This window comes from Microbulbifer maximicatervae (SeqCode), from assembly GCF_052467225.1.
In genome coordinates, this window is sequence record NZ_CP174303.1 from 4,776,374 (window position 1) to 4,834,044 (window position 57,671).

A 57,671-nucleotide genomic window follows, 5' to 3' on the forward strand; every position below is an offset into this window, starting at 1 on the left:
TAACAGCAACAGAGGCTGGCGGGCTTTCAACAACATTTTTACGGTGATGCTTCCCATTAGAAGGTCGTGCAGGCGGTTGTGACTGAAAGCTCCCATCACGGTTAGGTCAATCTGGTGCTCGGTTTGGTAGGCCACCAAAGCTTCAACGGTATTGCCGGTGAGATTACTGGCAGTGCAAGTGAGTCCTGCAGAATCCAGTTTGGCCGAGGCTTCAGCCAACAAATTCTCCGCAGTTTCAGCCGCCCCTACATAGACAAGGTGACAGGAGAGTTCGCGAAATAATGGGCTCTCTGCAACCATCGCCAATGCCTTGCACGAGGCCTCACTGCCATCGTAGGCAAGCATCACCCTGCTGGGCTCTGTGAAGTCCCGATTGACCACCAAAATCGGCTTGTGCAGTGAGCGCACCACTGTCTCCAGGTGAGCGCCAAGTCCACGCTCAGAATCCCCGTGCTCTTCACCGCGAATTCCCAACACCAGCGCACGAATGGAGTCTTCCATTTCCACCACTGATTCTGTCAGGCTGTCGTGACGCTGGCAGGCTTTGATATTTTGCACACCGGCATCTTCGGCGCGGCTGCGGGCGGCTTGTAGCATCAGCTTGCCCTGCTGCACCATTAACTGCGCCCGCTGCTGCTCCAGCGCAGTTAACTCTTCCAGCAACTCCTCCTGACTTCCCAGGCCGATACTGCCGGTAAAATCGGTTACCGCAGGGACACTGCTTCTTTCGATGTTGTGCAACAGCTTTAACGGTGCTTGCAGGCTCCTGGCCAGCCAGGCCGAGTAATCACACACCGCTCCAGTGTAATGAGAGCCATCGATACAGGAGAGTATCAATGGCGCCTTGCCGCCATTACCTGTGTTCTCATTGTTATTTTCGCTGTTGCTTACGGCCATCAATGTCCTCCAAGAACCCGCTCAATTTCCTCGGGCTTATCGTGTACGCCAAAACGGTCGACGATCGTTTCACTGGCTTCATTCAATCCTACCAGCTCAACTTGTGCTCCCTCGCGGCGGAACTTAAGCACCACCTTGTCTAGCGCATTAACCCCGGAAACATCCCAGAAGTGCGCGCGGTTGAGGTCGATCACCACCGTATCCACCACCTCTTTGAAATCAAATGAAGCGGTAAACTTATCGGCTGAATTGAAAAATACCTGCCCAATGACCTTGTAAGTGCGGCGACTCTGCTTTTCATCCAGGGAGCTGCTCACATACATAAAGTGACTGACTTTGTTGGCAAAGAACAGCGATGCCAACAGCACACCGACAAATACACCATAGGCCAGGTTGTGAGTCCACACTACCACAACCACAGTGGCCAGCATGACCAAATTTGTAGAGAGTGGGTAGTGCTTCAGGTTGCGGATGGAGCCCCAGTCAAAGGTGCCGATAGAGACCATAATCATGACTGCCACCAGCGCCGCCATGGGGATCACAGCAACCCAGTCACTGATAAACACTACCAGTGTCAGCAGACCGATACCGGCCACCAGAGTGGAAAGACGGCCGCGACCACCGGATTTCACATTAATAACAGACTGGCCGATCATGGCACAGCCAGCCATACCACCCAGGGTACCCGCAGCAATATTGGCAATACCCTGACCTTTACACTCGCGGTTCTTGTCACTGGTGGTATCCGTCAGGTCGTCGACAATCGTCGCCGTCATCAGGGATTCCAACAAGCCCACAACGGCCAGACCTGCGGAGTAGGGAAAGATAATCTGCAGGGTTTCAAAGTTAAGCGGAACTTCTGGCCAGAGGAAAACAGGCAGAGTATCCGGCAGCTCACCCATATCGCCGACAGTGCGAATATCCAATCCCATAGTCACTGCCACTGCGGTGAGGAGCAGAATACACACCAGCGGTGATGGCACAGCCTTGCCAATCACGGGGATATAAGGGAACAGGTAAATAATCCCCAGACCCGCCGCAGTCATTGCATAGACTTCCCAGGTGCCGCCGATCAATTCCGGCATTTGCGCCAGGAAAATCAATATTGCCAGGGCATTGACGAACCCTGTCACCACAGCCCGGGAGACAAAACTCATTAAGCTCCCCAGCTTCAGGTAACCCGCAATAATCTGCAGTACCCCCGTCAATAAGGTTGCCGCAAGCAGATATTGCAACCCGTGTTCTTTCACCAGGGTCACCATCAGCAGAGCCATGGCCCCGGTGGCAGCGGAGATCATTCCCGGGCGACCGCCGACAAATGCAATCACAACAGCGATACAGAAAGAGGCGTAGAGCCCGACTCTGGGGTCAACGCCCGCGATAATCGAGAAAGCGATGGCTTCGGGTATCAAAGCCAGGGCCACTACCAGGCCGGCGAGAACATCCCGACGTATGTTGCCGAACCAGTCGGCTTTGGTCGATGAGAGCAGCGAAGGAAACATAGGAGACAGCTAATTAAATTGAGATTGATCAAAAAAAGGCCGCGCACTCTACCATAAACGGCAGCAACCCCGCATGGCGCAGCCTCCCTCTCCCCCACTTTTCCTCTGACAAATATCAGAACTGTCCACTGCCGTCCGACCGTGGACAAGGCGGACACCGGACACTTTTTGCGGACACCATCAAGAAAACTAAAAACTACAAAGTTTCAAAAAATTCCTTTTATTTCAACAAGTTAAATAAAAATTAACTGTTGGCATGCTTATTGCGATACCCCTCCTAACAAGCAGATTCTTAGCTCTGAATCCAAATTTCTAAAAGCCTGCATCCAAATAGCAATGACAGGCAAAACAGTAAGAGAAACGGAAAGCCGCAATGATTAGAGATACTTCCGGACAAGATACCAAGATAGAAGCCGTGCCGGTTTGGAAGAACAAAAAGGTCGTCAAAGCCTCGGTATTTGCCGGTTTGACAGTGGCATTCCTGACATGGGGTATCAACTCCTGGCACAGCAATAGCTCTGTCGACAGCACCCTCTCCCTGTCTCAAGTCAATATCGCCCAGGTCCAGCGAGGAGACCTAGTGCGAGATCTGGTGGTTCAGGGCCAAGTGGTCGCCGCAAACAGCCCCACGCTTTTCAGCCCTGCCCAGGGCATTGTGAAGTTTGCAGTGAAAGCTGGGGATACCGTTGACGAAGGGCAATTGCTGGCCACCGTCGACAGCCCGGAACTATCCAATCAGCTGGCCCAGGAAAACGCCCAACTCAACCAGCTGACGGTGAACCTGCAGCGCCAGAAAATCCAGGCCAAACGTCAGCATATGGAAAACCAGCAAAAGGCCGACCTCGCCAAAGTCAACCTCACCGCTGCCAAGCGAGAATTGAGGCGTGCAGAGTTGTCGATGGAAAAGCAAATTATCTCGCGGCTGGATTTTGAAAAAACTAAGGACGATATGGCCCGCGCCCAGCTGGAGTACGAACAAGCCGTACAAAATGCGGGACTGGAAAAAGAATCACTGACCTTTGAAACCCAGAACCTGGAACTCCAGGTCTCACAACAACGCCTTCAGGTAGAAGAAACTGAGCGCCGTGTCCGCGAGCTGAACATTATCTCACCGGTTAACGGCACCGTTGGTAGCTTAGCTGTGGCGCAGCGTAGCGCCGTGGGTGCCAATGCGCCACTTATTACAGTTGTCGATCTCACCAGTTTTGAACTCGAGGCCAAGGTGCCGGAAAACTATGCCGACGACCTGGGCATCAGCATGGCCGTGGTAATCAAACTCGGTGGAAAAGAATTACCAGGGGAAATTACTGCAATCTCCCCCGAGGTTATAAACGGCCAGGTGGTCGCACGGGTTCGTTTCACTGAGGGCCAGCCGAAAAAGCTGCGACAAAATCTCCGCCTTACCGCCCGCATACTGCTGGAAAACCGCAATAACGTACTGTTGGTCAAACGCGGTGGCTTCCTCGATCAAAGCGGTGGCAACCATGCCTTTCGTTTGAACAGCGAACAACAGGCGGAGCGAGTTTCCATCCAGATAGGCGCCTTTGGCTTAAAACAGGTAGAGATTATCTCGGGCCTACAAGAGGGAGACAGAATCATTATCTCCTCTTCCGAGGAACTCGAAAATGCCCAGCTAATTGCGCTGACAGATTAACCCCGAATTCAAATTGGAGCTCGATATAGCTCCTTAGTAAATCAATCAATAATTTAAAGTTTAAGAAAAAGGGAATATCGCAATGTTGAAAATGAACAATATCCGTAAAAGTTTCCGTACCGATACTATCGAAACTCATGCGCTGCGCGATTTCAGTCTCGAGGTTAAAGAGGGTGAGTTTGTTTCTGTAACCGGCCCCAGTGGCTCCGGTAAAACCACCTTTCTTAATATTGCCGGCCTACTGGAAACGCCCACCAGTGGAGAGTACCTGCTCGACGGTGAGAATGTCAGTAATCTCAATGACCGCCAGCGCTCACATCTGCGCAACGAAAAAATAGGCTTTATTTTCCAGGGGTTTAACCTGATTCCCGACCTAACCTTATTCGACAATATCGACGTTCCCCTGCGCTATCGTGGTTTCAATGCAAAAGAACGTCGCAAGCGTATTGAAAAAGTGCTCGAGCAGGTAGGCCTTTCTGCACGCGCTAAACACCTGCCGGCACAGCTCTCCGGTGGACAGCAGCAACGTATCGCTATCGCCCGCGCTTTAGCTGGCGAACCCCGTTTTCTGCTTGCGGATGAGCCCACCGGTAACCTCGACTCCTTAATGGCCCGCCAGGTAATGGAGCTACTGGAGTTTATTAACGAGTGGGGAACCACCATCGTAATGGTTACCCACGATCCAGAACTTGCACGCCGTGCCCACCGCAACATCCAGATCGTAGATGGACAGGTTTGCGATTTACGTGCGGTCCCCGAGCATCCTGCTGCCGTTACTGCTTAAGGAGACTGCACCATGTTTGGATATTATATTTCCCTGGCCCTACGAAGTTTGCGCGGAACCCCGATTTTAAGCAGCTTAATGGTTGCCGCTATTGCAGTCGGTGTCGGCGCCTCTATGACGGTGCTGACCCTGAACTACACCATGTCCCAGAATGCTTTAAAGCACAAAGACGACGTTCTCTTTGCTGTACAGCTAGACAGTTGGGATGTTAATAAAGCTTACAAAAGTAAGAATGAAATACCCTGGCAGCTGACCTATCGGGACGCCGAAGCGTTATTGCGCTCAGATATTCCCACCCGTCAAGTTGCCATGCATCGCTACGGTTTTACCGTTGAGATTGAAAACTCTGCTATTAGACCTTTTGAATCACATACCCGGGTAACTACCCGGGACTTTTTCGCTTTGTTCGATGTGCCCTTTATTTATGGCGGCACCTGGGAGGAGTCTGCTGATAGCTCTCCTACTCAAGTAGTTGTGCTTTCCAAGCCGACAAATGACAAGCTTTTCTCTGGTCAAAATAGCGTTGGAAAGACAATAAAACTCAACGACGAACCCTATACGGTAGTGGGTGTTATCGACACTTGGGAGCCCTCACCAAAGGTATATGATGTCAACAACAGCCCGTTTGATACAGTAGAAGAGTTATTCATACCCTTTGGCTTACACCGCAAGTTGGAAATTCACAGCTGGGGCAACACCAATGGCTGGGACAATGCCGATCCGCAGGGATATGAAGAGTTTCTACAGAGTGAATATCTCTGGGTTCAATACTGGGTTGAACTTACAACTAGCGAGCAAAAAGCGCAGTATGAAAATTTTCTTCGCGCTTATATACAGCAAGAGAAAGCTCAAGGGCGTTTCGAGCGACCACTAAAATTTGCCTTGAGTAAACCATCTGAATGGTTGGTTCTCAATGAGGTACTCAGTGATGACAACCGTATTCTTGGGTGGGTTTCTCTGGCGTTTCTCCTGGTATGTATTATCAATGCCGTTGCATTATTGTTGGCAAAATTTCTACGCAAAGCACCAGAAGCTGGTGTACGTCGCGCCTTGGGAGCAAGTAGAAGTGCGATTTTCACCCAGCACTTAATTGAAAGCGCAACCATAGGAATCATCGGCGGAGTAGCAGGTATTTTTCTCGCCATACTCGGCCTTAGCGGCATTCGCTACCTGGCCATGGGCCAAATCGACACACTCCCAACTATGGATTGGGTCATGATGGTTGCGGCTATTGGCCTGGCTATTGTCGCAAGCCTATTGGCAGGTTTCTATCCAGCATTGAAGATCAGTCAAACCAACCCTTCTATCTACCTGAAAACCCAGTAAGGCCTGACCATGCTTGAAATAAAACCGATGCTGTCCGCCCTCTGGCGCAACAAAGTTTCTGCACTGCTAATTGCCCTTCAGCTTGGCTTAACCCTGGCAATTATCAGCAACACAACAATAATAATCCAAGATAGAGTAGAAAAGATAAACCGGCCCACAGGAATCGATGTCGACAACATTATTACTATTGGGTTCATGGCAATACCAAAAGACTACGACACAATTGGGGCGGTACGAGCCGATTTGGGGATTCTCCGTCAACTTCCAAATGTTGTCGATGCTTCGATCACTCAACAAATCCCTCTATCGCAATCAGGATCGTCTTCGGTATATCACAATAAAGCCAATCAGGAAATCGGCGGAGAAGGAGCCAACTACTATCAAGTTGATCCACACTTTATTAACACCCTCAATTTAAAGTTAGTCGCAGGTCGTAACTTTACCGAGGCCGATATGCAGGCCAGCAACTCTCACGAGGCTACAAAAAAACCTGTTGTCATTATCACCCAGCAACTTGCTGACAAGTTCTACCCCAATCAGGATCCTATAGGGCGGCCAATTTTCTCCGGTGGTAGCTCTGAACCGATGGAAATAGTCGGAGTTGTAGAGCGGCATCTGGGAGCCTGGGTTGGATGGTCCAAAGCTGGCAATGTGATGTTTTACCCAGAAATAAAAAATAGGCGTTATGCAAAATATATAGTGCGTACTGAACCGGGCAAACGCGATGAAGTAATGAAGGTGTTAGCTGACAAGCTTTCTGAACGAGACCCTCAGCGAGTAATCTCTGTCGAACCACTCTCCAAGTATGTCAAGCGCAGCTATGCTATCGACAATATGATGGTTAAAGTACTTTCTATTGTTGCAGCCATGTTGAGCTTTATTGTAGCTCTTGGCATTGTAGGTCTAACCATTTTCTGGATTAATCAAAGGGCCAAGCAGATTGGTGTTAGACGTGCATTAGGCGCTACCCGTACCAATATCAGCCGGTATTTCCTTATAGAGAATGGAATGATAGCGAGCCTGGGTATCGCGGTGGGAAGTGCAGCGGCACTGATTGCCAATCAATATATGGTTCGCGATTACTCACAGCCTACTTTAACAATTGTACCTCTAGTTATTTGTGCGCTACTGGTTCTCTTAGTCAGCCTTGTAGCTGCACTTGCTCCAGCACTACGAGCAGCCAATATATCGCCGGCGACAGCCACCCGAAGTATTTAAACAACAACCTTTAGGGGGTGAGCTAATTGCTCACTCCCAAGATAAGGTAAAAGTTTTCCTCATTCATTTTCATGGTTTATCTGCCACATTCGGTCGACATACCCCCCAGTAAAAAAACAATAAGGACATTGATCTTGTTTAAAAAAATATCTTCTTTATTTTTTGTGGGGCTAACCTTCATCAGCCCAAACTTACAAGCTGAAAAACATCCGGTTATTGCTGGCCCACTAGTAACTGAAGAACTTGTACAACAAATTACTAGAGCCGACCAACGCTTATTTGATGCATTATTCAATAATTGTAATCTAAGAGAAGCACAAAACCTGGTGACCGATGACTTTGAAATGTACCATGACAAGTGGGGTCAAACAGCAAAGTCTGGAGAAGAGTTTGTCAAGGCCATTACCAATATGTGTAAACAGCGTGAAAATGGAAGTGGTATTCGTGCACGTCGTGAATTGGTAATCGAGAGCACTAAAATCTACCCAGTCAACCATTATGGCGCTATTCAATCTGGCACCCATCGATTTTACGGCATCAATGACGACAAATCTGAAGTCTTACGGGAAACTTCTCAGTTCACTCATCTCTGGAAACAGGTAGATGGAGAGTGGCTGCTAGCGAGGGTGCTCAGCTTCGACCACAAACCTGCCGAGCAACATATCGGCCACTAGCTCTTCCAGATCTATTTGTGGCAGAGAAAACCTGCCACAAGCATTCCCCCTCGCCATCAACACATTGCATAATAGGCGTCTTAATAGCGTGTCTTAGAAACTATGGACAAAGTACTTATTATTGATGACAACAGCAGTATCGTTTCCGCCCTGGAGATCCTGTTGTCCCTGCATGACTTGCAGCCACTTTGTGCGATTACTCCTCAAGCCGGACTACAACTGCTACGAGAGAACAGCGATGTCAGCCTGGTTATCCAGGATATGAATTTCACCGCTGATACAACCTCTGGACAAGAGGGAAAAGAACTCTTCTTTGCGATTCGGGAAATAAGTCCGGACTTACCAATTATCCTTCTGACCGCTTGGACCCAACTGGAAATGGCTGTCGAGCTAGTTAGAGCTGGTGCAGCTGATTATCTGGGTAAGCCCTGGGATGACAATAAACTAATATCCACAATTAACAATTTATTGGAGCTGGGAGAACTACAAAAGCGCCAGCAGGCATCCCAGCAACAAGCTTTGAATGCTCGCAGCCAATTACGGGAGGACTTTTTACTACAAGGCATAATTTACCGCAGCGATAAAATGCAAAAGCTTTTGGAGATGGCCACTCAAGTGGCGAAATCTGAAGTTCCCATCCTGATCACAGGGCCAAATGGGGCAGGCAAAGAGAAGATTGCAGAGATTGTCCAGGCGAATTCTTCATCGAGAGAAGGGCCTTTTATTAAAGTTAACGTAGGTGCACTGCCAGAAGATCTGATGGAAGCAGAGCTGTTCGGAGCCGAACCTGGAGCCTATACCGGCGCCAGCAATCGGGCACGGGAGGGTAGATTTGAGGCCGCCGATGGCGGCACCCTGTTCCTCGATGAAATTGGCGAGCTATCACCCAGTGGTCAGGTGAAACTACTGCGTGTACTACAAACCGGGGAATTCCAGCGTTTAGGCAGCAGCCAAACCCGCAAAACTAAAGTTCGGGTAATCAGTGCTACCAATAGAGATCTCCACAAGGCTATCGAGGAAGGCAAGTTTCGCCAGGATTTATTTTATCGACTCAATGTTATAGAACTGCGCCTCCCACCACTGCATGAGCGCCCTGAGGACATCCCTCCCCTTGCGATAAGCTTCCTCGCGGAAAGTGGCAATTCAAAAAAGCTATCTCCTCAAGCGTTAAACGCCCTTACTCGCTATCATTGGCCCGGCAATGTGCGGGAACTGCAAAATGTTATGCAGCGAGCAGCCGTCCTAAGCCAGGAGGATACTATCGATGAAGCCGTCCTGGCACTTCCTGAGCAAATGCCAACCGATAAAGTGGAAGTGAGTTTTGAGCCCAGCCGCGAGTTGCTACAAGAGACACTATCCAACTGCAATGGCATTATTGCCCAGGCTGCACGAGAACTCGGTATGAGCCGCCAAGCACTATACCGTCGTCTGGAAAAACACGGTATACCCTATTGATGTCGAAATATTTTTCACTAGAAGGCCGCCTTATTGCAACAACGGCCATTCCCTTAATCGCCGGTATTACCATATCCTGGCTCGGTACTCGGGCTGGTTTTAGCCCATCACTCGCCTGGTCAGCGGGACTTATCATTTCATTGCCGTTATTAATTGTACTGGTTCGCCTTATAATTGCCCCCCTAACTAGCACCCTGAAATCATTACAAAACGGCCTGCTAAATTTCCGTGACGGCGATTTCTCAATCTCCCTAGTACACCCCAAGGATAGTGAACTCCGACAAATAACAATTCTCTATAACGAGATAGGGGAACACTTACGCAAGGAACGTGCCCATATTTATCAACGGGAACTCCTTTTGGATACGGTTATCCAAACATCACCCCAAGCTCTTCTACTGGTGGATCAAAACGATCGTATTATTTATTCAAACAGTAGTGCCAAGCAACTTCTTAACAATGGAAGGCCAATACAAGGACTACTTTTACAGAAGCTTTTATCCAAGAGTCCCAAAGAAATTGCCAGCGCCATTAACAGTTGGAAGAATGGACTGTTTAATTATGCCGATATCAACGGTCCCCACTCCATGCATATCGGAAACAGTACTTTTGTTTTAAACACACAAAAACACCGACTAATAGTTTTACGCGAAATGACCCGTGAGCTAACTCGTGCAGAAGTAGAAGTTTGGAAAAAAGTTATCCGTTTGATCAGCCATGAGCTGAATAACTCTCTAGCCCCAATTTCATCACTCGCGCATTCTGGAAAAATGCTGGTAACAAAACCTGGAAAAGAACAGGCTTTGGAGAAGGTTTTCGATATTATTGCAGACCGCTGTAAACACCTGACAGAGTTCACTCAGGGATACGCCTCTTTTGCCAAACTACCAGCTCCAAGCTATGAGACTATTAGCTGGCAGGAGCTAGTCAACCGCATAATGCCAATTCAAGCTTTTTCCCTTAAGGGAAGCCTGCCAGATGAACCCGGTTACTTTGACCCCATCCAAATAGAGCAAGCCCTACTAAATCTAATTAAGAATTCACGAGAAGCTGGTAGCGATAGCAAAGATATTGAACTTGAAGTTAGTACCGACAGTTTTGGACAGAAGCTAGTACTTTCCGACCGAGGCTGCGGGATGAGTGAGAAAGTACTTGAGCAGGCACTACTCCCCTTCTTCTCAACAAAAGAGCAAGGCGTGGGCTTGGGATTAGCTCTATGTAGAGAAATCATTGATGCGCATGATGGACATATTCAGCTTTTGAATCGCCCTAATGGAGGCTTACAGATTTGCCTTTGGATGCCCTGGAAAACCAAAACACATAAGTGAGCAACACCCTACATTATTAACCCCCTATTATTGATAAGCTAATGAGTTTTTACTTTTAAAAAACACTATAAAATCACGTAAAAGTAATACTAAGGTGTAAAATTACTCCGCCTCCCCACAAAAATATTGCGGCCAACTCCTACAAAAACGTCATTCCTTTGTAGCTGACAATAAAAAAACCAAGCTACCAAAGTTCGAAACCTGACTACCATAAAAAATTCTAATTGAGTCAGGCTTCAAATCTAGCTTTAATTTATCTCGAAACGCACAAGAAGGGACTATGTTAAAAATAAATAGTTTGCTCTCCGCCAGCACACTTGCACTGAGCCTGATGGCAGCCAATGCCCAGGCGATTAATTCACATCAAAAAGGTGGTGATCAAGTTGACTTGGTCATTGCCAATGAAGCCAAATTAATTGATATGCTCAAGCGCTCTGGGCGCATCAGCCAAGATGCCTCTATTGCAGAAGCTGAACGCACTTTAAGGGCTTACTTAAAAGAGCGGGCCACCCATAGCATTAATGGGGCTCAAGATCTTTCCAGCGATACCGTAACGATGATGCGCGATGCCCGTGGAAAACATCACCCCCGGCTTAAAAGGGGCAAAGGCTCCCTTCACCGCAACCATGGCAGCCGCCACCCTAGAAATATTCAACTAGAGAGCTACGACGGTGAAGCCCAAACTGCACGGGTTCTCGCTATTTTGATGGAGTTCCCCGATTTTCCCCATAACAGCATCGAGCCCGGGGAGAGTGATATGTACTATGCGGATTACGCCGCTGAACATTACGCTGACTTACTTTTCTCCCAAAACGGCTTTGAAGGCCCCAGTGGGGAAAACATGCTATCCATGCAACAGTTTTACTGGCAGCAATCCGGTAACAGCTACTCAGTGGAAGGCTCTGTAGCAGGTTGGTATATGGCCAGCCAACCAGCAGCTTTTTACGGCAATAACACTGATGGTGATGCTCGCTCCCTAATTCGTGAGGCCCTGGAAGCTGCAGCTGCCGACCCCACAGTAAACCTGTCAGATTTTGATATTGAAGACCGTTACGACTTGGATGGTGATGGCGATTTTTGGGAAGCAGATGGTTTGGTAGACCACATCATGATCTTCCACTCCTCGGTTGGTGAAGAAGCAGGTGGCGGGCAACTGGGTGAAGACGCCATTTGGTCTCACCGTTGGAACCTTGGCAGCGTCTATTCACTTGAAGGAACTACTGCGGAGGTAGATTACTGGGGCGGCACTATGGCTGCTTATGATTACACCATTCAGCCGGCGGACGCCGCTGCAGGGGTTGTCAGCCATGAATATGGCCATGATTTGGGCTTGCCCGATGAATACGATACCGATGGTAGCGGTCGCGGTGAACCCGTCTCCTCCTGGTCCATTATGTCCAGTGGTAGCTGGGCCGGTATTATTCCGGGTTCAGAGCCCACCGGCTTCTCTGCCTATGCCAAGGAATACCTGCAACACAACCATGGTGGGAACTGGCTTCATGGTGAAACTATTGCACTAGATGAAATTCCTCGCCGCGGTATCGAGTTGCTACTCGATGAAGCGGTTAATAAGGGGACCAATAACGATGCAGTCCGAATTGACCTACCAGCAAAACAAGAAATAGTTACCGAACCCAGCAGTGGAGAATACGCTTACTTCAGCGGTAGCGGCAACAACCTGCAAAACTCTATGACAATATCTGTTGATCTGAGCAATGCAGAAACAGCAAGCCTCTCTTTCAAAGCTTGGTACGACATTGAGCTGGATTGGGATTACGCCGCGATCATGGTAGATTCCGGTGATGGCTTTGTCTCCATTCCTGGTTCAGTAACTACAGATACCAACCCCAACGGCACCAACCCAGGTAATGGTATTACTGGTAGCTCCGAGGGCTGGATTGACGTTGCATTCGATCTAAGCGCTTACGCCGGGCAAGAAATTAGCCTTTCACTTACCTATATTACTGATGGCGCCGTAGCGAATTCAGGTCTTTTTGCCGATGACATCAGCATCGAAATTGATGACACAACATTCCTTTTCGATGATGCTGAAACTGATGGCAACTTTAGCCTTGCAGGCTTTAGCCGAAACCCAGGCTATCTTGAGCACGATCACTACTACTTACTCGAATGGCGTACTCATCGCGGCGTTGATGCCGGATTGGCACATGTGAATGTAGCCGGCGAGATGCTCACTTTCACAGAAGGCCTCTTGGTTTGGTACGTAGATTCCAGCTACGATAATAACTGGGTTGGCGTACACCCAGGAAATGGCTTCCTCGGAGTTGTTGATGCCGACCAAAATGTATTGAGATGGAGTGATGATTCCGTTGCCAGTACCCGCTATCAGGTTCACGATGCCACATTTAACATCGAAAGAGCCGACGACATGGTTCTGGATTTACTCGAGGACTACGGCATACTCTTAAGTGACACTCACAACCGCCGCTACCCACTGTTTAATGACACCCGGAGCTATAGCAGCGAAGAAATACCAGATGCCGGCCGCGCTATCACACCTTACGGCTTAAAGGTTCGGGTCGTATCTCGCAGCGGAGATAAATCTGTAGCTAAAATACGCGTAACCAAGTAAAGAAGTAAAAACAGACGGCGCCTACATGGCGCCGTCTCCAATTTAACAAATAGAATAAGATTACAGCTTAAAACAAAGCCTTTAATTTGAGCAAAACTCCCTTCTCCAGCTAACCTGAATGCCAGAAACTTATTTTCATCATTCAGGCGTTCATTTATGGAAAAGCCTCTAGACAACTCCCGTCGCCACTTTCTTAAGCTTTCAGGAACATCGCTACTTTTAATTCCTGCCACATTTATTTCAACACCCTCAGCTCAGGCCCAAATCAAAGCGCAAAAAGACAAGGTAAATTACCAGGATACTCCCAAGGATGGGAAAAAGTGCGTGGACTGTCAGCTGTTTGAGCCCCCCAATGCCTGCCTGGTTGTGGAGGGCGATATCAGTCCCGAAGGGTGGTGTAGCTTATTTGTTTTGAAGCAGGGCAACCCAGTTTCAAATTAAGCTGGGACCCGTTGTTCACCGCGCAATTTAATCACGTCCGCGCGGGGCGGAAGACCAAACATGCGGCTGTATTCACGACTGAAATGAGAGGGGCTCTCATAGCCAACCCGATAGCTGGCGGAGGCCGCTTCCAGCCCCTCGGTCAACATTAGGCGCCGCGCCTCATGTAAGCGCAGCTTTTTCTGGAACTGCAACGGAGACATGCGGGTGATCTGCTTAAAGCTGTGATATAGGGATGACTCACTCATATTGGCCTGGTCGGCCAAGTCACTGATACGCAGCGGCTCTGAGAAGCGGTCTTTCAGCACTTCAATCACCCGGGATACCCGGTTCGCCTGGCTATCTACCATGGCAAACTTACGCATCCGCGCGCCGATCTCCCCCATCAGGGCGCGATAGATAATCTCACGCCGGGCCAGTGGCGCCAGTATCGGGACATCATTAGGGCTATCCAGCAAGGAGACCAGCCGGTTTAGCGCATCGAGCATACCGTAATCCATTTTAGTCAGGCACAGGCCGCAGCTGACTTCGGGACAGTCGTAGCCAGCCTCCACACCCGGCGCCTTATCACCCAGCTCCATAACCAGGTCTGCCACCTCTTGCGGATCGATCGTTATCTTTACGCCGAGAAACGGAGTATCCAGGGAAGCGTCTTCAACACGTCCCAGGATCGGTAAGTGCACTGAGGTTGCCACATAGCTCAGCGGCATATAGGAAATTTCCCGGTCTCCCAGCTCCAAGGTCTTGCGGCCTTGAATAATAAAATTCAGGGACGGTGTATACACCGATGCCGCACAGGCTCCCGGCTCGTTGCAGCGAATCAGGGAGAGGCCACCCAGTACTGTTTCATTTAATCCCTGTTCCGGTGCCTGACGCATCAGGGAGGCAATCAGTTTCTGCCGTATCGACTCCATATCCATGGCGACAGAGTTGAATTCCGCTCTTTTTTCAATGCTCATATGCTCCCCTTGTGCCCGCTAACAATTCCACGACTCAACACGAAGTGGCACAGAGTATACGGAGTTTTAGGCAATTTCCGTGCAGTTTTGCAGGATTGGGCAATTACTGTGCAGTAATAGGTAACCATAATCGATTAATAGCCCTACAGTCGCTGTAATATCTTAATCACTTTTTGTGATAACTAGTTATATATCCAGTTCTTTACACGCCCACCAGAATGTGATCTTTCTAACCCAAAAGCACGCCTTAAGTAGAAATAGGCAATCAATTAACAGTTCCCGAATACCGCAACCAACTTGGCCACCGCTAGAGTTACGCCCTTACTGGGAGAAGCACCCAATAGCCCTTCCCCCTCCGTAGCAAAGGGAGTACACGCGTAATGGTAAGAAAATTAACGACGGTTTTATTCGGCGTATCTGCACTGGTACTCGCCGGCTGCAACAGTGACGCACCCAGCGGTCAACAACCGCCTCCCCCAGCCGTGGAGGTCGCCCAGGTATCTGCAGGAAATACGACATTGTGGCGCAGCTTTACCGGCCGTGTGGCAGCCCCAGAAACCGTTGAACTGCGCCCACGGGTTAGCGGCTATATCGACAAGGTTTCATTTGCCGAGGGAACTCTGGTCAAACAGGGCGATGTCCTATTCACCATTGACCCCCGCCCTTACCAAGCTCGCGAACGCGCCGCCCGCGCAGACCTGGCTCGGGTTCGCAGCGACCTCTCCTATAGCGAGAAGCAAGCCGGCCGGGCAAAACAGCTACTCAACAGCAAAGCCATCTCCCGCGAGGAATACGATCGGCGTATCGCTTCGCGAGATTCGGCCCGAGCGGCCCTCAGCGCCGCCGAGGCAGCGCTGGAAAATGCCCAGTTGGACCTTCAATACACTGAAGTTAAAGCACCAATAAGTGGCCGAGTAAGCCGCGCCCTGGTTACTCAAGGCAATCTCGCCAATGCCGACAGCACCCTGCTGACAACGCTGGTCTCTGTCGACCCAATGTACGTGTATTTCGAAAGTGACGAACAGACTTTTGCTAAGGGCCGCGACTTACTTAATAGCGGGCAAAAACCTGCTGTGCGCGTAGGTCTCGCCGGTGAGCAGGGCTATCCACACAGTGGAGAGTTGGACTTTATTGATAACCGCTTGAACAGCCATACCGGCACTATTCAGTTCCGCGCTGTGGTTAACAACAGGGACGGCTTTTTCAGACCAGGGCAATTTGCCCGGGTGGAAATGCCAATTGAAGAGGTTTCACAGGCAGTTTTAATCAATAGCAAAGCGGTTCTTACCGATCAGGACCGCCGGTATGTTTACATCGTCAACGACAGTAATGTCACCGAAAAGCGCCCCGTGGTCGCTGGCCAACGCCAAGGTGACCTCGTTGTTATCCGCAGCGGCCTGGAGCCCGGCGAGAAAATTGTGGTGAATGGCCTGCAAAAGATTTTCTTCCCGGGCATGCCCGTCGCACCGGAAATGGTGGCCATGCAGGAGCAGGTAAAGGCGACCCAAGTCGCCGGCCACTAAACAAAGAGCAAAGGGCTTGCCGAAGTGAGCCCATACATTCAGCTAATCCTATCAATGGAATCCGAGCGGCTGACTAAGTCGCTCTCGGAGTAGCAGTATATGAATTTTTCCCGTTTCTTTGTCGACAGACCGATATTTGCATCCGTGTTGTCGATCATTATTTTCGTCGTCGGCCTGATCAGTATTCCCTCACTGCCGGTCAGCGAATATCCCGAAGTTGTGCCCCCCAGCGTGCAAGTAAGTGCTCGCTATCCTGGCGCTAACCCTAAGACGATCTCAGAAACTGTAGCCACGCCGCTGGAAGAAGCGATTAACGGCGTGGAAAATATGATCTACATGAAGTCAGTGGCTGGTAGTGACGGCACCCTGACTTTGAACGTGACCTTTGAGTTGGGCACCGACCCGGACCAAGCCCAGGTACAGGTGCAAAACCGGGTGTCCCAGGCCCTGCCGCGCCTACCCGAAGATGTCCGCCTGCAAGGTGTTACTACCCAGAAGCAGTCGCCAAACCTGATGATGGCGGTGCACCTGATTTCACCGGACGACAGCCTCGACGCTACCTATATTCGCAACTACGCCGTACTGCATATTCGCGATGAGCTATCGCGCATTCCCGGCGTGGGTCTCGCCGCCGTATTCGGTTCCGGTGACTACGCCATGCGCCTGTGGGTGGACCCGCAGAAAGCCGCCGCCGTAGGCATTACTGCTGCCGATATTGTCAGTGCCGTGCGCGAGCAGAACGTACAGGTTTCCGCTGGCCAGATCGGCGCCTCCCCCATGCCGAACGGCTCCGACTTCCTGATTTCCATTAACGCCAAAGGCCGCCTGGAAAGTGAAGAGGAGTTTGGCGATGTTGTACTCAAGACCGGCAATAATGGTGAGATCACACGCCTGAGAGATGTGGCCCGTGTAGAGCTGGCCTCTTCCCAGGACTCCCTGCGCGCCCTGCTCAACGGCCGCCAGGCTGTCGCCATCCCTATTTTCCAATCCCCCGGCTCCAACTCATTGGAAGTTTCTGCGGCGGTACGGGAGAAAATGGCTGAACTGGATGACCAGTTCCCGGAAGGACTCAAATGGGAAGTCGCTTACGACCCCACGGTTTTTGTTAGCACCTCCATCAGCTCAGTGATCAAGACCCTACTGGAAGCCGTGCTGCTCGTGGTTCTGGTGGTTATCCTGTTCCTGCAAACCTGGCGCGCCTCACTGATCCCGCTGTTGGCCGTGCCGGTATCTATTGTCGGCACCTTTGCGGTGCTGTTGATGTTGGGTTTCTCAATCAACACCCTAACCCTGTTCGCCATGGTGCTGGCCATCGGTATTGTGGTGGATGACGCCATTGTGGTGGTGGAAAACGTCGAGCGGAATATCGAGGAGGGACTGACGCCTTTAGCCGCTGCCCACCAGGCCATGCGCGAGGTGAGCGGTCCGATTGTCGCGATCAGCCTGGTGCTCTGCGCGGTGTTTGTGCCCATGGCATTCCTGGACGGCATCACCGGCCAGTTCTACCGCCAGTTTGCCACCACTATTGCCATCGCCACCATTATCTCCGCGATCAACTCTCTGACTCTATCTCCGGCTCTGGCAGCAACTCTGTTGAAGCCTCACGGCGCCAAACCGGATATGCCCGCGCGGATTATTGAGCGTTTGTTCGGCTGGATATTCCGCCCGTTCAACCGCTTCTTCCAGCGCAATTCCGAGCGTTACCAGCGGATCGTTGGTGGTAGCCTCAAGCGTCGCGGTATCGTATTTGGTGTTTACCTGATATTGCTCGGCGGTACTTTCGCCCTGTTCCAACAGGTCCCCGGCGGCTTTATTCCGGTTCAGGATAAGACTTACCTGGTGGGTAGTATCCGCCTGCCGGAAGGTGCCTCCCTGGATCGCACCGAGGAAGTTGCTCGCCGCGTGAGTGAATTGGCCCTGGAAACAGAAGGTGTTGCCAACGCCGCGGCCTTTGTCGGCTTCAATGCCCTGCAAGGTACCAACACTCCCAACGTGGGCACGGTATTTATCCTGTTCGACGATTTCGATGAACGTGAGCGCAGTGCCCAGGAAATCGCTGCGGAGCTAAATGGCAAGATCTCACAGATCAAGGAAGGCTTTGCCATGACCTTTATGCCGCCGCCCATCTTCGGTCTGGGTGCCGGCTCCGGCTACTCCCTCTATGTTCAGGACCGTCGCGGTGCCGGCTACGGTGAGTTGCAAAACGCCACCAATATGTTGGCTGGCGCCCTGAGCCAAGCCAGCGGCCTCAGCTACCCCTTCAGCTCCTACCAGGCCAATGTGCCGCAGATGGACGCGGAAGTGGATCGACTACAGGCCAAGGCTCAAGGTGTGCGCATGGACGACTTGTTCGGCACCCTGCAGCTCTACTTCGGCTCTATGTATATCAACGACTTCAACCTTTTCGGCCGCACCTACCAGGTCGTTGCCCAGGCTGATGCACCCTTCCGCGATGAAGTGCAGGATCTCGATAATCTCTACACTCGCAATATGAATGGGGAGATGGTGCCCATCAGCACCATGGTGACCCTGCGCCAGAGTTACGGACCCGATCCGGTGATCCGCTACAACGGCTATCCCGCAGCCGATCTGATGGGGCAGTCCGATCCCAGCATGTTGTCTTCTTCCGAGGCACTGGCAGCGGTTGAGCAGGTTGCCAGCCAAGCCCTGCCACCGGGCATGCAAATCCAGTGGACCGACCTCAGCTTCCAGCAGGTCAACCAGGGCAATGCCGCTATGGTGGTTTTCCCTCTCGCAGTACTACTGGTATTCCTGGTACTGGCCGCCCTCTATGAAAGCTGGGTAATGCCACTGGCGGTAATCCTGATCGTGCCCATGTGTCTGCTGGCTGCACTATTTGGTGTCTGGGCTACTGGCGGCGACAACAATGTATTTGTTCAAGTCGGGCTGGTTGTACTGATGGGGCTCGCTTGTAAGAACGCTATTTTAATCGTGGAATTTGCTCGCGAACTGGAAATGGAAGGCAAAGGCACTGTCGAGGCTGCACTGGAAGCCTGCCGCCTGCGTCTGCGCCCGATCATTATGACCTCAGTCGCCTTTATTGCCGGTGTTGTTCCACTGGTATTGGCCGGCGGCGCTGGCGCTGAGGTGCGCAATGCCATGGGCATTACCGTATTTACCGGCATGATCGGTGTAACCCTGTTTGGCCTGTTCCTCACTCCGGTATTTTATGTTGCCCTGCGCAAGATTGCCGGCGGTAAACTATCAGCTGCCCGCACTACAGATAGCCAGGAGAGTAACTTACCTCTGGAGCAAGTGGCTAACACTTAACCCCGCTTAGCCTGGGCGCATAAATGCTGTGCGTCCGGGCTTTTTTCTATTTGCGCGTTTCCTTTTTCCAGCGGGCTCTCGGAAATAAAATTACATAAACCCGAATCAATAACCCCATGGGTACACAAAAAATAATAACGATCACCCCCAGAAGGGCTCGCATATAGTCACTGCCCTCTTCGTGTTTCTCAGCGCGATCCCACAGATAAGACTGGTAACAGTGATCCGGCCCATCTATTGGCATCAAGGTGTAATTAATCACCCGCTCCAAAAATCTCCAATAGTGGCGAAAACGGGTTTCCGTCACTCTAGAAAAATACCCACAGCGTGCCGATATTGTTGCATCGGGATTACCACCGGCAATAGCATTTCCCAGCTGATCCACTGCGACAATTACATTTCGCATCCAGCTTCTATTGGCACCCCTCATTATGAAACCTGTTTAAATCGGCATCCCAAAATAAAACGATCCAGTCTTAATTTTTACTCCACTCAGGAAAAAACAATGGAGTCAAAATAAACTGCGTGCCCCCATACCACCATTTCGCACCGGCTCAAAAAGCGGCACTAGCGGAAAATTACTTGGTCAGTAGAAACTGTAACTCAACTCAAATGGTGAATAGGGTCCTTCACACCAATCACCGGTGTCCAGTTGATAGCAGTGCACACCCTCGGCAATACAGTTGTCGAGACTTCCCATATAGGGATCACCGGCCAGACAAAAACGCGGGAATGCTGTAAGTTCATCCGGTGGCACCGGAGTAGTTTTGTAGGTGTAGTAAGTTGCCGTGCCGGTTAAGTCATAACCGAAACCGTCAGCCACGCAGCCCGCCAAGGACTGCGCTACAAGAATAAGAATAAAAACAACGCTAATTTTCATAGGAAATACAACGCCTTCCACCGGAGATGTCAAAACAACGGGCACTGGGTGGGCAAATAGAACCCGGCGCCAGCTCCTCAGAGTCTCCCGGGCAGCTTGTTGGAGACGCAGGTGCATCTGGCACATGGGAGGAATGAGAAGAGTGAGAAGAGGGATAACCCCGGTATTCCGCATGGCGGGGAATTGGCGGGCTTACGGGATAAACCACTTGATTGCGCGTATCGGGGGTTCCACAACCCTCAAGGAATACACCCATCGACAAGGCAGAAATAAATATCGCAAACTTTTGCATGGTAGCGCTCCGTATCAGCACCGCGCGGACAGAGTCCACGCACTTTTAGATCCGGCTATTTCGCAACAGCTCCACACTAGGCTCAGCTACTGTCGTTAGTAAACCCGCAATATAGGGAAAAACCAGGCCATGGAGTCTTGCAAGCTATCTACGCAATCCGCCGCCTCGCATTCGCTTTTGGCGGTAAGGGGTTGTGGGTATTTTGTGTGGTTACTGCCGACTTCCACAAAGCTGGCGCTTTGTCCGGCAGCCTCTGCCTCATAAAAGAAAGGGTCTTCACCCTCCACTTCGTCCGCAGGCAAAAACAAGCAGCCCTGCATCGCAAATACCGCCACAAGCGGCAACGCGAATTTCCTTGTAGGTCCCATAATCCGACACCTCACATTTTCAGTGCTGCGATGATAGTAGCCTCTCTGTGAGTCTAGCTGCCGAGGCATTAGCAGCCAGCAACCCAGAATCGATTTGCGCGTAAATCATCTTATTGTTGTTTTACGCGGCGAATAGTTCATTTCCACTTAAAGGCTAACTTACTTATATGGAATGTAGGGAGCCTCTAAATAACTCCGTAATGCCTCTGCGGGTCTTGAAGGCTGCAGATGTTAGGCGCAGCTCGCCGCGAATGGCCCTAGCCCTTTGCAAGAGCTGCAACGCAGCAGATGCGGCCTTCAAGGCCCGCCCTTCGGGGCTTACAGAGCGATTCACACTCCGCGTTGCGACTTCTTGAAAGGTCTAGACATTCCTGCGAAGCCGCGCCTTGATTGTGAACCGCTCTGCATGCCAGAGGCATCACGGAGTTATTCAGAGGCTCCTTAGTCCTGACTATAAAAAAAGCGGCCGATTGGCCGCTTTTTTTACTGGCTTTAACTCGCTGGTAATTACAGCAACAGTCTGCGCACATCTGCCAGCACGCTAACCAAGTAAGTCATAAAGCGTCCGGCATCTCCGCCATTTACCGCGCGGTGATCGTAGGAGAGTGCCAAGGGCAACATTTGACGAGGCTCAAAGTCCTTACCGTTCCACACCGGCTTCATCGCCAGCTTGGAAACACCGAGGATACCAACTTCCGGAGAATTGACGATCGGGGTAAATCCGGTGCCGCCGATAGCCCCCAAACTGGAAATGGTAAAGCAGGCGCCCTGCATCTCGTTGGGCTTCAGCTTGCCATCGCGGGCTTTCAGGGCCATTTCAGTGGCCTCGGCCGCCAGCTCGTACAGGCCTTTCTTATCCACATCGCGGATAACCGGCACCATTAAGCCTTTGGGTGTATCTACTGCCATACCCACATGCACATAGTCCTTGCGCACAATGTGCTCGCCATCGTTGTGCAGGGACACATTAAAGCTCGGCTCTGCACGCAGGGCCGCGGCTACCGCTTTCAGCAGGAAAGGCACTGGAGTGAGCTTCACTCCACGCTTCTCCGCCTCGGCCTTCATGGACTTGCGGAAGGTTTCCAGCTCTGTGATATCCGCATCGTCAAACTGGGTGACGTGAGGCACGTTGAGCCAGTTGCGCGACATGTTGGCTGCGGTGATCTTGTGGATCTTGCTCATCGGCTCCACATTCACCGGGCCAAACTGGCTGAAGTCGATATCCGGCATCTTGGCGATACCGATTCCACCGCCGACACCAACCGCACCGCTCTCAGCTTTCTTCACCTGGTCGCGGATATAGTTGTGCAGATCGTCCTTGGAGACCCGGTTGCGCGGACCGGTGGGCTTCACCTTATTCAAGGTAACACCCAACTCGCGGGCCAGTTTGCGCACGGCAGGGCCGGCGTAAACCTGGGCTGCTGCGGTAAGGTTGCGCTCCAGCTGAAAGTCTTTCTGCGGCACTGCCGGGGGTTCAACAGACGCAGATGCCTGTTGCGGCGCGCTCTCGGCAGGCGCTGTCGCTGCAGGAGCTGCAGCTGGAGCTGTGGGCTCGGCGGCGCCTGCAGCAACTACTTTCAACACGCCCAGGGTGTCACCCGTGGAAACCTTATCGCCTTCTTTTACCGCGATAGAAACCACGGTACCGGCGCTGGGGGAAGGCACATCCATAGAGGCTTTATCGCCTTCCACCACAATCAGGGAGTCCCCCTCTTCAACCACATCACCGGGCTGTACACTGATCTCGATCACATCAACCGCATCAGCACCGCCCAGATCCGGGATCTGGATCGTTTCCTCTTTCGGCTCGCCGCTCGGCGTCGCCACAGGGGCTTCAGCCACAGGCTCTGCAACTGGTGCAGCTTCTTGCTTGGCGGGGGCCTCAGCGGGCTCCTCTGCCGGCGCTTCCGCCACATCGGTTTCGATTTCCCCAATCACGTCGCCTTCAGAGACCTTATCGCCCTCTTTCACGCTGATGCTGAGGATTTTGCCAGCCACTGGGGCTGGCACATCCATGGAGGCTTTATCGCCCTCCACCACAATCAGTGAATCCTCTTGCGCGACGGTATCGCCGACAGCAACAGAAATTTCAATCACATCCACCTGATCGGCACCACCGAGATCAGGCACTTTAATGACTTGTTTTGCCATAGGAGTTCTGCCTTCTCTTAGCTGATGCGCGGGTTAACTTTTTCGGCGTCGATATTGAGCTTCACGATTGCTTCCGCAACCTCTTTCGCATCAATAACGCCCTGCTTGGCCAAGCCGTTCAGTGCGGCAATTACCACGTAGTTGCGATCCACTTCGAAGAAGCGACGCAGCTGCTCGCGGCTGTCACTGCGGCCGAAACCATCGGTACCCAGGGTGGTCAGTTCACCGTCGATAAATTCGCGCAGTGGTTCCACATAGGAACGGATGTAGTCGGTGGAGGCGATAACCGGGGAGGTATTGCCTTCGAACTGCTCAGTGATCCAGGCTTTGCGCGGCTCGGCTTCCGGGTGCAGCATATTCCAGCGCGCCACATCCTGGCCTTCACGGGCCGATTCCACAGCGGAGGTGAGGCTCCAGACATCGGAGGTCACTCCGAACTGGTCGGCGAGGATATCCGCCGCTGCCAGTACTTCGCGCAAAATAGTACCGCCACCAATCAGCTGTACATGTTTCTTCGCCGCTTTGCCCTTGGCCCCTTTCTTGACGTTGGACTGCAGTTTGTAGATACCGCGAATAATGCCCTCTTCCACGCCCTGAGGCATTTCCGGCTGCAGGTAGTTTTCGTTCTCGATAGTGATGTAGTAGAAGAGGTTCTTCTGCTCTTCGTACATCTCTTTCAAGCCGCGCTGCATAACCACCGCCAGCTCATAACCGTAAGCCGGGTCGTAGCTGCGGCAGTTGGGGATAGTGGAGGACAGCACGTGGCTGTGGCCATCCTGGTGCTGAAGACCTTCACCGTTCAAGGTGGTACGGCCGGCAGTGGCACCGATCAGGAATCCGCGCGCCTGCATATCACCAGCGGCCCATGCCAGGTCGCCAACGCGCTGGAAGCCGAACATGGAGTAGTAGATATAGAAAGGCACCATCGGCACACCGTGGTTGCTGTAGGCAGTGGCCAACGCCATCCAGGCGGACATAGCACCGGCTTCGTTGATGCCCTCTTCCAGCACTTGGCCTTTCTTATCTTCCTTGTAATACATGATCTGGCCGTGATCCACCGGGGTGTAGCGCTGCCCCTGGGAGGAATAGATACCCAGCTGGCGGAACAGGCCTTCCATACCGAAGGTACGGGCTTCATCGGGAACGATCGGCGCGATGTTCTTGCCGATATTCTTGTCTTTTACCAGGGCGGCGATCGCGCGGACAAATGCCATGGTAGTGGAGATCTCGCGCTCACCGGAACCTTTGGTCAGTGCGCTGAAGGCATCGAGACCAGGGACTTCCAGTTTCGGGCACTCAACCGGGCGACGGGGAACCGGGCCACCCAAGGCCTTGCGGCGCTCCGCCATATATTTCATTTCCGGGCTGTCCGGAGATGGGCGGTAGTAAGGAACTTCTTCCAGCTCTTTATCAGTGAGCGGAATGGCAAAGCGATCGCGGAAACGCTTGAGGGAATCCAGGTCCAGCTTCTTCACAGAGTGGGTATCCATCGCCGCTTCACCGGCGGAGCCCAAGCCGTAACCTTTAACGGTCTGGGCCAGGATCACGGTGGGCTGGCCTTTGTGGGCCATCGCCGCCGCGTAAGCTGCGTATACCTTGTAAGGATCATGGCCGCCACGATTGAGCTTCATGATCTCATCGTCGGACATATCCTTAACCAGCTCCAGCAACTCCGGGTATTTGCCGAAGAAGTGCTCGCGGGTATAAGCACCGCCGTTGGCCTTGAAGTTCTGCATCTCGCCATCGACCACTTCGTCCATGACTTTCTGCAACAGGCCTTTGTCATCTTTCTCCAGAAGCGGATCCCATAGGCGGCCCCAGAGTACTTTGACAACATTCCAACCGGCACCGCGGAATACGCCTTCCAGCTCCTGCACGATCTTACCGTTGCCGCGTACCGGGCCGTCCAGACGCTGCAGGTTACAGTTAACCACGAACACCAGATTTTCCAGTTGCTCGCGACCGGCCAGGGAAATTGCGCCCAGGGTTTCCGGCTCGTCACATTCACCATCTCCTAGGAAAGCCCACACCTTGCGATCGCCGCGCGGGGACAGGCCGCGGGCAGACAGGTAGCGCATAATGTGCGCCTGGTAAATCGCCTGGATCGGCCCCAATCCCATGGAAACCGTAGGGAACTGCCAGTACTCCGGCATCAGCCAGGGGTGCGGGTAAGAGGACAGGCCATTGCCGTTCACTTCGCGGCGGAAGTTGTCCAGCTGCTCTTCATCGAAACGCCCTTCCAGGTAGGAGCGGGCATAAATACCCGGTGCGCTGTGGCCCTGGAAGAAAATCAGGTCGCCGCGCTCTTCACCTTCATTGCCACGGAAGAAGTAGTTAAAGCCCACATCGTAGAGTGTCGCCGCAGAGGAGAAACTGGAAATATGGCCGCCGAGGCCATCGTCATTCTGGTTGGCACGTACCACCATCGCCAGGGCATTCCAGCGAATCAGGGAGCGAATGCGGCGCTCCATAAATAAGTCGCCAGGCATACGCTTTTCCGCATTGGGCGGAATGGAATTGCGATAGGGAGTGGTGATTGCCGCAGGCAATTGTACGCCTACATCGGTAGCGCGGTCAGACAGCTGCTTCAGGAGGAAGGCTGCGCGTTCTTTGCCGCTATAGCGGATAACCGCTTGCAGCGCGTCCAGCCACTCCTGCGTTTCGAGGTTATCGGTATCTTCGTGCATCAAGTGCTCCTCGGCGAATTAGGCGACGTCGAGTCGGTCTATTTCTCAAAAATCGGTACGCGGGCAAACTACAGCGCGAGCAAAAAAAAGCTTCCTTTTTTTCTTGGTTCCGCCAATTCACCAACTTTGTTGGCGTAAATGCAAAGTTTGTGAATCTTTACTCGAATATGACGGTGAGGAAAGCGGCGCAATTGATTGCCGCAAGTGCCTAGTTTGACTGTGATTATTTGTTCCGGGGCCCGCGCAGACTGGCGGACAAAACCCCATCCCCGGTTGTTAGCGGAGGGAATTGTAGTATTACTACAAAAAATTTTCCAGATAGGACGGTTAGTAACAAATAAAACAAAAGAGCAAAACAATTATTTGCCGTTTGGCCGTTTCACCGGAACATTTAGTGGAATTTTTGAGAAAATGAACTACAAAATCGAGTCTCAAACAAAGACATCAGTCACAGCTGAACCAGCTCCCCACCGGGTTGATATTCAGCGTAGACCAAGTAACGCAGCGGGCCACCAGCCGCCAGGGCATTAAAGGGGTAACAAGTCACCAGCAATAAACCCCGCTCGGCAAAGATCGGCAAACGCTCTCTCTCACTGTCCACAATTCGCATTTCCGCAACCCGATAAGTATGCCAGCGTCCGCGTTTATCCTGCAGGTAAATAGAGGTACCCCGCCTGACACGCTCTAATCCCGCAAAGTGAGTATCCCGGTGTGCGGCAATAACCGTGGTGCGAGGCTCGCCAGGATTGCCGGACCCAGCTAAGAGACCAGGGCCGAAAGCCAACGCCTGGCCACTACCGCCGCTGAGAACAATTAATGGCGACTGTCCTTCCAACTTTAACTTGGCCACTGGCCAGGTGTCCGCCCAGGGCCAGGGCTTTTGCAGAGCCCCGCCCTGTAGCTGTTCTTCCCAAGCACTATTAATCAACACTTGGGCCAATTCTGCCTTGGCCAGGAGCCAGCTGGCGGAACCCAGCTGCCACAAGCCCGTTCCCAAGCAAAGCATAAAGAGCAGTGAGCGAGCCACGCTTACACACCTCCCCGTTGCAGAGGATTAGCGCCGCTGGGTTGACGGGGGTCCGGTAAAACCCTGCGCAGGAAGGAGCGCAGGGCTCGGGTCAAGTTGCTGCGCAAGGCCCGACCGCGCTGGAAGATCGCCGCAAACATCAACAATACCGCCGCTGCCAATAACTGCCCGTAGAGACCTGTAGCAGTTTGCGGATAGGCCTGGCGCTGTAGCACTTGCCCTTTAGCCATCATATTGGTGACCGAGCTGCGAGATAACTTCTCTTCAGCGCTGCGTACAACTTCCTCTTCAACTGCAACAAAACTGGTATAGGGGCTGGCAAGTTGATGCCTCAGGGCAATCTGTAAAATCTGTTCGCGCAGAGCCAAGCCCGCATCCGACTGCTCTCCAGACTGAAGCTGCCGGTCCCGCAGAGAATCTATCTTGCTGCGCGCCCAGACACTGCCGATGCCTGAAGTATCGCTATCACTCTCTACTTTCAGAGCTAGTTTGCGCACAAACTGTTTACCCGCCATTCGGCCCCGCAGCTGGATACCTCCCTGCAAGAGGTCACCCTGCACCTTGGCCACCAACTGCATAGGCTCACCGTTATAGAGATCCGGGATACGCTTGGGGTAGGCATCCGCGACGACTCCCTGGGGCCAACTGAGTTGCAGGTCTGTAGCCATAGGGTTTTCCAACTTGGCGAACAGAGCCTGCATACGCTCGCGAACTTCGGAAATATCACCGATGGTGACGAAAGTACCGCGCCCAAACTGAGCAGCTTTGCGCATAAAGTGGCTATTGGGAGCCGAACCAATACCCACAGTAAACAGCCGGGCGTTATGCAGGGATTGGCTAATTAACTCGAACAGGGCCCGCTCATTGCCCACCGCACCATCTGTAATAAATACGACTTGCTGAACGGTACTGGTGTCGTCCTGCATTTGCTGACCGAATGCCATTCGCAAGGCCGGCGCCATTTCTGTACCTCCCTCTGCATTCAGGTTTTCGATTTCCTGATGCGCGCGGCGAATATTCTCCGCGCTCGCGGCTATCGGGCGCGGGAAAAATGCACGGGTTGTACTGTTAAATTCAATAACGTTAAAGCGATCATTACTGTGCAGGCGAGACAGTGCCAGGGTAAGGCTCTCCTTCGCCTGGCGAATAGAGTTGCCAGACATGGAACCGGAAGTATCGATCACATAAATCACTTCCCTCGGTAAACGCTGCGCGGAAGTACCGTCGCTGGGAGGCAGTAGCATGACCTGTAAATAAGCACCAGCCTGCTCTTCTGCCCCCTCTTGCGCTGTGATTTTCTCGCTAAACAACGCCGCCCGCGGCATAGCAGAAGCGCGCGGTTGCCAATTCAATAAGAAATCCCGATCCATTGCGGCTGTTTCATCGCGCAATTGAATCCGATAGCGACCGTCACCCCGGTTATCAATATCAATCTGGTGATAGGGGCTATCGATTTTTGCTAGCGGCAGTCCGCCATGCAGATCCACCTCGATAGAAATATTATGGCTACCCAGTGCCTGTAGCTCCTGCGCTGACTGCATAAACGGAGTTATCGATGCAGCATCCGGCACTTGATTAGTGGGCAATGCCCAGCCACTACTCTCTGCCACCAACTCCTGTTCATCGCCGTTCAACGCCTGGGAGGGTATTGGCTTGCCAGGGATATAGCGCGGAGTCAATGTCGTGGGCATGCGCAGTGAAAAAACGCCACTGTCATAATTAACCGGCTGCAAGTAGCGGATATTAATTTGCACCCTCTCATCGGGGGCAATATTGGCCACTTTATTAGTAAACAGATTTGGGCGCTGCTGCTCTAGAAGAGCTGCACGCTTACCCGCCGCACGAGCAGCCTTATAAATCCTGGAGGCCTCTTTTCGCTCGTGTACCTTACCGACAATGCGGCGCTCGCCCATCTGAATTTCAAGCCCCGCCACCGCAGCTTGCTCAGGCAGCGGTAATGCATAAACCGCTTCCTGCCAGCCGTCGGTGGTATTCTTGAATTGCTGCTGAAGCTCGACTTCCGCTACCAGGCCCCGTACGGAAATACTGACCTGACTTTTCAGGTGCACCGCTGGAATGTACGTTTCGGGTTCATTGCCAGTAAAAAGTAAGTCCCCGCCCTTTACATCGTCCAGAGTAACTGTCTCGGTGAACTCCCGCTGGATCGCATCACTCACAGCGGGAAGCTCCTGGGCATTGACCTCTGCCCCGATTGCCGCAATAACCACCGCCAATACCACCACAACAAATAACAACCAGCGCCCTACACCACCAGTTTTCTGACGGCGACGATAGTATTCCTCTGTCGGCAACATCAGATCGTCTTTATGGAACCGCTGCCCGAATAACATCACCCTGTTCACTCACTTCCCTCCACTTTTAAATTGGATGTTGAAGTCATTAAACAGAGGGAAGCGGGCGAAAGGCGGCAGGAATACGAACACAAAACAGGAGGAATTGTGGCGAATTATGGCAGACATAAAAAAACCGGCGAAAACGCCGGCTTTTTTTCAGTTCGATCCAGATTAGTCGACCAGACCGTAATCCTTGCGGAGAACTTCGAGCAATTCCTCTTTAGGATTATCAGATATCTCAAGTTTCGTACCAATAATCTTCTCCGCAATACCAATATAAGTATTAGAGAGATCCATCAGCATAGATTCTGGCAGCTCGTTATCACGAGCTAAAGCCGAGCGCTCATCCATGCGATCTTTGTTCAACAGGATATCGGCATCGGGGAAGTAGTTGAGCAGCGCCTGGCGAAAACCCTCTTTGGATTTCTCCACAACCTTACCTGCGCGATACTCTTCGCCGTCCCAGATACGGGAGGAGTCCGGGGTTCCCACCTCATCCATATAGATCAGCTTTTCTTCACCATTGGCATCGGTGACATAGCCGAATTCAAACTTGGTATCGACAAAGACCTGATCGAGCTTTTCCAGCTCTGCGGAAATCAAATCGAAACCTTCTTTTAACAACTTCTCGTACAGATCGATATCGCACGCATTGCGGAAGCCAAAGGCCTCGAAATTGTCTTCGATATTCTTGCGAGTGACATTGACATCGTCCACTTCCGGCACGCCGGGGATACCCTTGAGAATACCTTTGCTGGAGGGAGTAATGAGCAATTCAGGCAGCTTCTGGTCTTTCTGCAAGCCATCGGAAATCTCGATACCACAGAACTCCCGCTCACCCTTCTCATAGGAGCGCCACATGGAGCCGGTGATGTACTGACGGGCGATCGCTTCGATCATAACCGGGCGCGCCTTCTGTACGATCCACACCAGCGGGTGCGGGATATCCAGAATGTGGCTATCGGCGAGGCCCTGCTCTTTAAACAGCTTGAACCAGTGGTTGGAAATAGCATTTAGTGCTGCGCCCTTGCCTGGTACGCCGCGCATACCGCCTTCGCCAGTCCAGATACAGTCGAACGCGGAGATACGGTCGGAAATCACCATTACCGCAAGTGGGGTGTCAGGAGAAACCGGGTAGCCCTTCTCCTCAATCAGGCGGCGGCTGTCTTCTTCGCTCAGCCAGTATACGGAACGGACCTTGCCACTGTGGATAGGCTTGTCGGTGCGGATCGGCAGGTCATTATTGACCGCTAGAACTTTGTCAGCCAGGCTCATGGGCTCTCACCTATTTGAAGGGACCAAATAAAAGAAAGCGCGGCATTCTAGCAAATGCCATAGCCTACCGACAAAGAAAGATATCGGGCAATTACTCCGAACTTCTCCTGGCCTCCCATTCCACCTGGTGCTCATGGGTGGGCCAGGCACTCATAATGGCCTTGAGCAAGGTCGCCAGGGGAATTGCAAAGAAGACGCCCCAGAAACCCCAGATACCGCCAAAGAACAGTACCGCGAGGATAATAGCAACCGGGTGCAGGTTAACTGCCTCAGAAAACAGCAGTGGTACCAGTACGTTGCCATCGAGTAACTGGATAATGCCGTAAGTCATCATCAGGTATAAAAACTCGTTACTCCACCCCCACTGGAAAAGCCCAATAGCCGCAACGGGGATAGTGACAACCGCTGCACCGATATAAGGAATCAACACACTGAAGCCCACGGCTACTGCCAGCAACAGGGCGTAGTTCACCCCCAGTAACAGAAAAGCGGCATAACTGACAGCAGCCACAATGCCAATTTCTATTACCTTACCGCGCACATAATTGGCCACCTGATCATTCATCTCATGCCAAATCTGGTGGAGCATGGGCCGTTCTTTGGGCAGGAAAGAGGTACACCAGCGGATCAGCTGCTCTGCGTCCTTCAGGAAGAAAAATACCAGGATCGGCACCACTACAACGTAAATCAGCAAGCCGGCAAAAATGGGTAGGTTGGTAAGGGAGAAGGCCAGCAGTGTCTGCCCCAGGCCGCCCAGTTCGCTGCCAAGGGTATTGAAAATTTCATCGATCTGCCCGGCCGAAATTAAGCGCGGGTAGCGCTCAGGGAGTAACAATAAAAGCTCCTGGCCTCGCTGTACCATATTGGGCAACTCCGCCCCAAGCCGCACCAACTGACGCCAGATAATAGGCAGCACCACAAATAACAGGGCCACAATAGTGCCCACCAAGACCAAACAGGAAAGGGTAACCGCCAGCCAGTGTGGCACACGCCAAGACTTCAGCTTTTGCACCATGCCCTGCATCAGGAAGGCGATCACCAGCGCGGTGAATACCGGGGCCAGCACAGCGCCCAGAGTCGCCAGAACCACCAGGGCCAGGGTCAATATTAAAACCAGAAGCACCACTTCTTCCTGACTGAAGTAGCGGTTCACCCAGCCTTTTACAATCGATAACATAGACTCTCGGGATTTATCTTTATTCATTTGCCAGCGTACAGCCAATATTGAAAGGTATTATTACGTCGCTCAGCGCGGAGCAGGGGCCGGCCACTTAAAGATGCAAAACTGTGGAAGTCTCGCCAGGACCCTTCATCAGTGGCCAGCACACAAAGCAGCGTTCCCTCTGGGTATTCCCGCAATGCCCGGCGCATGGCCAGTAACGGTTGTGGGCAGGGCAGATTTCTTGCATCCACAATAGTGGCCGCGTCCCAGTTCGGTATCTGGGTATCGGGCTGATTGGTAGAAGAAGTTACTGACATTGCCTTTTTAGTCACAAACCAGAATTGCCGGGGATTATAGCGCGAACCAGACGCCATAACCCGCGCAGGCTTTACGCTTTTTAACTTTCCGCCTGGCGCAAGTGTGAACCTTTTATGGTCCACTAAGTCCAAACCTCGACAGTCCAACGGGGTAGCGTATAGAGTTGGACTATAGATCCTTCATGGACAGACCGAGCAGTAATCAAGATGACTGATTCCAAAAACAGCCTGCTTCACCGAACGCGCCCCCCAGCTATCCTCCATCGACTTCGCGCAGGACTGCGAAGCCTGGGTATGGGGTTGTTACTCGGCGCAGTCCCGTTTGCTGCCATCGCGGACAGCGATGAAATCCGCCTCCCCGAACTGGGCGATAGGACCAGCGGGGTCGTCTCCCACACCCAAGAGAAAGAACTGGGGCAGATGTGGCTGCGTATTTTTCGCAGTCAGGTTCGCACTTCCAGTGATGCCCTGATCCAGCAATTTGTCGAGGGCATGGTCAAGGAATTGGCCGAGTACAGCCCACTGGAAGACAAAGAAATTGATGTTGTTGTAGTAAACAACAAAACCATGAACGCCTTTGCAGTCCCCGGTGGAGTCATGGGGATCCATACCGGCCTGTTTCTGTTTGCTGAGCGTGAAGACCAGTTTGCATCGGTAGTTGCTCACGAATTGGGCCACCTCAGCCAGCGGCACTACGCCCGCTCCCTGGAAGCACAGCGCAACAGCACAATTCCTACTCTGGCCGGCATGCTCGGTGCCTTGGTTCTGGCGGCTACCGCCGGTGGTGAAGCGGGAATAGCAGCTATGAGCGTGACCCAGGCTGCAGCCCTGGACAACCAGCTGCGATTCAGCCGCAAGAATGAGCAAGAGGCAGATAGGGTCGGTATTGATACCCTAGCCAAATCCGGCCGCGATCCAGAGGCCGCCGGTGAAATGTTCGAACAAATGCTCAAGGCCACACGTTACTACCAACGCCCCCCAGAATTTCTCCTGACCCACCCCGTTACAGAAAAGCGTATTGCCGATGCCAAGTTGCGCGCTCAGCGTATGGAAAAAGTGGCTCCCAGCGAGGACCTGGATTATCACCTGATGCGCGCCCGAGTACGGCTCGCCACAGAACCAACGCCGCAGCAAGCAGTAAAACGCTTTAGCGCGGAGCTGAATGGCATTAATGACAATGAGGATGCCGCCCGTTACGGTCTCGCCCTGGCCCAAGTAGCCGCAGGTAGACCCGATTCAGCGCTGGACACCTTGCAGCCCTTGTTAGACAAAACTCCCTCAAAAGCAGCCTATGTGCTGGCCCGAGCGGATATCGACCTGTTGCGAGAAGACTACAGCAGTGCCACCAAGCGCCTGCAGTGGGCCCTCGATCGCAACCCGGGAGACCACGCCTTAATCATGGGCCTCGCCAATGCCCACTTTAAAGCCGGCAACTACCTGGCTGCAGAGCGCCTGCTGGCGAAATATAGCCGTACGCGGAAGAAAGACCCGGCAGTCTGGTACCTATTGGCGGAGACCCACGGATTAGCCGGAGATATTGTTGGCGTGCACGAGGCCCGGGCTGAGTATTACATTCTCAACGGCATATTCGACAAGGCTATTCAACACCTGCGCCATGGAATTCGCATGTCAAAAGACGATTACCAGGTCAATGCCATCTTGGAACAGCGCCTCAAAGATGTGCTGAAAATGCAGGAAAGAATCGAGGAGCTGTAACTCCCCCCAACAAAAAGAGCGGCCATTGGCCGCTCTTTTTGTTTGCTCACCGCCGCTCCCTCAAGAGCTAACCTTTGCGGAAATCCAACATCCGCTGCAGCGGGATCATCGCCTTGCGCCCCAGTTCCGGGTCCACAAAGATCTCATTATCCCCGCGTTCCAGTACACCGCAGAGGTTCTCCAGAGAGTTCATCGCCATCCAGGGGCAATTAGCACAGCTGCGGCAAGTGGCTCCAGCGCCGGCGGTTGGCGCCACCATTAGCTCTTTGTCTGGGCACTCCTGCTGCATCTTGTAGAAAATGCCCTGGTCGGTAGCCACAATAAAGCGCTTCTCTGGGCGGGTCTTGGCAGCATTAATAATCTGCGAGGTAGAACCCACAACGTCGGCCAGGGCTACCACAGAGGCGGGAGATTCAGGATGCACTAGAACCACAGCATCCGGATAGAGGGCCTTTAAGTCCTCAACCCCCTTGGCCTTAAACTCTTCATGCACAATACAGGAACCGTCCCATAACAGTACGTCTGCGCCGGTTTCCCGCTGGACATAGCCGCCGAGGTGCTTGTCAGGTGCCCAAAGGATTTTTTCGCCATTGGCATCCAGGTGATCCACTACATCCAGCGCAATACTCGAAGTCACCACCCAGTCCGCCCTGGCTTTTACCGCAGCAGAAGTATTGGCGTAAACCACCACCGTGCGGTCCGGGTGCTGATCGCAAAAATCAGAGAATTCTTGCGGGGGACAGCCGAGATCCAGGGAGCAGGTTGCCTCAAGGGTCGGCATCAGTACTTTCTTGTTCGGGGTAAGGATCTTGGCGGTCTCACCCATAAACTTTACCCCGGCCACTACCAGAGTATCGGCGGAGTGCTGAGCGCCAAAACGGGCCATTTCCAATGAGTCAGAAACGCAGCCGCCGGTTTCCTCCGCGAGGGCCTGAATCAAAGGGTCGGTATAGTAGTGTGCGACCAATACTGCATTCTGTTCTTTCAACAAGCGCTTAATGCGCTCGCGCCATTCTTGCATCTCTTCTTCGCTATATTGAGACATTACCGGCTCCGCCAGGTGCGCTTGCACCAAAGAGCGAGAATCTACCTTGTCTGCGGCAATGGACTTATGAGTCATGACTAACTTCCAGTCGCGGAAAAGCGCGCATTATAGCGCAATGAAACGACACCACCACGCACCCTTTCGACAGCAATTTTAGCTTGGCGTTACAGGCAAAATATGCCGAGGGAATTCAGCCTGTTCGCTCTAGAAGATGCGCATTTCAACAATAGGACCTCTATGGAGATATTGGATACAGTGATAGTCGGGGCAGGCATATTGGGGCTTGCCTGCGCCTACCAGATGAGCCGGGCTGGCCACAAAGTGATTGTGCTGGAACAACACAATGCCATTGGAACCGAAACCAGCGCTCGCAGTAGTGAGGTCATTCACGCTGGCCTCTACTATCCAACGGACAGCTTGAAAGCCCGCGCCTGTGTAAACGGTAAATCCATACTGTATCAATTCTGCCAAGAATACGCGGTGCCCCATAAGCAGCTCGGCAAACTGGTAGTCGCCACCGATAAAGCACAGCTTGCGCAATTGAGAGATCTCAAAAATCAGGGGGATACTAATAACGCTGGCGGACTTCGATTACTAAGCGCCTCTGAAGCCCGATCTATGGAGCCGGAATTACAATGTGCCGGTGCCATTTACTCTCCGACAACCGGCATTATCGATAGCCACAGCCTGATGCTAGCCCTTGAGGGTGCCATGGAAGCCAGGGGAGGAGAAATTATACTTGCGAGCAAAGTTGCGCGAATTGAAATATCCAGCGGAACTTGCCAACTCGTGATGGAGGATGGCTACAAACTGAAAACCTGCAATCTAATTGTGGCCGCAGGCCTCCACACAAGCTCGCTAGTGGGGACGATAAATAGCGAAGTTATAAAACGAGAAATTCCCACCACGTATTTTGCTAAGGGCAGTTACTTTACCCAGTCAAGTAAGGTGCCTTTTTCACACTTAATTTACCCTCTACCTGAAAGTGCCGGTCTGGGTATTCACCTCACTCTGGATTTGGCCGGAGGAGCGCGCTTCGGTCCAGATGTGGAATGGGTCGAGTCCATTAACTACCAAGTGGATCCGAGTAAACTAAATACATTTTATGACAACATCCGTCGCTACTGGCCTGGAATATCAAAGAATACTTTACGGCCTGGCTATGCGGGCATTCGCTCCAAAATTGTACGCAGGGGCCACCCCGCTGGTGATTTCCAGATTTATCACAAAAGCCTATCGGATAAATCTCAGTTAGTGGCATTTTTTGGAATTGAATCCCCCGGACTGACCTCTTCACTATACCTCGGAGAAGTAATCGTAAAAATGATTTTCTAATTATTTACCCACTGGAAGATAAATTCTGTTTAACTCAAACAATCACAACGAAAGCAGAAAGAATACGCTATTGAAGTGATAAAGTAGAAATAGTATTTATCTACCAATCACCTACATCAGGTTCAATATAAACCCCAGGGTAATCTTTCCCCTTAGCTTTTACGGTCCGAATTACTGAATAATCATACCCATATTCCCCGTACCCAGCTGTGTTGCCAGTGCGGTTTGGAAATCATTCACTTGAGTGGTGGTATGAGTATTTAAAGTACCTGTTTGAGAGGTGGTACTGGCGCTACTGAAAACCCCAGCTTGGCTGACATCAACCGTATTCATATTTCCATCTTGGGTAATGGTGATATTGGATGATGTGACATCCGTTTGTAATACCATCAGAAAATTTGATGTACCAGTTTGCAAAGTAGTCACACTACTCAGGTCAACCAATGTATCTTGCTCAACATCAGCGGTATTATCCGTTCCCGATTGGGTGATATCAATCACACTATTACTAATAAGGCCGTCTTGTTCCGCAGTCACCATATTAGTGGAACCACCTTGATCCACCGCTATCGTACTCAATGAAATAGGTCCATCTATTTGCATCAACTGGGCGTTATTATTGTCTCCGATTTGAGTCACTGTTGCTGTTGTAAAGTCTAAAAAATTACTCTGATTAATATCTACTTCATTCATATTTCCGCTTTGTATAACAGTCGCAACTGTTGAGGAAATATCCCCCTCTTGATCCACACCGATGGAGTTATTATCTCCAGATTGACTTACAGTGATAAAACTCAGGGAAACCTGATCTTCTTGATCTACAAACAATCCATTGTCAGTACCATCTTGGGTGACACTAGCAGAACTACCTGTAACCCCATTTTCCTGATCTACATCCGCCTGATTGCTTATACCTGATTGAACTATGCTTGCAGTAGTCGAATTAACAGCCGAAACTTGGATTATATCGCCATCATTTGAGGATCCCAGCTGTGTAATAGTCGCAGTGGATGAAGTGATATTGCTAAACTGATCGACATCCAAAACATTATCATCGCCAACTTGATTGACAATAATGGTACTGCCCGAAATCACTGTCGACTGTTGTGCATCTGCATCGTTCATATCTCCATTTTGACTACCACTAATAGAACTGTTATCAACGATATCTTCCTGCTCCAATTCGGTTACATTTGAGGAGCCTATCTGGATTGATGTTACAATACTCAAGCTAATCTGGTTATCCTGCCTGGACTCAAATTCATTATCAGTTCCCGACTGGGTCGCAACCACAGAGCTATTATCCACGATATCTCCTTGTGGAACTTCCGCATCATTCATATCTCCCATCTGAGTAATTAGTACCAAGCTCTGGGTAACTCCCTGCTCCTGACTGAGATCTGTACTGTTAGAATTACCAAATTGGTTGGTCGTTAAACTTGAAGATTCAACCGTATTTTCCTGTGTGGACTCAGCCTGATTCAGATCTGCCTGCTGATTAATCGTATTATTAGCAGCATTAATATTCATCTCCTGCGTCGATGTCGCTTCATTGTTATCACCAACTTGTATATGGGCAATCAAACTATTGATCGTATTGTCCAGTTGCATCGCGTTCGAAATATTTCCCGCCCCCTCCTGGATAACCACAATCTGGTTATCCATAACAGTGGATCTACCTGGCTTGAGGCAGCCATATTGAGGGAGCCTTGTTGGGCGACCTCCGTGACATTATTGTCAGCAGCTGCTCCACAGTGAGCTACTGCCAACACCGCAGCAGCCAATGGCTTCATAAATCTCATCGAAAGTCCCTTTCAAAGACAAACTGAATCCAAGAACTTGAGCCATAGCCAATATTCTTGGAAAATAAATACTTCTACCTGAAACCCACCACAGCTACTGAATAATATTTCCCTGGTTACCGGTTCCGACCTGAGAAGCCATAGCCACCTGCCCATCATTTGTTTGTGTCGTGACATGAATATTGGAAGAACCTATCTGGGAGACAGTGGCCAATCCAGTATTTAGTCCCAACTGAGAGACTTCTACATAATTCATATCACCACTCTGGAAGGTGGTAATAGAGGAGAAAAGAGCAAAGCCCTGCCCTACCAATGCCTCGTTGAGAGTTCCATCTTGCTCGACGCTGATAAAGCTTGACTCAGTTAGGTCCCCCTGAAATAACTCGGCACTATTTTCACTCCCAAGTTGATTAATTAGCCCAGTGCTATTAAGCGCAAAATCCTCATGGATTGCTTGTGCAAAGTTCATTGTCCCAGTCTGAGTGACAGCAACAGTTCCCTGTATCCCCCCAACATCCACCTGGGCAGCAATACCCTCATTATTTGAACCGGACTGGATAACAGAGGCACTACCTGCAACAACAAAGTCATCCTGAACCACCCAACCCAAGTTACCATCGCCAGATTGACTAATTAGAGCCGTACTTTCTGAGACTTCTGCAATTTGCTCCAGAATCGCCTCATTCATCAAACCCGATTGCTCCACCGTGCCCATATTCAAATCTGTAAGTGCTCCCTGTAAAACAGACACTTGATGTGAGTCTCCGGTTTGGGTTATTGAAACGGTATTGTTGGTGCTGGTGGGATTAGACTGATCTACTGTTGCCAGATGTCCGTTGCCGTCCTGGTCAATATCAGTCGTATTATTGCCGCCCATAGAGTGACCACTGACAGCAAATGCAGCTATTGCCGAAACTAAAGTCCAAATTTTCATTTAAACGATCCCTTACATATAAATCGCACCCCATGCATCAAACATGGGGTGCAGTAAAACTGCCCAAATCACAATCTAAAAGCTATTTGAAGATTTGAGTTAAATGTCAAAACCAGATAGAAGAAAATTAACAGGAGAAACAAGTAAATTGCCTTGAAAGCTACCACCTGAATCTCAAGTATCAGATTAAGCAAAAGACTGGAACTCCGAAGCCGTATAGTATCTATCAGTATTCACACTAAAATTGCGAAGCCCCAGTCAAACTTATTGAAAAATAAATCCGTTATTTAAAGTGCCGTTTTGTGTTGCAATCGCCGTCTGAGAGTCGAGTGTTTGCTCAGTCACATGTTGGTTCATATCTCCCACTTGAGTAGTAGTCGCATTGCTGAGCGCGTTTCCCATCTGAGAAATGGATAACACATTGCTGACACCATTTTGCAGTGAAGTTGCCGTTACTGGTTCTGCAGCAATTTGTATAAGCATTGCTTCATTCGACTCCCCAATTTGAGTGAGGGTTGCGACGGAAAAAGCAGTACCACCCGCCTGCTGAGTGAGCCCCATATTCGTGGTACCAGACTGGCTTACACTACCTACACTGGAGCTGACTGCTGCTACCTGAACTCCACCACCGAAGTTTCCATTACCCACCTGATTCACATTGACAGTGCTTCCTCTAACATTGTCTTGCTGCAGCGACCCACCAAAGTTGCCATCACCAATCTGTGTAATTGAAACTGTACTGGCGATAACTCCATTTTCCTGATCAGAGTCAATTTCATTCATATTTCCGGATTGGAGAACATTAATCGTGGAAGAAGAAACTATCATTATTTGTTCACCCACAAATAGATTTTGATTGCCAACTTGATCAACGAAAATAGAACTAAATTCCACGTCACTCTGCTGACCAATTTGAGCCATATTATCGTTGCCAATTTGATTCAGGGTGATAGCACTTCCTAAAACATCAAATACCTGGCCCATTATTATCGCATCATTCATGTCGCCAGTTTGGGTCACTGCAATACTGGAAGCCTCTGTGTCAGTCTGGGTAATGGTCATAAAATTCATCTGGCCAGACTGATTCAGCTCTTGAGTGGAACCTAATGACTCAAACTGCTCCGCAGCCACCTCATTAGCATCACCAAGCTGATTTATTTCGATCGAGCTGGCCTCAGTGATAAATTGCTGGAAAGACTCGGCCATATTGCCATCACCCTCTTGGTAGTGGATCATGGTATTACTCACCGCATCTCCCGACTGTGTCGATGATGAAAAATTTCCATCACCAATTTGAGTCACATCAATCAGGTTGTTTATGGCCGTAGGGTCAACCTGGTTGGCATTAGCCGTATTACCAATTCCCTGCTGATCTATTAACGTCGTATTATTACTGGCCATCGCACTTCCACTCACTGCGGCCAATATAACTAGAGCTACAGGCTTCAACTTCCTCATAATTCAATCCTTCATTAACTATTCAAGCTTTTCTTGGGACTCAACTTAGAGGGCCTCATCAACAACATCGATACCAATAGGCATGCCGGCGTAAGGCATGCGCAAAATCCAATTTAGCGCCATCCCTACTCCAAACAGCAGTATCCACCAAAGAAGTGTTAAAGCTCGCCAAACCCGAGCGCTGAGGCAATAAAATTGACACAGGCAATTATGCGAACAACAAATCCCAAGAGGAATTGACATGCACTGGCACAAGGTCACTTGCGATAATGAACGACTGAATATTTAGAAACTATTCTCAAATCGCTGATCATGGGCCGACCAACTACTGGGTAAGAGTTAACGATAAGCGGCGATACAGCTATAAGAAGGAAGTGGGGAAAAACTAGGAACAAAGTTTGGGATTAAATTTCTGTGCCACACAGATCAGAACCTAGCAGCACAGAAATCAAAGAACTGACTGCTACTGTAAAATTGTGCCGGTATTACTTACTCCAGACTGTGTCGCTATTGCCGTCTCGGCGGTACCCGCTTGAGAGGTAACATGCATATTCAATGTACCCGTTTGGGATATTGTGGCAACACCCGTAGTGATATTGTTCTGATCAATATTTACATCATTGGAGTCGCCGGTTTGCAACACTGTAGCGCTGGTAAAGAAGGCATTTCCTTGATCCAGCGTAGACATATTCATATCACCAAACTAGTCGACAATCATAGTTGAATTTTCAACCGTAAACACCTGTTCCAGGAGCGCCATATTGTCATTAGCCATTTGCAACAGCTCCATCACAAGAAAGCTAACCGAACCTAGCTGATCCAGGGCTGCGACATTTCCAACGCCATCTTGGATACCAATCATTGTACTATCGCTAATAACAAAGTTTTGATTGACATCCATTTGGTTCATCTGCCCTATTTGAGTAGCAACCAAAGTAGAGTTCACTGCCTGCTGTTGCAATGCAAAACTGGGCCCGACCGTGTTCATGTCTCCTTGCTGATTTATCGTCATGGTACTTGCAGTAGTACCACCAAGACCCCGAACATTATTGTCAACCAGATTCATATTCCCAACTTGCTGCACAGTCAAACTACTGTCCGAAAGATTATCCACCTGGATACTCATCACTGTATTCGCATCACCGGATTGGAACTGTGTTAACTGGACATTGGTAGCACTATTGTACTGTTCAGAGGTAGCTAAATTACCATTACCAATTTGCGTCTGAGTCACCACTGCAGTAGTTACATTGGTGTATTGCTCTGCAGCAACCTGATTACCATCCCCAGTTTGGGACTGTATGACTTGGCTAAAATTGACCGTGGCATCTGATTAATCTGACAAGGCACTATTTCCAATCCCATTTTGCTCAACGACGGTGGAATTACTGTCTGCAAAAGAGTGAGAGCTTAGCACCGCCAAACAGATGGCGGCAGTTACGGGGGTTACGGTTTTCATTTGGGCAATCCTTACCTGGTAGAAAATATCTCGCGTTAAAACCAGCTCCTTTACCTACACAGATCGAACCGCACTACTCAGAAATCAAACCCGCAACATCAAGGTAAGTACCATTCACCGTAATTGGTGACACGGAAAACTTGAGGAGATAGCACCTCCAAAAGCGCGACGCTATTCTCAGTAGCAGAACCTTTAACTTCTGTTAGCTGGAGATCCCTCGCCACTGTGCCAAGACGCAATTCAAAGGCTTAATAAATGTTATCAGCAAAAGCTGAGCCATCTATAGGAAGAAAGTGTCCAAGAACTGGGTGAAATGTCTTAGAAAGAATAGAAGTTGCAGGTTTAGTGCCCTCTAGAAAGAACTAAGAAAACCAGACATTGATGATTATAAGAAAGGAATTGTTGGATGCACTGGTTTTATACCTACAGTCAGCCGATTAAAAGTCGAGATATAAAGCTTATACTAGCCTTGTTTTGGAGATATCTCACTAAACCAACCATAACTTTGCATAACGACTCACCACTCTATCCAAAACAGGTTCGACAAGCCTCTATTTACTGCCACTAAAACTCGACTCCTCCAATATCAATTAGTATGGAAATATTTTGTCTGCCAAGAACAATATACGAATGTGGAATTGGGTAACCAGCCACCAAAAATCATCCAGCAGAATCACGCCAAACCTATCAGCAGATTTTTTACTAGAGATCGAGGTTGCCAACGGCAATGGTATTTTTACCATAGAAAGCAACTCCCAGCCCTTGATAACTCTCAATAAGTAGAGCAGAATGCGCCTCAAATTATCACTTCGCAAGTACCAGCTTTGTCAATCTGCTACTTTACCAAAACCAAACAATCACGAGGCGCACGAAACCTACTGCCTCGTATAGCGTTGTTTTTATTTTTGGTACAAGCGTTGATTCCCACTGGGTACATGCCAGCCTCGATCGCTACTGATGGTACAGCTATCAAACTCTGTCCTAGTGGCGTCTCACCAGAAGTAATGGCGATTATTCATCAGGGACATAATCAAAAGCCATTAAGCAGCGGTACAAAGAGCGAGCAGAATCACCACTCCCATCATCAACATATACACCATGAGATGGCGAGTATGTCAGCCGATAAAGTTGCTGAAAGTACAGATCATGATCACCATGCCGAAGGTAATTGGCAGCTGGACTGCAAGTTTGGTATTGCAAAGCCAAATTCCGAAGTAACATTTTTATCTACCCCTTATCTATCTAGCCTGTCAAAAACACGCTATATCCAGCAGCGACACTTGGCTGAGGAAGTAATCGCCAGCCTACATCGCAAACAGCAGCAGCGCGCTCCTCCCTTCTTCACCTCTTTGTCCACAATTTAAGTCTTTGCTCTTCACTTTTTGGGCTCGTTTACGCCTGCCCAAATCATGAAGCCAGTAAGGCATTCGATATAAGCAAATCAGCTTGCTCGTAGATACTACCAATCTAGTATCAGAGCACCTGTGCCTGTCGCTATATCGTCTGCGTTACAGCATCTAATTTATTTTATCGGCACGCTACATAGCGTTCCGACAGGATACCTATACATGAAAATTACTCGAAAGCTGCTCATCTCCTTAGCACTTATTGCTATCAGTAGCGCGCCTCAAGCTAAAGGCCAAGATCATCAATCCCAGTCAATTGAGGAGGTTGTAGTTACAGCTGATATCGACAATTCACTATCTGCACACTCTGCAAGTGAAGCAATTCATAACCTTCAGCGTGTTCCAGGGGGAGTTGACTTGGTTCGTGCCGAAGACTATTTAGTTGAGTTTACGCAGAGTATTGGTGACGCGCTGAAGTTCACACCCGGCGTTTACGCAGACACTTCAGCGCAGCGTGACAATCGAATTTCTATTCGGGGATCCGCTGCGAATGCTACTTATGAACGCCGAGGAATTACTGTATTGCGTGATGGAGTACCGATTTCACGTGCCAGTGGCAGCACCGAGTATCAAGAAATAGATCCACTATCTATTGACTATATCGAGATCTATAAAGGATCAAACGGCCTTCGTTATGGTGCAGCTTCACTGGGAGGTGCAATCAATGTGGTAACACCGACGGGAGCTACGTCAAAAGCTGGAAGTAATATAAGGTTGGAAAGCGGGTCATTCGATACATACCGAACCAGTATTAACACTAAAGGAAGAAATGACGCTTTTGATTATTACGGTGCGGTAACCAAACTAAATAGCAGTGGATTTAGAGAACATTCCGAAGTCGACAGTATTTATAGCTTTGGTAATGTTGGCTACAAATTTAGTGACAACTTAGAAACTCGCTTTTTCCTAACCGCATTGCAAGACAATTTTGAGCTGGCTGGCTCTTTGACACACGACCAAGCACTAAGCAATCCTGACATGTCGCCAGAATCAAATATTGAACGCGACATGGATCGAAACCTTGATGTATTTCGCTTATCAAATCGAACAGTTTTTGCACTGGATTCGCTCACTATTGAAGCCGGGGCTTGGCTAGCAACAAGATATTTGGATCACGCTATAACACCATATGCCGGCATCATTGAGCAAAGCGGAATGGAGTTTGGTATATCTACTGATATTACTGGTGATTTCCAACTGGATATCACTGATATTTCCTGGGTTATAGGTATAACCCATGCTGAAAGTAACAATGAGTCAGAACTGTTTGCGTACTCTGAGGGCCCTTTTAGCCCAACACCAACTGCCGAGAAGGGGGATTTATCAAGTAAAGATGATCGGAATGCGACGAATACTGTCATCTATGGACAGCTAGACTTTTCCCTAAGCGAGTCACTTAACCTAATCGCAGGAGCTCAATATATTAGTAGCGTCAGAGAAAACAAAAATATCTTTAACTCTGACCCCGCTCAGGATACGGGTGGACCGGAAGATGACACCGGTAAGTTGAGCTTCGAAAAATTCAATGGGCGTCTTGGTGTTATTTATACCCTACAAGATGAAAATCAGCTATACGCTAATGTGAGTGAAGGTTATGAGCCACCAGGAATAACTGATCTAACTTCGGGTGGAGCGGATCCATTTACAATTCTTGATGCACAAGAGTCATTGACTTTTGAGGTTGGCTCTCGCGGGCAGAAAGGTATTGTAAGCTGGGACGCATCTATTTATCACAGTGAAATTAGCAACGAATTTGTAGACGTTGGGCAGTCCGGGTTTAGCGGCGAAACAACAAGTACAGAAAACGCAAGAGGTAACACACTACACAAAGGTGTCGAGCTTGGTCTCGATATACAAATAAATAAGAATATTCTCTGGCGGAACATCTATAACTATAACGACTTTTGCTTTGATAATGATCCGGATAGAGGGGATAACAAGTTACCTGGAATACCTCAATCAATCTACGCCAGCGAATTGAAATACTCGAGCAATGGCAGGTGGTATGCAGGCATTAACTTGCGACATATTGCCAACGGAGCCTACGTTGACTACGCCAACACTGAAAGAACTGCGGGATATGAATTAATTGGCATTATTGCCGGTATCTCGATAAACGAAGCGATCGACTTATTTGCATCTGCGGAAAACCTAACCGACGAAAAATATATCTCAAATGTGTCAACAGTATCAGATCTTAGTATGGCTTCCAGTAATTCAGTTTTTACTCCAGGTCAAGGTCGCGCCTTCTATGTTGGTGTCAGCACTAACTTTTAATAGCCCCTCACAGTAGGAAATACATAAGCGAGGTAGCTTGATGAAACTGCAATTCATTAGATGGCACAGATTCCTAACCTGGATAGCTTTTTTTGGTGTTGTAACTTGGTCTTTGTCTGGAATATTCCATCCAATAATGGCTTGGTTTGGTCCGCAAGCCAAAAATACAATGCCACCCACGTTTCAAGCCAATGCAGAGACCTTATATAAACTTGAAAAAATTGTTGACAAGCTGCCTATCGAAAGGGCGGCTATCGCTAAAGTTGTTCCTTCAAGTGAGGGTAATCTACTGCAGATTACAGAAGCTGATAACAGTCCAAGGCGTTATTTCAACCTTGAAACTGGAAGTGAGTTGTTTGATCATGATATAGCACAAGCAAAGTGGCTCACATCTCATTACTTGGACTTACCACAAGAAAATATTATTGATGTTAAATTCAAGGAGAGCTTTAGCACTGATTACCCGCGAGTTAATCGCCTGCTGCCAGTTTATGAGGTGACCATTGCCGCCGACGATAATTTACTCAAAGCTTTTATCTACACCGAAACAGGTGCCTTAGCTGCTTTAAACAATAGTTTTAAAGCCAAAACTCAACTATTTTTCAGAGCGCTACATACCTGGAGCTGGCTAGATACTACCGGCCATGGGCGTGTGCTCACTGTTGCACTATTTATGTTGACGCTTGTAGTGATAGCTTCAACGGGACTCTATCTGATTTTTGCACTCCCCAGCCGCAAAATTCCCAAGTCTAATCGACGCTGGCATCGCCGCCTCGGATACCTACTTTGGCTGCCATTACTTGGCTGGTCAGCAAGCGGGTTTTACCACTTATTACAGGCAGAATACATACAGCCCATTTCAGGCTTGCGACTGCTTGAACCTGTGCAACTGGAAAGCTTTGCAGTTGCGGAAAGCGAGATGGCTCAGTGGCGGCATAGCATAGGGAGTAGCATTCCTAAGAAAGCGCATTTAAATGCTATTTCGCTCAATCAGTCCATCGATAAAAAACCACTTTATCGACTTGGAATTAGCGTTCCGATTGAAGAGTCAATGTCCAATTACCAACAGCGTAAAGCACGCTTTGGCGGACTGCCTCTGGAAAGATCATCAGCTTTAATCAACGCTCAAACAGGGGAGAAAGAGTCGGTTAAGGATCAGGACTTGGCCAAAGAACTAGCTCTACAATTCATCCAATCTAATAGCAATACAATCGACAATAGTAAAATTGATGAAATCAAGCTGGTTACACACTTTGGCCCAAACTATGACTTCCGCAATAAACGATTACCAGTTTGGCAGGTCGACTTGAACGACCCAGCCGGTAGCAGGTATTTTGTTGACCCAGTAACAGGTATTTTAGTTGACCAAAATCGAAAGATTGACCGATTGGAATCACTTTCATTTTCACTGCTTCACAAGTGGAATTTTTTACGCCCATTAATAGGAGCTGAAAAGCGTGACATATTGATTGTAATTACATTACTCGCCTTAATTGCAATGTCCTGCTTTGGATTGGCTATTTATTTAGCACGCAGAAAGCCAAGAGCTAGGAGGGTTGGTTCCAGCCTACCCCCTCAGGAAGCGTCTGGCTACATTAAAGCCTCGAATTAGAACTAGCCTTTTTCTCAGGCAAAACTCTCGGTCAAGAGCAGCCCCTGCGCCCAGGATCTACCCTTGACTGAGAGACTTATAGGGCAGAATAACCTAAAGGCTATACACGCCCCCTTTTAAGCTCAAGTGTTAACCACAATTATCGATAAAGGTGTTTTTACTGTCTCGAACTGACTTTTTATCTTAGCTAAAAGTTTCCACAGCAGCTTATCTTCCTCATGCAACCTTGACACCAACGAGCACTAAATCGTGTTCATTGCCGACCTGGCGAGACTCTCTAACTCGGCAAAAGCCGCCGCCAAGCCCCACATAAGGCACTCTAAAGTAAATAGCGGCTATTGAGCCCAGGGTTAAGCACACACAACTCAAAGCACCCCCTGGCGAGCACATCAGTGTAGTCGGCGAGCCCTAAAAATACGGAAGATTCTGATAAATCACCATACAAGTAAAATTCACCATTTAGAATCGAAAACGAAAGGAGCTGATTAATACAGCAAATAAGCAAGGTGATAGAAAGTCTGAAACTAGCCCACAAGTACGAAGGTAATACAGAGAAAATGGTTAATTGACGGTGGGGAAAAAGGAGAGATGGTGGGTCGTGCTGGATTCGAACCAGCGACCAATTGGTTAAAAGCCAACTGCTCTACCAACTGAGCTAACGACCCCCAGGATGGTTGGACTAACTTGGTAACGGTCCAACTTGGGTTGTTTTTACCTTCGCGCAGAAGTGTAAAAACTGGGTGGGCTGCCTTAGGCATCCCTGTCGAAAATGGTGGGTCGTGCTGGATTCGAACCAGCGACCAATTGGTTAAAAGCCAACTGCTCTACCGACTGAGCTAACGACCCTTTTCGATGCCTCGTTGTGAGGAGCTGCGTATCTTACGGATCTATTTCGAAAAGACAATACCTAACTCGAAAAAAAATCTAACAAATTTAAGGAGTTAGGTATTTGTTCAAAAAATTGGCGCCAACGGCCAATTAAGGTACGTAGACCGTGGGGTCCCCCAGGCCGGCCTCTGCGAAGCCGGCAGCCCTCAGGCGGCAACTGTCGCAGCGACGGCAGGCAGCGCCATCTGGCAAGGCTTGGTAGCAGGACACAGTTAAACTGTAGTCCACCCCTAAGCGGGTTCCTTCGGTAACAATATCCGCCTTGCTCATGTCCATCAGCGGCGCTCGTATAGACAGCTTGTTGCCCTCGACACCGGCCCTGGTAGCCAGGTTGGCCATCTTCTCGTAGGCCTCAATATATTCCGGGCGGCAATCCGGATAGCCGGAGTAGTCCACGGCGTTCACACCCACGAAAATATCCTGGGCGCCCAGCACCTCTGCCCAACCCAGGGCAATAGACAGGAATACCGTGTTTCGCGCCGGCACATAGGTCACCGGAATACCGGAGGTTTCCTCTTCGGGTACTTCGATAGAGTCATCGGTCAACGCCGATCCGCCGATTGAGCGCAGGTCGAGCTTAACCACCTTGTGCTCAACGGCCCCCAAGTCCTTCGCCACCTTCTGCGCAGCCAATAGTTCTGCCTCGTGGCGCTGGCCATAATCAAAGCCCAGGGCGTAGCACTCGTAGCCCTCAGCGCGAGCCATGGCCAGTACGGTGGCTGAGTCCAGGCCACCGGATAGCAAGATTACTGCTTTCTTTGCTGTCATTTTTTCCTCTTTTCTTGATGTGGCGCTGCGGCGCTTTATACGCCTGGGATGTCGCCCCACAACAGCTTGTGCATTTGCATCTGCATACGCACCGGTAACCCATCCTCCAGTATCCATTCAGCTAGCTGGCGCGGCTGCAGCTGCTCGTAGCTGGGGGAGAAAAGCACCTCTCCAACCCGCTCAGGTATGCGGTACTGATCCAGGGTGAATCGAGCCCAGTCGTAATCCCCGCGATCACAGATCACAAACTTGATCTGGTCCTGGCGAGTGAGTACTTGCATATTCTCCATACGGTTGCGGTGCTGCTCCCCGGAGGCCGGCGTTTTCAGGTCGACCACTCTCGATACCCGCTCATCCACTTTATCCACAGGCATAGCGCCACTGGTCTCAAGGGACACCGCATAGCCCGCATCGCAAAGCGCCTTCATCAGGGGGAAACAATTAGGCTGAGCCAGGGGCTCACCACCGGTAACGCACACATGGCGAGCGGGATGGCTTTGCACCTGCTGCAAAATCTGCTCCAGCGTCATGCGCTCGCCGCCGTAAAAGGCGTACTCGGAATCGCAATAGGTACAGCGTAACGGGCAGCCCGTCAGGCGTACAAACACCGTAGGAAGGCCACTTTCTCGCGCTTCTCCCTGAAGGGAGTAGAAAATTTCACTGATTCTGAGTGATTCTTTGGAAAGATCGGTCATACACACCCAACACAAAAACGCCCGAGTGGCACATGCCACCCGGGCGCGGGATCATAGGCTTTTTCTGCTCAAAAAACCAGCGATGGCAGTCAGTAGCGGCTGAAGGCTACTGGAAGTTCTCCTGCAGATACTTCTTCGCCAGATTCGACGCTCTGGCGTCACTGGCTGCCACCTGCTCCAGCAAGTTGCGGGCTTTTTGTTGGTCGCCCAGCTGGTGATAAACAGTACCCAGCTTGTAGCGGCCATCCCAGACTTTACTGGAATTCGGGTAACCGTCGAGGAGGGCTACGAACCACTCCCGAGCCTCTTCCAGGTTGCCTTGAACCAGTGCAATCTCACCCAGCCAGTAATTCGCATTCGGGGCGTACTGACCATTGGGGAAGTCCTGCAACAGGCTTTTGAACTCTTCACTGGCGCCGCCGTAATCGCCATTGCGGGCCAAGCCAAAGCTGGCCTGGTAGCGGTCGCGCTCGCTCTTTCCGTCTTTCGGGCCCTGGGGTTTAGGCGGCATTGCTGAGCCCCCCTGCCCTTGCATGGACGAAGCACCGCCTTCAGCGGTAGACGGCGGCTGAGCCGCTGGCTCTGTACCACTCAGGCGCGCAATACGCCGGTCCAGATCCATATAATCTTCGGTGCGCTGCTGTTTGAGACGCTTGATCTCATGGCGCAACTCTTCAACTGTGCCACGCAACTCCCGCACTTCCTGCTGCAAAACCTGCATTTGATAGTAGGCTTCGGCCTGGGGGTTGCCCTGGGCTCGGGGTGGTGACATACCGGCGCGGGCGAGCTGTGTCGGAGCACTGCTTTCCACTTCATCGGTATAAGTAATGGTCGACTGGTCCTGGCTCTTAGAAGACAGGTCTACAATCGGGGCCTGGGAAAATACCGGCGATGCCGCAGTCATTACTGCTGCGGCGATCGCTAGTTTTCTAATCGTTAAAGCCATTGGCATCCATTTTTACGATTAGTTAATAACAACGCGACGGTTCATCGCACGGGCAGATTCGTTAGAACCCATTTGAGCCGGACGCTCTTCACCGTAGCTGATTACTTCCAGGTTAGCTGCGTCTACGCCTTGCAGTACCAAAAAGTCGCGAACGGCATTGGCACGACGCTCACCCAGAGCCAGGTTGTACTCGCGAGTACCCAGTTCGTCAGCGTGGCCTTCCAGGCGAACAGAACCGGTGGCAGCGCGCATACGATCAGCGTGACGGATCAGCAGTTCACGGGTTTCGGGCTTCAGCAGGGACTGGTCGAAATCGAAGTAAACTACGTTTTCCAGAGGTGCTACAGGCTCTTTCGGGGTATCAAATTCGGTGGTTTCAACCGCGGTATTATTTGCGGTTTCATCAACGATGGTCTCCCCGCCAGTCTTGGTGTCATTGCTGCTACAACCAGCCATTACTGCCAATACACAGGCTAACCCAAGGCCTGTTTTTACTGATTTCAACATAAGCTACTCCGCTTTATATATAGTGTTATCGAAAATCCTGAAAGATTTCTACTTGCTCTAATTCACACCCTTCGCTTAAGCGCGTCGGGCACCCCCGCCTTATTCAAAGTACGGCGACCAGGCCGGTTCACGGACATCACCCCTCTGAGAGGGCAGGTTGTACTTCACCCCGGCATCCAGCGACACCGCTGCCAGAATACCTTTATCCCCACGTTTGGTAGCGTACATCAACATGGCCCCATTCGGCGCGATACTAGGGGATTCGTCCAGCGTAGTCTCCGTAAGGACACGCACTCTGCCCGAGTTGATATCCATCGTAGCGATGGTAAATACGCCCCTATTACGATGCACCATCACCAGTGTCTTTCCATCGGGAGAAACACGGGGCCGCGCATTGTAATCGCCATCGAAGGTTAAGCGGTCGACTTGACCAGTGGCAAGAGTCAATTGGTAAATTTGTGGCTTCCCTCCCCTATCGGAGGTGAAAACCAGTGATTTACCATCTGGCATCCAGTTCGGCTCGGTATCAATGGAGAAGTGCCTTGTCATTCTTGTCAGCTTATTACTGACCAGATCCAGCACGTAGATCTCCGGGTTGCCGTCCTTGGAGAGCACCATCGCCAGTTTGGTTCCATCCGGGGACCAGGTCGGCGAACTGTTGATGCCCTTGAAGTTAGTTAATTGCTTGCGCGCACCCGTGCGCAGGTTCTCGCGGAAAATTGCCGGGCGCCCGGTTTCAAAGGAGACGTAGGCGAGCTCCTGGCCATTGGGGGACCACATGGGAGACATCACCGGCGCGCTGAAACGGCGGATCTGCTTGGCGCGAGCACCATCGATATCTGCACGCATCAGCAGATAGCTGGGCTTGCCGCCACGAGTCTCTTCCTGCACGTACACCATTTCCGTGGAGAAGGCACCGCGAATACCGGTGATAGCTTCAAAGATCTCATCGGCGGCGCGGTGGGCGATATCCCGCAGCTGGGTCTGCCCGCCGCGCACTTGCTTGGTGAACATTTTGTGCTGGCCGAAAACATTGACCAGATCAAAAGTGAGCAGGTAACCGGTGGCCTGCGGCTCAATGCGGCCGGTCACAATATACTCAGTGCCGAGGATACGCCAGTCGCGGAATACCACGTCTTCCGGGGCCTTGGGGAAAGACAGCATGTCTTCTTTGGGCACAGGGGAGAAAAGGCCACTGCGGCGAAGGTCTGAGGAAATAATCCCGGAAACATCTTCCGCCAGTACTCCGCCACCAGACCAGCTGAATGGGGACACAGCGATCGGTGTGGGGTCATCGATACCGCTGGTGATATCCACCACCAGCTGGGCTCGGGCACCCAGGCTCACCGAGGCGATTGCAATAATGACGACTGTCTTGAGTAAACTCTTGATCATTGGCGCAGATCTTCGACTTTAAAGTTCAAAATGGTTGTGCGGACTTCCCGCTCGAATATCACCGGTTCTTCCCGGGCCAGGTCGGCCACTTCGGGAAATACCTCCACTTTTTTGATAGCGGTCAGTACCGAGCGATCCAGGGCGGCATTACCACTGCCCTCGACGATATTAGCTGCCACCACCCGGCCGGTGGGGACAAAGTTTATTCTCACCTTGGTAAGCATACCGTTTCGGGCACTGGGCGGGCGACTCCATACCGCCTCAATTTGCTGCTGGATCGCCTGGCCAACGGACATCACCGCTTGCTCGGCCTCATTCGCATCCAGCAGTTCCTCTTCATCCTGGAGGGCCTCATCAAAAGAACTCTGGCGCTCTTGGGCCAGCTTCTCCTTCAGCTCTTTTTCTTTGCGCGCCTTCTCTTGCTGCTCTTTCTCGCGACGGGCTTTCTCTGCCTGTGCCTTGCGATCAGCTTCGACTTTCGCTTTGCGTTTCTTTTCCGCCTCGAGCTTTTTCTTCTGCTCCAGGGCCGCGCGGCGCTTACGTTCGACCTCTGCCTTGCGTTTTTGCTCCGCAGCGCGATCGGCACGCTGTTTTATTTTATCGACCTTTTTCGGCAGTTTCTTCTTCGGTGTTGCCGCTTCAATCGTCACCAGCTTAGCCTGCACAAACTTTGGCATCGGTTTGCGCTCAGGCATACTGCTGGCTTCCCAGCCGTAGGTCATGGCAGCTATCAACGCCCCGTGCAACACGAGGCTGATGATAATCGCCAATGCATAAAAGCCTTTATTCACCGGCACCCTACCCCTGAGGTGGCTCTGTCACCAGGCCGACGCTGGGCGCTCCCGCCTGCTGCAGTTCGGTCATGGCATTGACGATCAGGCCATAGCGGGCCTCGGTGTCACCCCACACCAAAACCGGGGTTCCCGGCTTTTGGCGCAATACCTTAGCGACCGTTTGTTTAATTTCTGCGAGCGGCTTGGCGCTCTTCTCGTCAGTCCCCAGGTTTAGGTAATAGGTGCCATCGGAGCGCACAGAAATAATCAGCGGCTCCTCATCAGTTTCCTCCATCGGCGCCGACGGCGCGTTTGGAAGGTCGACTTTGACCCCCTGCATCAACAATGGTGCCGTGACCATAAAGACAATTAGCAGCACCAGCATTACGTCAATGTAGGGCACCACATTGATCTCGGAGACCAGCTTCTTCTTGGTTCCCTTGCGAAACACACTCATAGGGTTCGCCTATTCACTACTCAGCCGGAATGCACTTTGCGGTGCAGGATAGAGGAAAACTCCTCGGCGAAAGTTTCGTAGCTGGACAACAGCGATTCGGCCTTGGCGGAATAGCGGTTAAAAGCCATTACCGCAGGAATTGCCGCAAACAGGCCCATAGCCGTAGCCACCAACGCCTCACTGATACCAGGTGCGACCGTAGCAATAGTGGCCTGGTGCATAGTGGCGAGGCCACGGAAGGAATTCATAATCCCCCACACAGTGCCAAACAGGCCGATATAAGGACTGACAGAGCCCACGGTTGCCAGGAACGGCAGGTTCATTTCCACCTTTTCCTGCTCCCGGGACATAGCCACACGCATGGCCCGCTCAGTGCCTTCCATCACCGCTTCAGGGCCGCTGCTGCCCTGTTGGCGCAGGCGGGTAAACTCGGTAAAACCGGCGCGGAAAAGGGACTCAACACCATCGGTTCGGCCTTTTTCCGCTCGCTCGTTACCTTCGCGGAAGAGTTTGTTCAGGTCGGCACCGGACCAAAAGCGGCGTTCGAAATTGTTCAGGGAGCGCTTGGCCTGGGACAGGTAAAGCCCACGCTGGATAATCATCACCCAGGACACCACAGAGGCCAGTAACAGCAGCAGCATAACTAACTGTACCAACAGGCTGGCGTTCTGGATTAGCCCCCAAAGAGAAAGTTGTTCACCGGCGTTCATCTTCTTAAATAACTGCCTTTAATGCTGAATAAATAGGTTCCGGCAGGGCACAGGGCCTGCGGCTGTCGTCAGCGACACAAGCAACTTTGACCACACCTTCGCAAATTAGCTCATCGCCGCGCCAGATTTTTTGCTCAAAAGTCACTGCGGCCCGCCCCAGTTTGCCAATCGAGGCCGTAGCGCGCAATGCATCATCAAGAAGTGCGGACTTTCGATACTGGATCTCGGCGGAGTGCACCACCAGTAACAGCCCCTGTTCCGGCATTGCCGGCTTATCATACCCGAGGGAGCGCAGCAGTTCTGTGCGCGCGCGCTCCATATACTTCAAATAATTGACGTAATAAACGATACCACCTGCGTCGGTATCCTCGATATAAACCCGCAGCGGAATACTGAAAACTTCCTTCACCCCATCCTCTCTCTATTTATTATCGGGCTTCGGCAGGCCGAAGTGCTCATAAGCCAGGCCGGTTGCCACTCGCCCTCGCGGTGTGCGGGCGATATAACCCTGCTGAATCAGGTAGGGCTCCAGCACATCTTCCAGAGTATCCCGCTCTTCACTGACTGCTGCAGCGAGACTGTCCACACCCACCGGTCCACCATCGAACTTCTCGATCATGGCCAATAGCATACGGCGATCCAGCTGGTCGAAACCACGGGAATCCACATTGAGCATATTAAGAGCGGCATCGGCAATGCCGAAATCCACTGCACCATCACCTTTAACTTCGGCGTAATCACGCACGCGGCGCAGCAGGCGGTTGGCTATTCGGGGGGTACCCCGAGCGCGACGAGCAACTTCGAGAGCACCACCTTCATCCATCTCCACTCCCATCAGGCCAGCGGAGCGACGGACAATACTGGTGAGATCCTCAACGTTGTAGAACTCAAGCCGCTGGACGATGCCGAAGCGATCCCGCAGTGGCGAGGTAAGCAGGCCCGCCCTCGTGGTGGCTCCCACCAATGTGAAGGGTGGCAGGTCTAGCTTAATCGAACGCGCCGCAGGCCCTTCGCCGATCATAATATCCAGCTGGTAATCTTCCATCGCCGGATACAGTACCTCTTCCACATGGGGGCTGAGGCGGTGGATCTCATCGATAAACAGCACATCCCCCGGCTCCAGGTTGGTCATCAACGCAGCCAGATCGCCAGCCTTCTCCAATACCGGGCCCGAGGTGGTCTTAATGGCCACTCCCATTTCGGCGGCGATGATATTTGCCAGGGTGGTTTTACCCAGCCCCGGCGGTCCGAATACCAGGGTGTGATCCAGGGCCTCTTTGCGCAGCTTGGCAGCCTGAATAAAGATCTCCATTTGCTCCCGCACCACTGGCTGACCCACATAATCATCCAGGGTTTTGGGGCGCACGGCGCGGTCGTACTGCTCTTCCTGGCCCGAGGGGCCCACAGGCTCCGGTGCCACCAAACGGTCGGCTTCGATCATTGCAACAACTCCAGGGCCTCAGCTTAAGCGGGGGCCATTCCCTTAAGGGCCAGGCGAATCAAAGTCGCACTATCGGCATCCGGCTGCTCCTTGCTGGCGCGGGCCACCATTTTGCTGGCTTCAGTGGGCTTGTAACCCAAAGCCGCCAGGGCGCTCTCCGCTTCACCGGTGTGATCCACCTTGGGCTCGGCAGCAGCGGCCATCAGGGGGATATCGTTGGCGTCGCCAAAATCCGGGGTCAGTTTATCCCTCAACTCCACAATCAGGCGCTCGGCAGTCTTTTTACCGACGCCGGGGACTTTGACCAGCGCCGCTACATTATCCTCCGACACACAACGGGCCAGGGCAGCGCCGTCCAGCCCGGATAAAATAGCCAGGGCCATCTTGGGACCCACTCCACTCACCTTGATCAGGGTGCGAAACAATTTGCGGTCCCCATCGCGAATAAAACCATATAACTGCTGGGCAGTTTCGGATACCGCTAAATGAGTGTGCAGCTGTACCGGCTGCCCCAGTGCGGGCAGTTCAAAAATTGTGGTCATGGGTGCGAGCACTTCATAGCCCACCCCCTGTACATCCACCAACAACAGAGGTGGCTGCACTGCGGCCAGGGTACCGCTCAATCTTCCAATCATGTGTTATTCCAGGTTTATATTGTCTGCGCCCTTTACGGGGCCAATTCTACCAGCCGATCACACGCTCAGGCGGCCGCGACGAAAACGACTGCGCGCACCGCCAGCGGTAAATACCAGGGTTTGCTCGGTATGCATATGACACAGAGCCACGGCCAGCGCATCGGCGGCATCCTCCTGGGGCGACGCAGGTAGGGACAGCAGGGTTTTCACCATGTGCTGGACCTGCAATTTATCCGCTCCTCCGTTGCCGACCACTGCCTGCTTCACTTTGCGAGCTTCATATTCGGCTACTGCCAGACCGCTATTTGTCCCAGCTACAATAGCTGCCCCCCGGGCCTGTCCCAATTTCAGGGCGGAGCCGGCGCTCTTGGACATAAAAACATTTTCAATTGCCATCTGAGCAGGCTGGTATTGCTGGGCAATCTGGCTCACTGCATCAAAAATCAGTTTGAGACGCTCAGGCAGGGGACCTTCGGGAATACGAATCACCCCGCTGGCCACATAGCGAGCCTTGCCCCGCTCCACATCGATAATTCCATAGCCCGTTTTTCGCGAGCCGGGGTCAATACCCAGGATTCGGGTCAAAAGGCAGCTCCCCAAATATCTGTATGTTTATATAGTGGTGGGAGTGTCCCAAGGTGAACAGGAAGCGTCAAGGGAGGGGGAGTAAGAAGGGCTTGAAAAGATAAAAAACCAGAGGCGGGACAGTAGCCGCCTCCAGTTACGGAACCGGCTTTAGCCCAGCTCCTCCATCACCTCTGCCGGAATATCCGCATTGGTGTAAACGTTTTGCACATCATCCAAGTCTTCCAGCATCTCGATCAGAGCGAGTACTTTTTCAGCACCGTCTTTATCCAGCGGAATCGTGGTGGACGGAATCATGGCAATTTCGGCACTGTCCGGGGTAAAACCAGCTGCAACCAGGGCGTCCTTAACCGTCAGGTAGTCCTGGAATTCAGTGGTAACTTCAACACTGCCGTCATCGTTGGATTCGATATCCTCAGCCCCGGCTTCGAGAGCTGCGTCCATCAACGCATCTTCATCCACTCCGGTCTCGTAGAACATCTGACCTTTGCGGGTAAACAGATAGCTAACGGAACCGTCGGTACCCAGGTTGCCACCGCGCTTGGTGAAGGCGTGACGCACTTCAGCCACGGTGCGGTTGCGGTTGTCAGTCAGGCACTCCACCAGGACCGCTACACCACCAACGCCGTAGCCCTCGTAAACTACGGCTTCGTAGTTTTCACCATCCGC

At 51.1% G+C, this 57,671-nt stretch carries 50 protein-coding genes and 2 tRNA genes (2 of these 52 running past the window's edge); 16 read left to right on the forward strand and 36 right to left on the reverse strand.

Annotated elements, in window-relative coordinates; all coding sequences use genetic code 11:
• A protein-coding gene (locus ACJJIZ_RS20700) for a universal stress protein (RefSeq protein WP_444914712.1) crosses the window boundary here: on the reverse strand, window positions 1-897 show its 5' portion. It extends 6 nt beyond the left edge of the window; only the first 897 of its 903 coding nucleotides appear in the window; it begins with the start codon at window positions 895-897; the stop codon falls past the left edge of the window.
• On the reverse strand, window positions 897-2,399 hold the full coding sequence (locus ACJJIZ_RS20705) for a SulP family inorganic anion transporter (RefSeq protein WP_413664447.1): 1,503 nt from the start codon (window positions 2,397-2,399) through the stop codon (window positions 897-899). Before ACJJIZ_RS20705 ends, ACJJIZ_RS20700 begins: the two co-directional genes overlap by 1 nt.
• 373 nt (window positions 2,400-2,772) lie before the next feature.
• Here ACJJIZ_RS20705 and ACJJIZ_RS20710 point away from each other — a divergent pair, with 373 nt between their 5' ends.
• From ACJJIZ_RS20710 to ACJJIZ_RS20750, 9 genes are all read left to right on the forward strand, one after another.
• Window positions 2,773-4,053 (forward strand): efflux RND transporter periplasmic adaptor subunit, encoded by a 1,281-nt coding sequence (locus ACJJIZ_RS20710; protein ID WP_444914713.1) that lies wholly within the window; start codon window positions 2,773-2,775, stop codon window positions 4,051-4,053.
• A gap of 82 nt (window positions 4,054-4,135) precedes the next feature.
• A complete protein-coding gene (locus ACJJIZ_RS20715; protein ID WP_444895138.1) occupies window positions 4,136-4,837 on the forward strand; it encodes an ABC transporter ATP-binding protein in 702 nt (233 codons plus the stop codon).
• Between the two features lie 12 nt (window positions 4,838-4,849).
• Window positions 4,850-6,163 carry an ABC transporter permease gene (locus ACJJIZ_RS20720; RefSeq protein WP_444895139.1) on the forward strand — a complete coding sequence of 438 codons (1,314 nt, stop codon included), beginning with the start codon at window positions 4,850-4,852 and terminating at the stop codon, window positions 6,161-6,163.
• 9 nt (window positions 6,164-6,172) lie between these two features.
• Window positions 6,173-7,381: an ABC transporter permease gene (locus ACJJIZ_RS20725; protein WP_444914714.1), complete on the forward strand. Its 1,209-nt coding sequence runs from the start codon at window positions 6,173-6,175 to the stop codon at window positions 7,379-7,381.
• Window positions 7,382-7,515: 134 nt separating this feature from the next.
• Window positions 7,516-8,055: a nuclear transport factor 2 family protein gene (locus ACJJIZ_RS20730; protein ID WP_444914715.1), complete on the forward strand. Its 540-nt coding sequence runs from the start codon at window positions 7,516-7,518 to the stop codon at window positions 8,053-8,055.
• Window positions 8,056-8,157: 102 nt separating this feature from the next.
• A complete protein-coding gene (locus ACJJIZ_RS20735) occupies window positions 8,158-9,510 on the forward strand; it encodes a sigma-54-dependent transcriptional regulator (protein ID WP_444914716.1) in 1,353 nt (450 codons plus the stop codon).
• On the forward strand, window positions 9,510-10,838 hold the full coding sequence (locus tag ACJJIZ_RS20740) for a sensor histidine kinase (RefSeq protein WP_444895143.1): 1,329 nt from the start codon (window positions 9,510-9,512) through the stop codon (window positions 10,836-10,838). Before ACJJIZ_RS20735 ends, ACJJIZ_RS20740 begins: the two co-directional genes overlap by 1 nt.
• 280 nt (window positions 10,839-11,118) lie before the next feature.
• Window positions 11,119-13,431: an immune inhibitor A domain-containing protein gene (locus tag ACJJIZ_RS20745; RefSeq protein WP_444895144.1), complete on the forward strand. Its 2,313-nt coding sequence runs from the start codon at window positions 11,119-11,121 to the stop codon at window positions 13,429-13,431.
• Between the two features lie 156 nt (window positions 13,432-13,587).
• Window positions 13,588-13,872 carry a hypothetical protein gene (locus tag ACJJIZ_RS20750; protein ID WP_444895145.1) on the forward strand — a complete coding sequence of 95 codons (285 nt, stop codon included), beginning with the start codon at window positions 13,588-13,590 and terminating at the stop codon, window positions 13,870-13,872.
• Here ACJJIZ_RS20750 and ACJJIZ_RS20755 read toward each other — a convergent pair.
• Entirely contained in the window at window positions 13,869-14,831 is a 963-nt protein-coding gene (locus tag ACJJIZ_RS20755; protein ID WP_444914717.1) for an AraC family transcriptional regulator, read from the reverse strand. The two genes, ACJJIZ_RS20750 and ACJJIZ_RS20755, sit on opposite strands and share 4 nt — an antisense overlap.
• A gap of 380 nt (window positions 14,832-15,211) precedes the next feature.
• Between ACJJIZ_RS20755 and ACJJIZ_RS20760 the strand changes: the two genes are divergently transcribed.
• Both ACJJIZ_RS20760 and ACJJIZ_RS20765 read left to right on the forward strand, forming a co-directional pair.
• Entirely contained in the window at window positions 15,212-16,354 is a 1,143-nt protein-coding gene (locus tag ACJJIZ_RS20760) for an efflux RND transporter periplasmic adaptor subunit (RefSeq protein ID WP_282934203.1), read from the forward strand.
• A 99-nt stretch (window positions 16,355-16,453) separates the two neighbouring features.
• The gene (locus tag ACJJIZ_RS20765) at window positions 16,454-19,645 is read left to right on the forward strand and encodes an efflux RND transporter permease subunit (RefSeq protein WP_282934204.1); all 3,192 of its coding nucleotides are present in this window, start codon (window positions 16,454-16,456) and stop codon (window positions 19,643-19,645) included.
• Between the two features lie 46 nt (window positions 19,646-19,691).
• Here the strand turns inward: ACJJIZ_RS20765 and ACJJIZ_RS20770 are convergent, their stop codons facing one another.
• The 11 genes from ACJJIZ_RS20770 to ACJJIZ_RS20820 all read right to left on the reverse strand — a co-directional run bounded on the left by ACJJIZ_RS20770 (window position 19,692) and on the right by ACJJIZ_RS20820 (window position 32,173).
• Window positions 19,692-20,051 carry a hypothetical protein gene (locus ACJJIZ_RS20770; protein ID WP_444892827.1) on the reverse strand — a complete coding sequence of 120 codons (360 nt, stop codon included), beginning with the start codon at window positions 20,049-20,051 and terminating at the stop codon, window positions 19,692-19,694.
• Window positions 20,052-20,231: 180 nt separating this feature from the next.
• On the reverse strand, window positions 20,232-20,525 hold the full coding sequence (locus ACJJIZ_RS20775) for a hypothetical protein (protein ID WP_444906377.1): 294 nt from the start codon (window positions 20,523-20,525) through the stop codon (window positions 20,232-20,234).
• The gene (locus ACJJIZ_RS20780) at window positions 20,515-20,817 is read right to left on the reverse strand and encodes a hypothetical protein (RefSeq protein WP_282934207.1); all 303 of its coding nucleotides are present in this window, start codon (window positions 20,815-20,817) and stop codon (window positions 20,515-20,517) included. The genes ACJJIZ_RS20775 and ACJJIZ_RS20780 overlap by 11 nt, the downstream gene beginning before the upstream one ends.
• 95 nt (window positions 20,818-20,912) lie before the next feature.
• A complete protein-coding gene (locus ACJJIZ_RS20785; RefSeq protein ID WP_282934208.1) occupies window positions 20,913-21,185 on the reverse strand; it encodes a hypothetical protein in 273 nt (90 codons plus the stop codon).
• 507 nt (window positions 21,186-21,692) lie between these two features.
• A complete protein-coding gene (gene aceF, locus ACJJIZ_RS20790) occupies window positions 21,693-23,336 on the reverse strand; it encodes a dihydrolipoyllysine-residue acetyltransferase (RefSeq protein ID WP_444914718.1) in 1,644 nt (547 codons plus the stop codon).
• 17 nt (window positions 23,337-23,353) lie between these two features.
• Window positions 23,354-26,023, reverse strand: a complete 2,670-nt coding sequence (gene aceE / locus ACJJIZ_RS20795) for a pyruvate dehydrogenase (acetyl-transferring), homodimeric type (protein WP_444914719.1) — start codon at window positions 26,021-26,023, stop codon at window positions 23,354-23,356.
• Between the two features lie 448 nt (window positions 26,024-26,471).
• Complete coding sequence (locus ACJJIZ_RS20800; protein WP_444895154.1) at window positions 26,472-27,050, reverse strand: class GN sortase; 579 nt, start codon at window positions 27,048-27,050, stop codon at window positions 26,472-26,474.
• A gap of 2 nt (window positions 27,051-27,052) precedes the next feature.
• Window positions 27,053-29,413, reverse strand: coding sequence for a marine proteobacterial sortase target protein (locus ACJJIZ_RS20805; protein WP_444914720.1), 2,361 nt, complete (start codon window positions 29,411-29,413; stop codon window positions 27,053-27,055).
• Window positions 29,414-29,575: 162 nt separating this feature from the next.
• Entirely contained in the window at window positions 29,576-30,679 is a 1,104-nt protein-coding gene (locus ACJJIZ_RS20810) for a phosphoribosylaminoimidazolesuccinocarboxamide synthase (RefSeq protein WP_444914721.1), read from the reverse strand.
• A 91-nt stretch (window positions 30,680-30,770) separates the two neighbouring features.
• The gene (locus tag ACJJIZ_RS20815; protein ID WP_282934585.1) at window positions 30,771-31,856 is read right to left on the reverse strand and encodes an AI-2E family transporter; all 1,086 of its coding nucleotides are present in this window, start codon (window positions 31,854-31,856) and stop codon (window positions 30,771-30,773) included.
• Window positions 31,857-31,879: 23 nt separating this feature from the next.
• Complete coding sequence (locus ACJJIZ_RS20820; protein ID WP_444914722.1) at window positions 31,880-32,173, reverse strand: sulfurtransferase TusA family protein; 294 nt, start codon at window positions 32,171-32,173, stop codon at window positions 31,880-31,882.
• Window positions 32,174-32,365: 192 nt separating this feature from the next.
• On the opposite strand from ACJJIZ_RS20820, the gene ACJJIZ_RS20825 reads away from it, so the two are divergent.
• Complete coding sequence (locus ACJJIZ_RS20825; RefSeq protein ID WP_444914723.1) at window positions 32,366-33,874, forward strand: M48 family metalloprotease; 1,509 nt, start codon at window positions 32,366-32,368, stop codon at window positions 33,872-33,874.
• A 67-nt stretch (window positions 33,875-33,941) separates the two neighbouring features.
• Here ACJJIZ_RS20825 and nadA read toward each other — a convergent pair whose 3' ends face one another.
• Window positions 33,942-34,994 (reverse strand): quinolinate synthase NadA, encoded by a 1,053-nt coding sequence (gene nadA / locus ACJJIZ_RS20830; RefSeq protein ID WP_444914724.1) that lies wholly within the window; start codon window positions 34,992-34,994, stop codon window positions 33,942-33,944.
• 102 nt (window positions 34,995-35,096) lie between these two features.
• On the opposite strand from nadA, the gene ACJJIZ_RS20835 reads away from it, so the two are divergent.
• A complete protein-coding gene (locus tag ACJJIZ_RS20835) occupies window positions 35,097-36,254 on the forward strand; it encodes an NAD(P)/FAD-dependent oxidoreductase (protein ID WP_444914725.1) in 1,158 nt (385 codons plus the stop codon).
• 171 nt (window positions 36,255-36,425) lie between these two features.
• Here ACJJIZ_RS20835 and ACJJIZ_RS20840 read toward each other — a convergent pair whose 3' ends face one another.
• The 6 genes from ACJJIZ_RS20840 to ACJJIZ_RS20865 all read right to left on the reverse strand — a co-directional run bounded on the left by ACJJIZ_RS20840 (window position 36,426) and on the right by ACJJIZ_RS20865 (window position 41,907).
• Window positions 36,426-37,919, reverse strand: a complete 1,494-nt coding sequence (locus tag ACJJIZ_RS20840) for a hypothetical protein (protein WP_444914726.1) — start codon at window positions 37,917-37,919, stop codon at window positions 36,426-36,428.
• A gap of 231 nt (window positions 37,920-38,150) precedes the next feature.
• Complete coding sequence (locus ACJJIZ_RS20845) at window positions 38,151-38,990, reverse strand: hypothetical protein (RefSeq protein ID WP_444914727.1); 840 nt, start codon at window positions 38,988-38,990, stop codon at window positions 38,151-38,153.
• Window positions 38,991-39,254: 264 nt separating this feature from the next.
• The gene (locus ACJJIZ_RS20850; protein ID WP_444914728.1) at window positions 39,255-40,448 is read right to left on the reverse strand and encodes a hypothetical protein; all 1,194 of its coding nucleotides are present in this window, start codon (window positions 40,446-40,448) and stop codon (window positions 39,255-39,257) included.
• Window positions 40,449-40,911: 463 nt separating this feature from the next.
• Window positions 40,912-41,136 carry a hypothetical protein gene (locus tag ACJJIZ_RS20855; RefSeq protein WP_444914729.1) on the reverse strand — a complete coding sequence of 75 codons (225 nt, stop codon included), beginning with the start codon at window positions 41,134-41,136 and terminating at the stop codon, window positions 40,912-40,914.
• Window positions 41,137-41,151: 15 nt separating this feature from the next.
• Window positions 41,152-41,682, reverse strand: a complete 531-nt coding sequence (locus ACJJIZ_RS20860; RefSeq protein ID WP_444914730.1) for a hypothetical protein — start codon at window positions 41,680-41,682, stop codon at window positions 41,152-41,154.
• Between the two features lie 99 nt (window positions 41,683-41,781).
• Window positions 41,782-41,907: a hypothetical protein gene (locus ACJJIZ_RS20865; protein WP_444914731.1), complete on the reverse strand. Its 126-nt coding sequence runs from the start codon at window positions 41,905-41,907 to the stop codon at window positions 41,782-41,784.
• A gap of 824 nt (window positions 41,908-42,731) precedes the next feature.
• Here ACJJIZ_RS20865 and ACJJIZ_RS20870 point away from each other — a divergent pair.
• From ACJJIZ_RS20870 to ACJJIZ_RS20880, 3 genes are all read left to right on the forward strand, one after another.
• Window positions 42,732-43,271: a hypothetical protein gene (locus ACJJIZ_RS20870; protein WP_413664421.1), complete on the forward strand. Its 540-nt coding sequence runs from the start codon at window positions 42,732-42,734 to the stop codon at window positions 43,269-43,271.
• Window positions 43,272-43,475: 204 nt separating this feature from the next.
• Entirely contained in the window at window positions 43,476-45,590 is a 2,115-nt protein-coding gene (locus tag ACJJIZ_RS20875; protein ID WP_444914732.1) for a TonB-dependent receptor family protein, read from the forward strand.
• A gap of 40 nt (window positions 45,591-45,630) precedes the next feature.
• A complete protein-coding gene (locus tag ACJJIZ_RS20880; RefSeq protein ID WP_444914733.1) occupies window positions 45,631-47,202 on the forward strand; it encodes a PepSY domain-containing protein in 1,572 nt (523 codons plus the stop codon).
• Between the two features lie 589 nt (window positions 47,203-47,791).
• On the opposite strand, the gene ACJJIZ_RS20885 is transcribed toward ACJJIZ_RS20880, so the two are convergent.
• The 15 genes from ACJJIZ_RS20885 to ACJJIZ_RS20955 form a co-directional block, all read right to left on the reverse strand.
• A tRNA-Lys gene (locus tag ACJJIZ_RS20885) sits at window positions 47,792-47,867 on the reverse strand.
• Between the two features lie 105 nt (window positions 47,868-47,972).
• Window positions 47,973-48,048 (reverse strand) — tRNA-Lys (locus tag ACJJIZ_RS20890).
• Between the two features lie 132 nt (window positions 48,049-48,180).
• Window positions 48,181-48,858 carry a 7-cyano-7-deazaguanine synthase QueC gene (queC, locus tag ACJJIZ_RS20895; RefSeq protein ID WP_444914734.1) on the reverse strand — a complete coding sequence of 226 codons (678 nt, stop codon included), beginning with the start codon at window positions 48,856-48,858 and terminating at the stop codon, window positions 48,181-48,183.
• Window positions 48,859-48,893: 35 nt separating this feature from the next.
• The gene (gene queE / locus ACJJIZ_RS20900) at window positions 48,894-49,553 is read right to left on the reverse strand and encodes a 7-carboxy-7-deazaguanine synthase QueE (protein WP_108731832.1); all 660 of its coding nucleotides are present in this window, start codon (window positions 49,551-49,553) and stop codon (window positions 48,894-48,896) included.
• Window positions 49,554-49,659: 106 nt separating this feature from the next.
• A complete protein-coding gene (gene ybgF / locus ACJJIZ_RS20905; protein WP_413664416.1) occupies window positions 49,660-50,499 on the reverse strand; it encodes a tol-pal system protein YbgF in 840 nt (279 codons plus the stop codon).
• Between the two features lie 18 nt (window positions 50,500-50,517).
• Window positions 50,518-51,006: an OmpA family protein gene (locus ACJJIZ_RS20910; protein WP_444914735.1), complete on the reverse strand. Its 489-nt coding sequence runs from the start codon at window positions 51,004-51,006 to the stop codon at window positions 50,518-50,520.
• A 99-nt stretch (window positions 51,007-51,105) separates the two neighbouring features.
• Complete coding sequence (gene tolB / locus ACJJIZ_RS20915) at window positions 51,106-52,401, reverse strand: Tol-Pal system beta propeller repeat protein TolB (protein WP_444912140.1); 1,296 nt, start codon at window positions 52,399-52,401, stop codon at window positions 51,106-51,108.
• The gene (gene tolA, locus ACJJIZ_RS20920) at window positions 52,398-53,192 is read right to left on the reverse strand and encodes a cell envelope integrity protein TolA (RefSeq protein ID WP_444914736.1); all 795 of its coding nucleotides are present in this window, start codon (window positions 53,190-53,192) and stop codon (window positions 52,398-52,400) included. The genes tolB and tolA overlap by 4 nt, the downstream gene beginning before the upstream one ends.
• Before the next feature lie 7 nt (window positions 53,193-53,199).
• Window positions 53,200-53,631, reverse strand: a complete 432-nt coding sequence (gene tolR, locus ACJJIZ_RS20925) for a protein TolR (protein ID WP_282934232.1) — start codon at window positions 53,629-53,631, stop codon at window positions 53,200-53,202.
• Window positions 53,632-53,651: 20 nt separating this feature from the next.
• Complete coding sequence (gene tolQ / locus ACJJIZ_RS20930) at window positions 53,652-54,341, reverse strand: protein TolQ (protein WP_108731827.1); 690 nt, start codon at window positions 54,339-54,341, stop codon at window positions 53,652-53,654.
• Between the two features lie 4 nt (window positions 54,342-54,345).
• A complete protein-coding gene (ybgC, locus tag ACJJIZ_RS20935; RefSeq protein ID WP_282934233.1) occupies window positions 54,346-54,750 on the reverse strand; it encodes a tol-pal system-associated acyl-CoA thioesterase in 405 nt (134 codons plus the stop codon).
• A gap of 12 nt (window positions 54,751-54,762) precedes the next feature.
• Entirely contained in the window at window positions 54,763-55,782 is a 1,020-nt protein-coding gene (gene ruvB, locus ACJJIZ_RS20940; protein ID WP_444914737.1) for a Holliday junction branch migration DNA helicase RuvB, read from the reverse strand.
• Between the two features lie 23 nt (window positions 55,783-55,805).
• Window positions 55,806-56,417: a Holliday junction branch migration protein RuvA gene (ruvA, locus tag ACJJIZ_RS20945; RefSeq protein ID WP_282934234.1), complete on the reverse strand. Its 612-nt coding sequence runs from the start codon at window positions 56,415-56,417 to the stop codon at window positions 55,806-55,808.
• 57 nt (window positions 56,418-56,474) lie between these two features.
• The gene (gene ruvC / locus ACJJIZ_RS20950; protein WP_444914738.1) at window positions 56,475-57,002 is read right to left on the reverse strand and encodes a crossover junction endodeoxyribonuclease RuvC; all 528 of its coding nucleotides are present in this window, start codon (window positions 57,000-57,002) and stop codon (window positions 56,475-56,477) included.
• Between the two features lie 150 nt (window positions 57,003-57,152).
• Window positions 57,153-57,671, reverse strand: the 3' portion of a protein-coding gene (locus ACJJIZ_RS20955; RefSeq protein WP_282934236.1) for a YebC/PmpR family DNA-binding transcriptional regulator. The gene runs 225 nt beyond the window's last position; the window shows 519 of its 744 coding nt (coding positions 226-744); its start codon lies off the right edge, out of view; its stop codon occupies window positions 57,153-57,155.

Bases quoted from the DNA above. Each gene is read 5' to 3' on its own strand.
- ACJJIZ_RS20705 (WP_413664447.1), bottom strand. From the start codon at position 2,399: ATGTTTCCTTCGCTGCTCTCATCGACCAAAGCCGACTGGTTCGGCAAC.
- ACJJIZ_RS20710 (WP_444914713.1), top strand. From the start codon at position 2,773: ATGATTAGAGATACTTCCGGACAAGATACCAAGATAGAAGCCGTGCCG.
- ACJJIZ_RS20715 (WP_444895138.1), top strand. From the start codon at position 4,136: ATGTTGAAAATGAACAATATCCGTAAAAGTTTCCGTACCGATACTATC.
- ACJJIZ_RS20720 (WP_444895139.1), top strand. From the start codon at position 4,850: ATGTTTGGATATTATATTTCCCTGGCCCTACGAAGTTTGCGCGGAACC.
- ACJJIZ_RS20725 (WP_444914714.1), top strand. From the start codon at position 6,173: ATGCTTGAAATAAAACCGATGCTGTCCGCCCTCTGGCGCAACAAAGTT.
- ACJJIZ_RS20735 (WP_444914716.1), top strand. From the start codon at position 8,158: ATGGACAAAGTACTTATTATTGATGACAACAGCAGTATCGTTTCCGCC.
- ACJJIZ_RS20740 (WP_444895143.1), top strand. From the start codon at position 9,510: ATGTCGAAATATTTTTCACTAGAAGGCCGCCTTATTGCAACAACGGCC.
- ACJJIZ_RS20745 (WP_444895144.1), top strand. From the start codon at position 11,119: ATGTTAAAAATAAATAGTTTGCTCTCCGCCAGCACACTTGCACTGAGC.
- ACJJIZ_RS20750 (WP_444895145.1), top strand. From the start codon at position 13,588: ATGGAAAAGCCTCTAGACAACTCCCGTCGCCACTTTCTTAAGCTTTCA.
- ACJJIZ_RS20755 (WP_444914717.1), bottom strand. From the start codon at position 14,831: ATGAGCATTGAAAAAAGAGCGGAATTCAACTCTGTCGCCATGGATATG.
- ACJJIZ_RS20760 (WP_282934203.1), top strand. From the start codon at position 15,212: ATGGTAAGAAAATTAACGACGGTTTTATTCGGCGTATCTGCACTGGTA.
- ACJJIZ_RS20765 (WP_282934204.1), top strand. From the start codon at position 16,454: ATGAATTTTTCCCGTTTCTTTGTCGACAGACCGATATTTGCATCCGTG.
- ACJJIZ_RS20770 (WP_444892827.1), bottom strand. From the start codon at position 20,051: ATGCGAAATGTAATTGTCGCAGTGGATCAGCTGGGAAATGCTATTGCC.
- ACJJIZ_RS20775 (WP_444906377.1), bottom strand. From the start codon at position 20,525: ATGAAAATTAGCGTTGTTTTTATTCTTATTCTTGTAGCGCAGTCCTTG.
- ACJJIZ_RS20780 (WP_282934207.1), bottom strand. From the start codon at position 20,817: ATGCAAAAGTTTGCGATATTTATTTCTGCCTTGTCGATGGGTGTATTC.
- ACJJIZ_RS20785 (WP_282934208.1), bottom strand. From the start codon at position 21,185: ATGGGACCTACAAGGAAATTCGCGTTGCCGCTTGTGGCGGTATTTGCG.
- aceF (WP_444914718.1), bottom strand. From the start codon at position 23,336: ATGGCAAAACAAGTCATTAAAGTGCCTGATCTCGGTGGTGCCGATCAG.
- aceE (WP_444914719.1), bottom strand. From the start codon at position 26,023: ATGCACGAAGATACCGATAACCTCGAAACGCAGGAGTGGCTGGACGCG.
- ACJJIZ_RS20810 (WP_444914721.1), bottom strand. From the start codon at position 30,679: ATGAGCCTGGCTGACAAAGTTCTAGCGGTCAATAATGACCTGCCGATC.
- ACJJIZ_RS20815 (WP_282934585.1), bottom strand. From the start codon at position 31,856: ATGTTATCGATTGTAAAAGGCTGGGTGAACCGCTACTTCAGTCAGGAA.
- ACJJIZ_RS20825 (WP_444914723.1), top strand. From the start codon at position 32,366: ATGACTGATTCCAAAAACAGCCTGCTTCACCGAACGCGCCCCCCAGCT.
- nadA (WP_444914724.1), bottom strand. From the start codon at position 34,994: ATGACTCATAAGTCCATTGCCGCAGACAAGGTAGATTCTCGCTCTTTG.
- ACJJIZ_RS20835 (WP_444914725.1), top strand. From the start codon at position 35,097: ATGCCGAGGGAATTCAGCCTGTTCGCTCTAGAAGATGCGCATTTCAAC.
- ACJJIZ_RS20840 (WP_444914726.1), bottom strand. From the start codon at position 37,919: ATGGATAACCAGATTGTGGTTATCCAGGAGGGGGCGGGAAATATTTCG.
- ACJJIZ_RS20845 (WP_444914727.1), bottom strand. From the start codon at position 38,990: ATGAAAATTTGGACTTTAGTTTCGGCAATAGCTGCATTTGCTGTCAGT.
- ACJJIZ_RS20850 (WP_444914728.1), bottom strand. From the start codon at position 40,448: ATGAGGAAGTTGAAGCCTGTAGCTCTAGTTATATTGGCCGCAGTGAGT.
- ACJJIZ_RS20855 (WP_444914729.1), bottom strand. From the start codon at position 41,136: ATGTCTACGCTGGATCAAGGAAATGCCTTCTTTACCAGCGCTACAGTG.
- ACJJIZ_RS20865 (WP_444914731.1), bottom strand. From the start codon at position 41,907: ATGAAAACCGTAACCCCCGTAACTGCCGCCATCTGTTTGGCGGTGCTA.
- ACJJIZ_RS20875 (WP_444914732.1), top strand. From the start codon at position 43,476: ATGAAAATTACTCGAAAGCTGCTCATCTCCTTAGCACTTATTGCTATC.
- ACJJIZ_RS20880 (WP_444914733.1), top strand. From the start codon at position 45,631: ATGAAACTGCAATTCATTAGATGGCACAGATTCCTAACCTGGATAGCT.
- queC (WP_444914734.1), bottom strand. From the start codon at position 48,858: ATGACAGCAAAGAAAGCAGTAATCTTGCTATCCGGTGGCCTGGACTCA.
- queE (WP_108731832.1), bottom strand. From the start codon at position 49,553: ATGACCGATCTTTCCAAAGAATCACTCAGAATCAGTGAAATTTTCTAC.
- ybgF (WP_413664416.1), bottom strand. From the start codon at position 50,499: ATGGCTTTAACGATTAGAAAACTAGCGATCGCCGCAGCAGTAATGACT.
- ACJJIZ_RS20910 (WP_444914735.1), bottom strand. From the start codon at position 51,006: ATGTTGAAATCAGTAAAAACAGGCCTTGGGTTAGCCTGTGTATTGGCA.
- tolB (WP_444912140.1), bottom strand. From the start codon at position 52,401: ATGATCAAGAGTTTACTCAAGACAGTCGTCATTATTGCAATCGCCTCG.
- tolR (WP_282934232.1), bottom strand. From the start codon at position 53,631: ATGAGTGTGTTTCGCAAGGGAACCAAGAAGAAGCTGGTCTCCGAGATC.
- tolQ (WP_108731827.1), bottom strand. From the start codon at position 54,341: ATGAACGCCGGTGAACAACTTTCTCTTTGGGGGCTAATCCAGAACGCC.
- ruvB (WP_444914737.1), bottom strand. From the start codon at position 55,782: ATGATCGAAGCCGACCGTTTGGTGGCACCGGAGCCTGTGGGCCCCTCG.
- ruvA (WP_282934234.1), bottom strand. From the start codon at position 56,417: ATGATTGGAAGATTGAGCGGTACCCTGGCCGCAGTGCAGCCACCTCTG.